The sequence below is a fragment of the Nocardia wallacei genome, assembly GCF_029869545.1.
Taxonomy (GTDB): Bacteria; Actinomycetota; Actinomycetes; order Mycobacteriales; family Mycobacteriaceae; genus Nocardia; species Nocardia wallacei_A.
The window spans coordinates 1-57002 of sequence record NZ_JARWQD010000240.1 but is presented as its reverse complement, the minus strand read 5'-3'; the positions used below and the strand labels follow the sequence as shown (position 1 = coordinate 57002).

Here is a 57002-nt window from a genome sequence, read left to right as displayed (position 1 = left end):
TCAAGGTCCGCGTCCAACACCTGTGTACGTTGACCACCCACGCTTGAAGCAACCGTGGCGGCGAATACCGGGATTCCTAGCGGGCGCTGCTTTCCCGCCTGTCTCAGCAGCATGTTCGCTTTGAATCGGAGTATCTGCTTCTGCAGATAGCGGATCTTTCTGAGGCCGCTCGCCGGCGTCGCCGCGGAGATTCTCTGCCAGCCACAACGCCGTACTGCGCCCTCGACGTTTGCCAGTCGATCGACGGCCAATCTAGGCGGTCGCCCTTCAGTCCGTTCACCATAACGTCACCGCCACGGCTGTCTCGATCATGGTGGCAATTTGCCCTGTCGGTTCCGGTGTTGTTGTCGTTGTCGTCGCTTCAATGGCTAGCCTGGCCCACCTCGGCACCCTTTCGAATCTAGAGGAGCCGACCGGAATACCGCAGCTCTTCTCATGGCAGCCGTCGTACCGCCGCCTGCGTTTACACGCCACGCCATCCGATGCCATTGTAAATTCATGAACAAATTCGGGCATACTGTACGATCGGGAACGTGATGGAAGAACCGCTCAGGCTGTCGTTCCGACGGCACCTTCGTGAGGAAGCGATTCGTGCTGCTCATGTCTTGACTGTCGAGAAGGGCTGGGACCGCGTCCGGTTCGGCGAGGTCGCCGGACTCCTCGGGGTATCGCGTCCCACTCTGTATCGAGAGTTCGGTGACAAGCAAGGACTCGGGGATGCACTCGTGCTCGCCGAGGCGGAACGGTTCTTGGTCGGGATCGCGAACGTACTCGACAAGCACAGCGGAGCAGTCTCGGAAGCAGTACGCGCGGCTGTGCAGTATACGCTCGATGAGGCCGCCGCCAGCCCGCTGCTCAAGGCCGTACTTACCGCCCCAGGTAGCGACACCCCCCGCCACGAGACCGGCGTTCTCCCGCTGTTGACGACCTCGGCGCCAATGCTGGAACTGGCCTCGGAGCGTTTGGTCACCTGGTTCGGCGAGCATTTTCCTCATATCGACACCGATGACGTTGCCGACGCGGTCGATGCACTCATACGTTTGACGATCAGCCACCTGGTCCTACCAACCAGCGACAGTGCCGAAACAAGGCGTCGAATCTCGGAGGTCGCGCTGCGCTACCTAGGTGTATAGGGCCATGACGTAGGGGACGTCGGAGAGCCGGCGCTCGAGTATTCGAGGGCTTCCATTGGCCTTGCGTCTGCCAGCACTTCCCGGTGCCGGCGGGTAGCAGCGAGCTTGGTGAGTGCGATTCGGTGGAGGGCTGCGTCGAGCTGACGATTTCCGGTGCGCGACAGTCGATGTCGAGCACGGTTGGACGGCTAACCCGGCAGCGGTGCGCTGCCGTTGTGGCCGCGAAGGCGTCCTTGGATCGAAATCGGTCGGCGCCGGCGGTCTCGCCGATGATCTTGCCAGCCGTCAGCGCGCCGCAGCCGACGATCGCCAGCAGCGACGGCGCCACCCGCTCGACACGCTCATTGATTTCCTCTGCGAGTTCGTCGATCTCGGTGGTCAACCGGCGGCTGTGCGCGACCAGACTCGCTGCGAGTCGGCTGACGAGACCGTCGAATTGGGCCAGGTGCGGCGTGACACGGTCGTAGGCACTGGAGGTGCCATCGCAGTCGGGTGATGATGTGTGTGCGTTCGGCAACCAGGTCGTCGCGGTGGTCTACCCAAGAGCTGGACGGCTCTGGTGCACCTCCGGTGGAGCATGCGCCCTAACGCCCAGCTGGCCAGCCCGTGTCGCCGCGCGGGACGGCCGGATGCCGAAGCCGATGTGGCCGATTCGGAGCGCGTTGTCGTTCTGGAGGTGGCGCAGCGCGATTCCGCCGAGGACCTGGTAGCCCTCGAGTATCCACCGGTAGGTCGTCTGGGCGGACTCATCGGCCGGTCGCTTCACCCAGGCTGCGAAGCCGGCGGGCGAGTCGACATGGTCGACTGGTATCAGTCCGCATCCGTCTTCTTGTATGCCGGGGCCCTACTCGGCACGCGCGTCGAGCCAGGCCCGGTGCAGGCGCGTGGTTGGTGCGATCAGATCGGTCATGTCGCGACTGTAGCTGTTGGGCGGGGTTCAAGGCTGGTCGTTGCAGCGGGTTGTGGTAGGGCTCTTTGGTTTCAGCGTGGCGTCGATGACGTAGCGGCGTCGGGCAGATGAGCGCGGCGTTGTGTTTCTTGCCCTTTGCCCGCGTTTCCGGTCACAGTAGGCGCGGCTGGCCGGGTCGTGCTGGGCGATGTACGCGGACAGGAAGAACGCTCGTTTGAGCTTGTGGTTGCCGGATCTGGCGGGGTGTTGACCTTTGATGGACCTGCCGGAGCGGTGGGTGACCGGGGCGATGCCGACGTAGGCGGCGAGGTGGCCGGACGAGGCGAAAGCCGAGCCGTCGCCGACTTCAGCGGGATGCGGGCTCCGGTCCTGACTCCGATGCCGGGCATCGGGGTCAGGACCTTGGAAAAGAGGGTGGTCATCGAGCCACCTCCCGATATCGGTTGCGAGTGTTTGGCGTTGCAGCAGAACGGTTTTCAGCGAGTCTGCCAGTTTGGGCAAAATGATCTCGGCCGACTTCGCGCCGGGGACGATAACGGTCTGCTGGGGCAGAGCGGCCAGGATCTCATCGACCAGGCGATAGGCCGCGGATGCGGTTGATGGTGCGGGTGGCCTCGTCGGCCAGGTCGTCGTCCGAAGCCGACAAGGACACCGAGCTGCGGCCGTATGCGGCCTCCAATTCTTCGCGCTCAGGCCACCGCGTGATAGTCGGAGAGGATAAATTCAGCCATCTGCTCACGGAATTGGCGAGCCAACCCCGGGAACATGGTGGGGTTGAAGCCGTCTTCCGTTAGGTACCAACTGGCGCAGCCGGAGTTCCAAGTTGTCCCGGACAAGCGCCGCTGGATACCCGCATTGAAACGCTCCTGTGCTGGTTTGCGCACGTCGAGGTATCGCAAGCCCCACCGCTCGAGCGTCCGCACCGACTCGACGATATAGTCTATCTGGGCTTCCAGATAGACCAAGGCCGAATTGTGGCCAGGACCGGAGTTCGGGCCGAAGGTGAAATGCAGGTTCGGATATCCGGAGCAATGGACGCTCTTGTAGGCGTAGGCGCCCCGGGTCCATTCCTGCCCAAGGAGGCGTGCGCCACGACCGCGGATCGGAAACGGTGTTCCGACCTTGCCGAGTACATCGAATCCGGTCGCGAACACGATCGCGTCGAAGCGGTGCTCGACGCCCTCGACCGTGAGGATGCCGTGTTCGGTGAGCCGGACGATGGGGAAGGTGAGGAGTTTGCAGTTATTCCGATTCAGAGACGGAAGATAGGTATTCGAGATGAGCAGTCGCTTGCAGCCGACCCGGTAGTCCGGTGTGAGTTGCCGTCGTGTCCACCTGTCCTTGACCTGGATCCTCAATTGGAGTTTGGCTACCTGTTCGAGTGCGGTGGTGAGACCCGTCGGCCACACCACGCCGGACCCGATCACCTCATGTGCCCAGAAGTAGGCGTTCCGCGTGAGCTCCTCGGTGAGCGGCAACTTGTCGAACATGAATTTGGTCCATGCCGGGACCTTGTACTGGGGGCGAGGCACGACCCATCCCGGTGTACGCTGGAATACGGTCACGTGGCGGGCCCGCTTGACCAGCTCCGGGACGATCTGCACTGCGCTGGCGCCCGTGCCGACAACTGCGACGGTCAGTCCGGTCACGTCGAGTTCGCGGTCCCATCGACCGCTGTGTACTTTGTTACCGCGATAGTCGTCTATGCCGTCGATGTCGGGCATACTGGTGTTGGACAGCGGCCCGGCGGCGATCACCACCGAACGTGCGGTGCGGACCTCCTCACCGCTGTCGGTTGAGGCGCGCACCTTCCAGGTCCCGGCGGATTCGTCGAAGTCGAGCCCGACCACGTTGCAGCCGTACCGTATTTTCCCACCAAGACCGTACTGGGCGATCACATCGTGTATGTAGGCGAGGATATCCGCACTGGACGAATAGCCGTAGTTCCATCGCGGATTTCGGGCGAATGAGAACGAGTACAGCACCGACGGAATGTCGCAAGCCGCACCCGGATAGACGTTGTCGCGCCACGTGCCGCCGGGCCCGGCCGCACGCTCGAGTACGACGACGTCCTCGATACCCGCGTGCTGCAAGCGAATCGCGGTACCGATTCCGGAGAACCCCGCTCCGATGATCAGTACCTGGGTGATGCCGGGGATTGCTTTCCCGGAGGCAAGGTGCTGTTGATGCGTTTCGCCGATCATGCTGCTGCCACCGGTTGGTAGGTGAGTTCGTTGATCCAGGAAGGAATGGGACCGAGCAATCGTCTGGGGTAGTGCTCAGTGATCACCAGCAGAGCCTTGCCGAGCAGTAGGTGATAGGGGTGTGACCGGTCCATGACCATTTCGCCGTAATACTTGACGACGTGGTAGATAGGGTTGCGGCGGGTAGCAACGCTACGGTCTCCGATGACGCCGAATTTCCGAATCGCATCGAAGAGTTTTTGCTCGTCGAGTCCCATCGCGACGATGCTGTTGTGCATACGGGTCAGCAGGGGCAACCCGGTCAGAATTCCGATGAGCATGGATGGGCGCAGCGCGGTGGCGGCGGCCTCGATGAACAGTCGGTGCACCGGCCCTGCTCCGATCATGTCCAGCACGTGGAAGTCCACAGCTAGATGGCGGGACTCATCGGCATTTATCTTCTGGAAGACCTTGTGACACAGCGGGTCCTTGATCTCCTCCAGGAGAAATTTCAGCAGCGCTCCGTCGAGCGCCACTTCGAGCATCGGAATTGCCGAGCCCAGAACCGACAGCGGCAGGTCGTCTGCGTAGTTGTCCAGCCAGTCGATGGCGAGTCGGATATTGACATTCGGCTCTGGGATCTCATCGTCGTCGAGCATGCCCCATCGGCGCATCAGGGCCAACTCCGCGTTCGCGTGTTTTTGCTCCTCGGCGTGGAAGTAGCGGTAGATCTCTGCCAACGTATTGTCCTGGGCCTGATGTGCGAGCGCCACGAATGCGCGCGAGCCGACCTGCTCGATCCAGACCAAATCGGACATGAACTGTTTGACCTGCGGGCGCTGCTCGGCCGTTATCGCGTCTGCCCCAGGTTCGTCCCAGTCGAAGTCACCGAGAGCCCATTGGCGCTGTTTTATGGTGTGCAGCATGTGCTGCAATTCGATTGGCATCGCGTCACTCCTTCGCGATTGTGGACACCGTACTCACCCGGTGTCCGGAGGCCGGTGGACTGCCGCGCGAGCCGCCTCAGGGGAGATAGCATCGCGCAGGAAGGCGCCGCTCAGACTCAGCGCTGCGCGGGCCTGTGGGACGAACCTGAACATGGCTGGGAAGACATGTACCTGGCCTGGCCAGATATGGAGCCAGGACGCACCGCCCGCAGCTAGCACACGTGTATGCAGTGCGCGCGCGTCCTCGAGCAGCATTTCGGTTCCGCCGACGTGGATCATGGTGGGACAGAAATTTCGGAAGTCCGCGTCCAGTAGCGAGATCTCCTGCGCGGACGCACCGGCCGTGTACAAACCGACGATCCGTGTGGCAGCCGCAGCGGAGACGAACGGGTCCTCCTGAAGTCGCCCGCGCTCGCGCATCCGCGCCAGGCTCAGCGTGGCGTCCGTCAGTGGGGATAAGGCCAGCAAGGCCGCCGGCGGTGGGCAATCGCCCCGCCCGGCTCCCCGCGTAGCCGCGAGCGCCGTGGCAACCGCCAGATATCCCCCTGCCGAGTCTCCCGCGATCGCCACGAGACCACCGCCCGTTCGTGAACTCAACCATCGGTAGGCACGCCAAGCATCGTCGTTCGCGGCGGGAAAGCGATAGCGCGGAGCCTTCCGGTACTCGACCGCGAACACCGGAAGCCCGGATTGTGCGGAGAGTTCGCTCGTCAGTCCCCGGTGGGTCCGCGGTGAACAAGCCACGAACGCGCCGCCGTGAATGTAGAGCAGCGCGGGTCCGGAAGTTTCGACGCCAGGAGCGCGAACCCACTCCCCGACCACGGCACCACCGTCGAAATCCGCACGTACCGGAGAAACCTCGGCGGTCCCGTGCGGATGGCTGACGATATGGAGCCCCGCGCTCAACGTCGCATTGAGCAAGGCCACACCCCACGCGTTCGCCGGGACCGACACCGACAAGGGTCGCGCCGCACACCGGACGCCGAATCCGGCCATGACGGTCGCAAAGCCTGGGCGTTCGTGCACCGATAGGGCCAGTTGCGACGCGGAGGGATCGGTCGACGTGGGCCCGTGCGTATGCGTCCTCGCCCGTTCGTCTGCCAGCCTGGTGATTCGCCAGGACGCCTCGCTGCGTACCACAGATAATAACGGTACCTATCTGATACCATTGTTTCAATGCCCATTTCAGGTCGTTCCAAAAGTGAACATGCGGTGGATCCGGAACCCGCTCGGAAGGGCAACCGGCGATCAGGCACACTCGACAGCTGACTACCTCGCCTGGATCGAAGGACCTGCTCACGACGATGAACTACGCCAGCTTGCTCGTAAAAGCAGTCGCGCTGATCCGGACACCGACGCCGCCGGGGACTCCGGAACGCATCCTCGACGCCGCACTTCGGCAGTTCGAGGTCGTCGGGATCAATCGCAGCAGGATTGAGGACATCGCCCGTCGTGCACGGTTGGCGCGCGTGACGCTGTATCGACACTTTCCGAGCAAGGAGCGCATCGTCGAAGCGGTGATCTTGCGGGAACTCGGCAGGTTCCTCGTGGAGCTGGAAGCCGAGGTGTCTGGTCATGAGGATCTCGAGGACAAAATCGTCGAAGGATTCGTATTCACGCTGGCGGCAGTGCGCGGGCACGCGCTGCTCAACCGCCTGCTGGAGACCGAGCCGGAATCCTTGCTGCCGTTTCTCACGATCGAGGGAGGCGGTCTCATCGAGACCGCATCGAACTTCTTGGCTGATCAGCTAGCCGAAGAGGTCCACGACGACCGCACGGACGCCGATCTTCGTGTCGTTGCCGAGTTGACCGTCCGCGTGATCCTGTCGTTCGTACTCACACCTTCGGTCAACATATCTCTCGAGACGCCCGAGGCCGCTCGCCGCTTCGCGGCTCGCCACCTGCTACCCCGGTTGCGCGACGAACCGGCCGGATAGTCTCCTGGCCTGCCGAGTGCCACGGCACGTCGCGAAGCGCCAATCGGTGGTGTCGGGATGCGATTCTGCCAGCAGCGGCAGACCGAGATCGACTAGGGTGCGGGGTTTTGGCGGATCATCCTCAGCCTGCTGGCCGTCTGGAGCGGTGGCGACACAGCCCCGGACGCACTCTCCTACGCTACTTCTCGCCTGCCCATCATCGAGCCGGGTCCCCACCGAACGGCCGATGTCACGTGACGACGGCCTCAGCGATCGTCCCCGTGCACGCGATACACAATCTGTATTATTGTCTCTTGGAATCCCCGGGTCATCTAGAAGCGGAGCAGACACCGATGGAATTTCCGCAGTTCGACCAGCAGATCGCCGCACAGATGCTCGGCGCAGCGAAGTCCGCTGGCGGAATCTCGGCGTATCTCGGGTTCCGCCACGTCGAGGTGGGCGCCGGCCGATCGGTCATCGAGATGGAGGTACGCGACGAGCTGCTCACACCGTTCGGCAAGCTGCACGGCGGTTGCCTGTCGGCCATGGTCGACCACTGCTTGGGCGTTGTCTTCTACCCGGTGATCCCGATCGGCTCCTGGGTCGCGACCACTGAGTTCAAGGTGAATCTGCTGCGGCCGGTCGCCGACGGCGTCTGTGTCGCAACGACAGAGATCATCGCGATGACCAAGCGGTCCGGCGTCGCACGTATTGACATCACGAACCACGGTCGGGCGGTCTCTGCAGCACAGGGGACCGTCACGATTGTCCGCGAACAGGGCGACAACTCGTGACGGCAGGCATGCTCAATGTGTTGGTGCCGACCCGCGACGGAGTCACGCTGACCGCCGATTACTATGCCCACAGCACCAACCGGCCGGTTGTTATTCTGCTGCACGGAGGTGGGCAGAATCGTCACGCCTGGAGCACCTCAGCGCTTCGACTGCATGAGCAGGGCTACACGGTCGTGGCATACGACGCACGCGGGCACGGCGACAGCGACTGGGCGCCCGACGGACGGTACGACGTCGACCACCTTGCTGAAGACCTGCTCGCGGTGCGGGAGCGATTCTGCGCGGAGCGCGCTCCTGCGGTCGTCGGAGCGTCGCTGGGCGGGATGACTATTCTCGCCACGCACCTACTCGCGCCGCCTGAGTTGTGGGGAGCGGTGGTGCTGGTCGATGTCACCCCTCGGATGGAGTTCGAGGGTGCCCGCCGCGTCGTCTCGTTCATGGCCGCGCATCCCGACGGGTTCACAAGTCTCGAGACCGCCGCTGATGTGATCGCGGCATACAATCCGCACCGCGAACGACCAGTGCGCCTCGAGGGGCTCCACAGGGTATTGCGGCACCGAGCAGACGGCCGGTGGGTGTGGCGATGGGATCCCGCGCTCATCACCGACCGCTTCCAGGCGTTGCACCAGGACATATCGGTTGGCAATGCGCAATTCGAGGCACTCGTCGAGATGCTCCTCAGGGGCGCGGGTCGCATTGTCGCCCCGACCCTGCTCGTGCGCGGTGCCCTGTCCGATCTCGTGTCTCATGAGACGGTCGCTGAATTCCTGGACGTCGTTCCCCACGCGGAAACCGTGGACGTGTCCGGCACCGGTCATATGGTGGCGGGCGATGACAATGATGCCTTCACCGCAGCTGTCACTGGCTTTCTCGGCCGCACGCTGTGATCCATAAAAGGCGCGGTGGCCGACGTCCCCTCCACCGGCCTCCTGTCCTGAACACCATCGCGAGTCGGTTCTGCGCATGTCAGGCAAGTACGGGTAGGTAATCCGGCAGTCGGTTCTTCGAGTTGACGGCGAAGTCGCGTGTGCGTTCGGCGTGCTGGTTGAGGTTCCGGTAGTAATCGTGCGAAGAACAACGAAATTGCCTTGACCAGCGGCGATATCCGGTTTTATCTGCGGGGCAGCGTGTCTGGTGCCTGGCTTGGGTGCCAATGAGGTTGGTCGGCGCCTCGCGGTCTTGCGTCATGTCGAGGAAGTCTCCGGCAGTGTTGCAATGCGTATCGGTACTACGGCATCAGCCACGAGACCGAGGGGTGGACGGGCTGCGGGACCTTCGCGGCGACGGCAGACCAGCCCCGAACGCGACTTGTGCCGAGGTGGTGGACAAGATCGTCCACTTGCGTCGCAACTACCACTTCGGGCGCGGCAAGATCGCCATGTACCTGCACCGCTACCACGACGTCAGCGTCGCGACTGTTTGGCGGATCCTGCGGCGCCTCGACATGGGCCGGCTGCCCGCTCGCCTACGTTGTTGTTCCGGCTGGCGTGTGAGGATCTGATCTCGGCGTGGGCGATTCGGCCGCGCCCGGTCACGGTGGTGAAGGCCGAAGTCGACAAGGTCGGGTCCCTGCACGGTCTGGCGCCAACACCCTGGACATGTCGGTGCTGCCGGCGGAGTGCCGCCGGTTCCTGGCCACGATGGGCCGCCGTTTGACGCCGCAGGCTCTGGGGGCGGCGGGATCCGCGGCGCAGATATCCGATCCTGTTGACTGTGCTGGCGCGGTCGGCTAACCGAGGTGCTCGACGAGGCGGTGCAGTTGTTCGACCCTCTCGGCGAAGTTCAGCAGAGCCGAGGAGCGGATGCAGGAGCAGCTGGCCGAACGCGGTAAATCCGGAAGACCGGCAAGCGTCGCTGGACGAGCTGCTGTCGATCGTCACCGACCCGCAGATCGCTGACGAGGAGATCGGCGGCCTGATTCGTGGTGAGCGGATCCGGGTGGAAACGGTTACGGGCGGCGATTGCACAGGCCAGACCTCGCCTGCCGCGTGATCATGGGCACCTGGCGCAGCTGGATGCCTCCTATTCGTGCCTGCGGCAATCTCGAGGCGCAGACCGAACAGCGTTCTGATCCGTGTCGTGGATACGTTCCCATGGATGGGAAGATCGCTCAGGAATAAGTGTCGGGTGCTGCCACGATGGGCGGCGAGCAGCGGTTGACGCGGCGCGTTCGGGCCATCTTGGCAACCTTCCGTTGTGACTCTGTCAGTCGGAGAAAGGTTCGAGGTTTTATGCAGGGGAAGTTGCGGTACGGGGGGATGATCGGCCCGGGCAAGTTCGACTCCGCAGTCGTTGCGGCGCGCATCATCCCGCTGTCGGAGCTCATGCAGATCCCGGGATTCACCATTCTCACGCCGGAGCAGATGTGGCATGTGTCCCACACGCCAGCAAACATGCAGTGGGTGTCACGGCCGGTGTACTGGATGCAACGCGGCCGCAGTGCCGCAATGCTGACAGGGATCGACCCGGACTACCAGGCCGAGCAGGTGCAGTTGGAGAACCGGGTGCGATCGGACCTGCACCGCGCAGTTTCATCGGCCGCCGCGGGCGACTCGCAGTTGCTCGACCAGCTCGAATTCGGTGCCCCATCGATGGTCTCGGGCACGCACAAACTCGAGGAACTGTTGGGTGGCGATCGCGGCGACGGCCCGATTGTGTTCATGTTCGACGTGCCGGACGCCCATGCGACAGCACCGTTCCACGAGATCGTCACGGCATGCGATCGTGAGGAGCGGGTATGGTTGGCGCTGCGACGCTGGAATACCGACTTCCTGGATCTGGTGCCGGATTTCGCCTCCGAACTGCATGCCAGACTACGCGACGTGCACGTCTGCCGATGGCACTCGGAGGGTCAGGCTCTGCTCTACTTCGTCGAAGACGCCGACGGCAACACGGTGGTATGGGTGGGATGGGATCCGCACACATTCACCGGACCGACGCCACCGTTCTGGGAGACGCTGCCACCGGCGGTTCATCGGTTTCTCACTGATGTGCACCCTGGGTTCACCATGCTCGACGGCGAATCCTACGGCCTTGCCCAGCCGTCGTATATGTCGACTTTCGCAACATGGGCGGGTTGGTTGGGTGCCATCCCCGACTGGAACCGCGAGGATGTCGTCGACTCGACATCGATGCTGTGGTTGACAGGCAACGGCTTCGACACCGTCTTGTGTTCGTCGCCCGAACTGGCTGTCGGTGAGGTAGCAGTGCTCTTCGAGGATCGGTTCGATGTCAGCGAACTGGGCAAGGAATTGGACATTTTGATGCGCTCGGCGCTACGCCTGTCGCCTCCACGTGGTTACCTGAGTTTGCCGGCAAAGTAGGAACGGTGTTGCTGCGTAGCTGTTCCGTAGGCCGATCGGCCAACGGAACACCACAGCCGCGGTACTCAGGCCCTGGCCACGGTGTTCCGTAAGGTGTTCCGGTGAAACCCCGTCATATGGAACGATCGCACGGTGATCGAGCCCTTCCGCGTCGGATACGTGCGCTGTTCCACCGACTAACAAGACGTCGAGATCCAAACCGAGCAACTCGCGGTGCCACGCGAGCGGATCTTCATCGACAAGGGATTCTCCGGCACCACCCGCCGCAACCGCACCGGCCTGGACAACGCGCTCACCGCGGTCACTTCCGCCGCCGCGGCCGTCACCGGGCGACAGGTGGCGCTGACCACCACGAAGTTCGATCCGTTCGCGCGCAACATGGCCGAGGCCGACGATATCCTGACCACCCTGCGCGAGCGCGACGTGTTGTTCGGGCTCGGCAGCCAGATCTACGACTGGGCCGATGCGTTCGGCGAGCTCTGCCTGCAACCCTCGCCATGGTCGCCGAATTCGAGGCCAACTTGAAACACCTACGCACCCGCGAGGGCATGGCCATGGCCCGCGCAAAAAGTCGCCTCAAAGGCAAACAGCCGAATCTACCTTTTGGCAGCACGGAGAACGATCCACCGCCGCTACCACGACCCCGACGATAACGCGGGCCTGGCCGACCTCGCCCAGGAATACAGCGTCGGCCGCTCCACCATCCACCACATCGTCAACGCCACCGCGCCACGGGCATAGCAGTCACGGCACTTACCTACCCGGCAAACCCGAACCCTGCCATCGCCGCTGGTCAGGGCAACTTCGTTGTTGTCGCACCAGTCCGGGACCCCGCAACGAGACGGCCCCATAGTTCCGCCGTACCGGGTCTGACCAGTAACTACGCGAACTTCCTTGATTTTCGGCGACTACTACCGGGCCTCACGCCATATCCGGCATCGGCCACGTCTACATCAAGCCCCGCGCGCCACGGCTGAACGGGAAGGTCGAGCGCTCGGCGAGCTGGTGTAGGCGAATTTCACCGACTGGCCCAGCCTCGAGGACTCGAACAGACCGGAGCGTCCGCAACGTGCCCGAACGCGGGATCGCTGGGACAATTGGAGAGCCCGCCGCGCTTGGGGGATTTCGTTCAGCAGTATGCAAGATCTCAGGTTACGCCAAACCGGAGTATGGGCATGTATATGGTGAATTCGGGACGGTTCACAGTCGGTGAGCGGTTGGAGATGTCGCGCCGTCGGCGCGGGCTGTCTCGCAAGGTGGTCGCGGAGTTGGTGGGGCGCAGCGAGGAATGGTTGCGCACAGTCGAGACCGGGCGGCGTCGGCTCGACAGTATCGAGACCATCACCCGATTGGCGCGTGTGCTCGACATCGCCGATCCCGGCGAACTGGTTGACCGGCCCCCTTGGTCGAAGGAGAAGGGTCACCGTGGCATCGCCGAACTCGCCGTGCTGCGCCGGGCGGTGATCGATCATCCTGCCCTGCGGGTCTACCACAGACAGCAGGATTTCGAGCAGATCGACCCCGAATGGGCCGCCGCGGCGTTGCGGCTGTGCAACCGCGCCTGGGCGAGTTCGCCGCGCCGGTATTCCGTACTCGCCCAACACCTGCCACGGACGCTCACCGCGAGTCGGCTGATTCGCTGGCAGCGGCGCGATGCGGCGACGGCCGGATTGCTGATCTGGGCCTACCATCTGGCGCGGCGGCTGGCGACCGCATCCGGCGATCACCGGCTTGCTGCGGTGGTGGCCGACCGCGCGATGGGTACCTCGGCCCAGGTTCACAACCGCGCGCTGGTGGCCGCGAGTGCGTGGCATCTCAGCCATGCGTTCGCGGGACTGGGCCACCCTCAGGAGGCGCATGACTACGCGCTTTCGGCCGCGGGCCGCCTGGGCGGTGGCTCGGCGGCCGACACCGAGCAGCGCACGCTGTGGGGCGCACTGCATCTGGTAGCAGCACGCGCGGCCATCGGTGCGCGCGATCCTGCCGAATCCGCGCGACTGCTCGGGCTTGCCGAGCGCGTGGCCGCCGAATCGACCACCGACACGTTCGCGTTCGGAATTCCGTTCGGCCCCGTGCAGTTCGGTACCACCCGGGTCGAAATCGCGCTGGACTGCAACGATCCCGCCCAGGCGCTGCGGTTGGCCGCTGAGGTGGAGATTCCGGACGACTATCCGATCGGCTACCAGGTCCGCCACCACATCCACTTGGCCTGCGCGTACTGTGCGCGCGACGACGAGGTGGCCACCGCCTTCATGCTGAACAAGGCGACGGCCATCTCGCCGGAGGATGTGCGCCACCACGCCGGGGCGCAGCGCTGTCTTCGCTATCTGCGCGACTGCGACAATCCGCTCATCCGGCCCGAGGTGACGAAGCTGTCGGATCTGGTGTACGCCCGGTGATCTCGTGCGGATCCGACCGCACGGTACCGATGGCCGCCATGGTGAGGCCGGAGATCTCGGCCAGGACGGTGCCGTCCGGCCCGATAGCCTGATACAACCCGTCGGCGGCGGTATCAGCGAACAGCAGTACCGAACCGCCGACTCGGGCGCTCTCATCGGTATCGGTCGCATACAGATCGAGCCGATCGATGGCGCGCGGGACGAAGATGCTGCACTCGTCCCCGCCGGATACGGCCATCGTGTACATCCGCAGCACCGAGTCGAGCAGTGGCCACGGAATCGTCGGGTCCGGCAGCAGCCCGCGGGCTTCCGCCGGGAGCGACCAGATCGCCGCCGCGCGGCCGTCACCGGCCCGGCCCGACGCAACCCCGGCGAAGATTCCACTCAGTCGCACGGGTGAGTCGGGATGCCGGTAGGGATCGGCGACCGGCCCGCCTGGCGGTTCGGGTACCGCGCGGCGAGGCGGTTCGATCCAGCGGTCGGGCGCGGTGAGCACGACTTCGGTCCGGAAGTGTCGGCGCAGGCGGTCGCCGCCGTCCTCGATGGGTGCGAGTTCAGAGGCCACGTCGACAGCCACGATGGTGTCCAGCGTGTCGGCGGCGGGCACGCGCGCCCCGGAGATCCGCAACGAGGACGGGCGCCGACCGGAGAACGGGCGGACGAAGGCTTCGAAGCGCGCGTTGCGGAACCCGCGCACGATAGCGTCGGGTGCCAGCTGCCGAGCGGCGCGCGCGGCCAGTTCCAGCAACATGGTGCCGGGCACGGTCGGCCGCTGGTCGACCAGATGGTCGTGTAGGAAGCGATCACGGTCGGCATCGAAGTCGCAGCGCCAGATCGTCTGCTTCCGATCGTGTGCCACTCGCTGTGACAAATAGATGTCCGTCCGGGGCGCCGGATCGTCCGATCCGGCGAGCGCCCACGGCCGCTGTCGGCCGAGCACCCCGCGTTCGTTGTCGCCGAGCAGGGCCGCGTAACCGCCACCCTGACCCAGCTCGGCAAGAAGGCTCGCGGTGCCGTAGGCGGGGGAGATGGTACTGAGGCGGCCCTGCCGCACCAGAAAGCTGCGGCTGACCGCGTCCGAGCCGAGTCCCGTGCCGTCCCACAGCGGGAACGCCAGGGTCGTCTCGCCCGGCCCGGCGCAGGCGGCCAGGAAATCGTTGCCGCTCGCGTAATCGGTATCGCCGGGCAGGCCGACCGCACCGGCCACCGAACCGATATTGCACCACCGGGCCGGGGGCCGATCGGCGAACGCGGCCTTCAGATTCCGATAGCCGACCACCTTGGTGTCGCGTACCGCCCGGAATACCTCGGGGGTCTTGCGCTCCAGCGAGGCGGGTGCGGAGATGCCCGCCGCGTGCACGACCACATCCACCCGGCCCTCGACGGCAAAGACGGTGTCGATCGCGGCCGTCACCGCGGCAGGGTCGAGCAGATCGCAGCCGAGGTGATGCACCCGACCGGCACCGAGCCGAGTCTCGAGATCGCGGTGGATCCGGTGCGCGGCATCGGCTTTCAGCACGTGGTCGGCCTCGTCCACCATAGACTGGACTGAGGACGTCCCGGCCCGTTCCCGGATACGTTCGAGCAGAATGGCCCGGCGACGTTCGAGCGGCAGTTCCGGTGGCGGATCGGTGAGTTCGGCCGGTTCGGTGCGAGCGAGCAGCCAGACCGTCGGCCGGGCTTGTTCGCTCAGTGCGCGCAGGACCGCGGTCGGCAGCCCGCCGCCCCCGCCGGAGATCACCAGCACCGAATCGTCGGAGATCGACAGCACGCCTGGATCGGCGGAAATCGGGGCGGGCGTGAGGATTTCGCGGTAGCGGCGGCCGTAACGATAGCGGACGACCGAACCGGCTTCGGTGACGTTCCGCTCGGATGCCAGTGCCGCGAGGCGGCGGCGGGTCCCGCGTCGGTGAGGACCGCGAAGATAGATGCCGCCGGGCGTTCCCAGGACAGGCTCTTGACGAAGCCGGTGAACAGTCCGGCGAACGGATGCGGGCGGGCCGCGGGCTGGCCGGGCAGCAGCACCGCCAGCGAGCTGTCCTCGCTCCAGCGCGGCCACAGCAGCCGGGCGACGGCAAAGGTCAGCTCATGCGTGCGCAACCGGGCATCATCGACGACCTCGGCGGCTGGTCCGGGCGCGCAGATGACGGTCAACGCCGGCCGGGCCCGATCGATCCGTTCGCGCACCACGGGATCCTCCGGATCATCGATACCGGCCACCAGCACCGTCGTGCCGCGCAGCCGGTCCTCGAGCAGCTGGGCTGTCCGCACGGAATCCACCAGCACGATGCCACCGGGCGGCACCGCGGCCGACAACGCGTGCGGCGTGGGCGCGTTCGCTTCGGTGACAGCGGGGACGTACCGCAGCACCGATGATGGGGTACCGTCCTCGGCGCGCTGTGGCAGGACATCGACGCTGACGCGGCTGTCCAGCGTGAGGGTGGTGGTGCGCTCGGCCGATTCCACAGCGCGTATCAGCGCTACCGCGTCCGCGGCGGCGAGATAGTCGCGATCCGTGGACGGTGCCGGAGCGGTCGAGGATTCGGAGCGCGCGGTGAAGCGCAACCGGGCGCGGATCGGCCAGCCATACGCGCGAGCGCGCTCGGCCGTGGCCAGACCGATCAGGAAGGCCCCCTCCGCCAGTGACTCGCACGGGCGGTCGAGGATCGCAGCGAGTTCGGGCTCGGAGTTTCCGTTGACCGCGAGCACCAGCGCCAGTTCGAGTTCGCCGGTGAGCAGATAGCGCCGGGCAGTGTGCACGGCCGCCGCGCCCGAGGCATCTCCGGCGTCGAGTGCCATGCTCACACCGCGCAGATCGCAGCGGCTGGTGATCCGCGAGCCGATCACATTGGTCATGGTTCCGGCGTATGTGTCCTCGTTGCAGGGTGGCACCCGCTCGCGAACCTTCGCGAGTACTTGCTCCACGAGTGGCGACAGCGTTGCGGCGGAATCGGATTCGCGCACCGCGCCGCGCACGTTGTCGATGTGGGTGCGCAGCACGGTATCGGCCAGCGCGCGGGGCACCCCGGCGTGTGCGGTGATCACTCCGGTCTTCTCCCGCACCTCGGCCCACAGCTCGCCGTGCTCACGCGCGAACGCATCGGCGGCCTGGATGGCCATCAGATGGCAGGGATCGACGGTCGCGATGGTCTTGGGGGTCAGACGGATCTCACCCGGGTTCGGCGCGGGGTACGGCCGGGAGAACCGATGTGGGGGCGCGTCTCCGTGGCCGCGCAACCAATCCCGAATGCGGTCATGGTCGGCATCGCCGGGCAGGTGGGCACTCCAGCCGACCACGACCAGGTCGTCGTCGGTGACCGGGAGTGCCGAGCGGCGGGCGGTGTCGTCGGCGCGATCGGTGAGCAACAAGATGGGCATTGGTCCCGCCGAAACCGTAGGAGGAGATGCCCACGGTCCGAGCGTGATCCTTACCGGCGGGCAACTCTGTGCCGCTCGCGGTGATCCGTACCCGTTCGTCATGCGTGTCCTCCGGCAGCGCGGTGAAGTCGTGCTGGCCCGGGATTCGCTGCGCGCGCAGCGCGAGTACCGCGTGGATGACAGAGACCATGCCTGCCGCCCAGCCGGTGTGGCCGACGACGGCCTTGTTGGAGCTGCACGGATAACCGCGCTCCGGAGCCAGCGCCGCAAGGGTCCGAAGCTCCGTCCGATCACCCGCGGAGGTGCCGGTGGCGTGCGCGATCATCCAGTCGATCCGATCCGCGGTGATGCCATTGACCGCCCGTGCGCGTTCGATGGCCAACCGCAGACCCACCGGGTTGGGGGCCGCGATCGACTTGCCGCGCCCGTCGGCGGCCGCACCGAATCCGGCCAGCACGCCGAGGATTTCGTCGCCGTCGGCCTGGGCGCGGGCGAGCAGTTTCAGCGCGACCACCGCCGCACCGTCGCTGAACAGCGTGCCGTCGGCGTCCTGGTCGAAGGAGCGGACCGCGCCGCTGCGGGACAGGCCGCCGAGCTTGGCGAACATCACTCCGACGGTTGGATGCAGCGCCTCGACGCCGCCGCAGTAGGCGATATCGCAGTCGCCCGCCAGCAGCGCCTTGGCGCCGACGTCGAGGGCGTACAGTGCAGAGGCGCAGGCGGTGTCGATGACGATCGCTTCGGTGGCGCCGGTGACGACCCCGGCCAGCGCGGCGCGTACCATCGCTGCGGGCACCACGGGCTCGCCGGAACGAGCACGAGGATAGCGTCTGGCCAGCACTTCTCGCAGACGTTCGGCTGCGCCGTCGTCCGTAGCATCGAGCGCGGTGACGAGATGTTCGGTGACGAGATGTTCGGCGAGGCTCTGGCTGCCGCCCGGCCACGCGCCGATGTAGACGCCGCAGCGATCGTCGTCGCGGACGCGCACCCGGTCGCGGGCCTGTAATAGGCTGTGCCGCAACCACATCGTGGCCTCGTCGGCGGGGCGCTGACCGGATCGCAGTTCGGCCGCCAGTGCCGGATGTGGGCGGAAGTCGTGGATGTGCCCGCCGACGCGGCAGTACGTGCGGTCCTCGGCGTCGGGGTCGGGGGAGTAGAAGTGCTCCAGGTCGAAGCGTTCACCGGGTTCGGTGAACAGGGTGGCCGGTTCGACCAGCAGTCGCCAGAATTCGTCGGGATCGCTGGCTCCGGGGATGGTCAGGCCGGTCCCGACGATCGCGACCAGCGGCCCGGCGTCCGGCTCGGGCGCGACCGGTGCGGGGGCCTGTGGTTCGATGACGTCCACCGGCGTTGGGCCGATGCGCGCCGCGCCGGTGCGTCCGCCCGGATGTGGTGTCAGGCTCGCCGATCCGAGGGAGAGCCCGCCGTCGGCGAGCAGCAGCTGTCCGGTGAGGAACGCGGAGCGATCCGAGGCCAGAAACAGCACCAGATCCGTCAGATCCTCCTCGGTCGCCAGCCGGGCCATCGGCGTGGCGGCCGTGACCACGTCGCGGAACCGGTTGCTGTCGGGGAACAGGCTCACGGTCTGGTTATCGATCAGCCCGGCGGAGGCCGTGTTCACCCGAATGCCCTGCGCCGCGAACTCCACCGCGAGATAGCGGGTGAGCGCCTCGAGTGCCGCCTTGCTAACTCCGACCGCCGCGTAGTTGGCGATGACCCGTCCCGCGCCGATCGAGGAGACGTTCACGATCGAACCGCGCCGACCAGCCATGAGCGGCGCGGCGGACAGCGCACAGCGGCGGCTGCCGTGCAGATTGACCGACAGCGCCTTGTGCCAGTCGCTCTCGCGCAGCGATGACAACGGTGCCAGGGTGCCACGGGCAGCGTTGTTCACCAGAATGTCCAGCCCGCCGTGGCGCTCGGCCACCGCGTCGAACATCGCGCGCACCGCGGTCTCGTCGGCCACCGAACCGCGTAGCAGCTCACCGCTGCCGCCGCCCGCCGTGATCTCGGCCAGGGTCGTGCGGGCGGCGTCCTCGGAGTGGAACCAGTTCACGATGATGTGCGCGCCCTCGGCGGCCAAGCGCAGCGCGATTGCCCGGCCCACCCCCTTCCCGCCGCCGGTGACCAGTGCGACCTTGTTCGCCAGCTCGCCCGTCACCGCCCCACCTCCGTAGTCCGGCGGTGGCCGTTGCCGTCGGCGAGATCGCGCAGTACCTCGGCCAGTTCGACGAGGGTGGTGTAGGAGGTGATCCGGAGATCGGGCGGCGGCTCGGCGATGCCGAGACGCTGACGTGCGGTCCGGAACGCCTCGATCTGCTTGATCGAGTCGATGCCGAGATCGGCCTCGAGATCGACGTCGTCGTCGAGCAGTTCGGCCGGATAGCCCAGCACCTCCGCGTAGACCGTGCGCAGCCGTCCGATCAGGTTCTCCGGAGCGGCGGGTGATTCCGGCCGGGCCGCACGGACGTGGGCGGCGGGGGCGACCCGCGCGGGATCGGGCTCGGGTGCCGTAGCGCCCAGTTGTGCCCGGAATTCCGCCGACGTGCAGCGCTGCCGAAGTGGCGCCACGGTCTGCACCCCGGCAGGTAGTCCGGTACGGACCAGACCGGCGAGGATCTCCCGGCCGCCGGACTCTACATAGCGGCGCACCCCATCGTGATGCAGGCGTAACAGTGCGTCGTAGAATCGGACCGGTTGCAGGAGATGGCGATCCACCACCGCGCGGACATCCTCGGTGGTACGCACGTAGCGGCCCAGGATAGGTGAATAGACCGGCAGCGCCGGTGCTGACATCGGAATCTCGGCGCAGGTGCGGGCCAGCGCGGTCGCCGCGTCCCGCAGCATCGGATTGTGGAACGGCGCGGCCGCCCGCAGCCGAACCGACCGCACCTCGGCCGCCTCGGCGACCCGCCGCACCGCCGCGAGGTCGGCCTCGGTGCCGGACACCACGCACTGATCCGGCCCGTTGTCGGTGGCCAGCACCAGGCTCGGCGAATCGATCAGCCCGACAAGATGTTCCGCGCGCCGCTCCCCGACCGATACCGCGGTCATACCGCCTGCCGGGGCCGTCGGTCCGCGCAGTGCCGCGGTTCGGGCCGCCACCACGCGCACGGCGTCGGTGACTGTCAGCGCACCCGCGATCGCCAGCGCGGATATCTCCCCGACGCTGTGACCCACGACAACATCGGGACCGGACGTCGCCTCGCGCAGGATCCGCGCGACCGTCAACGCTCCGGCGACCAGTGCGAGATCCAACTCGGCCGAGCGTTGAACGACCAGATCGTCCAGCGTCGGGGCCTGCGGGTCGGTCAGCAGCCGGGAGACAGCGGGATGCCCGGATTCGGCGCAGGTCCGGTCGATGTCATCCAGCGTCGCGCGCGCGTCCGGAAAGTCGGGCAACAGATCGGACAACAGCCCAGGCAGATAGGAGCCCTGGCCGGGGAACAGGAAGGCGGTACGCATACTCGCGGATCTCCTCAACGGTAGAGGCTGGGAAACTCGTTGTCGGCCACCAGGTCCGGCAGCCGGGGAAGCAGTTCGTCGCACAGGGCGCGGCGGTGTCGGTACAGGTGGTCGTAGAGGTGCGACGGGGTCAGGCGCTGGTCGGCGAGCACTCCCGCCCGGCGTTCGACCCAGGACAGCAGATACAGCCGCAGCAGTGCGCCCACCGCCGGAGCCGCGCTGGCGTATTCGCGAACCAGCAGCTCGGTGATCAGGCGGTCCAGATGAGCCGTCGCCGCGGCGCGGGCGAGGGCGAGATTGTCGTTCCAGGCGGTGAACTCGTCCGCACCGCCGCAGCGGGCCTCCGCCAGACTCGTGATCAGCCGATGGTGCAGATACCGTTCGGCCATGCGCGCCAGCCGCGCACCGGCCTCGGGGACGGCGAGATCGGCGGCAGTCACCGGATCAGGTTCCGGATGCGGCGGCCGATAAAGCTCCGGGTCGGCCATCGCCTGCGCGGTGTCGAGCAGAATCAGGCCGTTCTCCCCGCCTGCGCAGCAGTAGGAGTGCACGAAACCGTGGTAGGCGTTGAGCCGGTCGGTCGTAACGAACCCGTTGGCGCCGCAGTGTTCTCGGCACATTCCGATCGTGTCCAGGGCGGCGCGGGTGGCCATCGCCTTGAACAGTGGTAATTCGTGATCGACCGCAGTCCACGGCGCCCAGGTCGCCTCCTGCGCGCGAGCGGGCGCCGAATTGTCACCACCCGCGGCATGCCGGGAGACAACGGCGAGCACATGGGCCGTCGCCAGCGCCTCGAGCAGCGCCTCCTGCTGGGTGCGATAGCGCAGCAGCGGCGCCTCGGGCGCCAGGCGGCCCATTGTGAGCCGGTTCGCGTTACGCCGGTACAGGATTCGCGCCGAGGCCCGTGCGGTTGCCGCGCACCCCGCGATGACTCCGCGCCACACCTGCGGTGCGACACCGCTCATCGTGCGGGTCAACCGCGCAGCCGTCGACCCCGACGGGTCGTGCAGCACCCCGTCCGCGTCGATCGAGGCCCCGGCCGCGAGCCAGGAGTCCAGCGGAATCCGCTTGTGCCGGAAGCGCACCGAGGCGAAGTCGCACGGCAGCGCCGACGTGTCGGGCGCGGGCGTGATCTCGACCCCGGTAGTAGGCGCGCCGTCCGCGCCGCGTACCGGGACGACGAAAACATAGGTGCCGCATTCGGCGCCGTCCACGATCAGCTGCGCGTAGACGGCCGCGGTCTTGGCGATCTCGGGGTGCCCGGTGCTGTTGGGGAATTTCACCGCGTCGTCATCGGGTGTGTGCAGCAGGAATTCCCGTGCCAACGGGTCGAATCGGGCCTCGGTGCGCGGATGCAGATGGCTGTTGCTGCGCTCGCCCTCGGTCAGCAACGCCGCGCCGAAGCAGGTCATCGTCTCCAGCTCGCGGCGTCGGTCGCTCAGCCACTGGCCGGGGTCACCGGCCGCCACCATCGGGGCAAGCACCAGGGTGTAGTGCACCAGCAGCACGTGGAACAGGTCCGGATCGGCGACCGCGGCCCGGCCCAGCAGCGCCGACAAGGCGGGGGGATCAGCGAGCAGTTCCGCCGCCGGGGGAGCGGCCCGCCCGGCCGCCCGCGCGCGGGCGTAGACCAAGCCCATGCGCTCGCTGCGGTCCAGACCGTCGGGCCAGTCGAAGAATTCGGCGGGAACCGCCCGGCGCAGCCACGGCCGTTCGGTCGGGGGCGCGGTCGTGATCTGCTCGGTGGTCATCGCTTCACTCCCGTCGCCGCGATGTCTACGATCCAGGGCAGATCCCTGTCCAGCGGCGCCAGAGTCGCGGCGTGCGGCACGGTCGCACGGGCGCAGCGGCACAGGGTGTCTCCGACGCCGACCTCTACGAAGCGCACCGGACCGCCCGCGGCCACCCGGATCAGCGTTTCGGGCAGGTACACCGGTTCGACCACACAGTCGACCAAGCCTTCGTGAAGATCATCGCCGTCGGAATAGCTGCGGCGCCGCACGGGTGAATGCACCGGAACCCGCAACGGGCGCTGCGGAATTCCGTGCAGCCCCGCCCGGAACCGCTCTGCCACGACGGTCAATCCCGGATGGTGGGAGGCGTACGGGACGGCCAGCCGGATCAGGCGCGGGCCCTGAGCGGCGTGGGCGAACAGCGCCTCGATGGCGTCCGACGGTCCGCTGACGATCGTCTGGTGCGGGGTGTTCACACAGGCCAGCACGAGATCGGGATGGCCGGATCCGGCCAACAGGACGCGAGTCTCCTCCTCGGAAGCCGCGACGAGCACCATGCCGCCGCGACCTTCGAAGCCGGAGAACGCGGCGTTCAGCGCGCACACCGCGCGCGTGCCGTCCTCCACGTCGAACACACCGGCGCAGACCAGCGCGGCGATCTCACCGAAGCTCTGCCCGACGATCGCGTCCGCGGTGATTCCGGCCGCGGCGAGGACATCGGCCAGCACCACCGACACCGCGTAGGCGGCCAGCTGCGGCAGCCCCGCGGCCGGCAGTCGGGCCGGTTGGGCGCCGAGCAGCGCGTCGCGCAGCCCCGCGGCCGAACCCGATGCGGTGCTTTCGATTCGGTCGAGCACGGCATCGATGCGCGCGGCGATCGCGGCGTCGGCGGCGTACAGCGGTCGCAGCGCACCTCGTGGATCGCCGCCCTGCCCGGGTATGAGATAGACGGTCCGGGACATCACGCCTCCGCCCCGTCGAGTGCCCAGGTGAGTACGGTGCTGCCCCAGGTGACGCCCGCGCCGAATCCGACGACCAGCACGCGATCGCCGTAGCGCAGCCGACCCGTGCCGTGCGCCTCGGCCAGTGCGAACGGTATCGATCCTGCCCCGATGTTGCCGACCTGATCACCGACGATTACCAGTAGATCCGGATCGAGTCCGGCCTCTGCACAGGCCTTACGCAACAGCACCGGATTGGGCTGGTGGGTCACGATCACATCGATCGCGTCCGCTGTCAGATCCGCGCGCCGCAGCGCGTCGGCGGCCGCCTTGGGGAAGATCTCGAGGATGAAATCGCGCACCGCGCGCCCGTCCATGTGAATCAGATGCCGTCCGGCGCGCAGGCTGGCGCTGCTCGCCGGAATCCGGCTGCCACCACCGGGAATCAGAACATCACCGGCGTGGCTGCCGTCAGAGCCCAGCTCGATGCGGCCGAACCCGGACCCGGGCGGCACCGGGCCGAGGACGGTCGCCCCGGCGCCGTCGCCGAACAGTACCGCGGTCGCGCGATCGGAGGCGTCCAGGAACCGCGAATAGGCCTCTACGCCCACCACGGCCGCGTAGCGCTCACCGGTGCCCGCGCGCAACCAATCCACGGCTACCCGCGTGCCGAACAGCCACCCCGAACAGGCGGCGGACACATCAAGTGCCACCGCGCCCCACGCCTGCAACTCCGCCTGTACCCGGCAGGCCGTGGCCGGGCCGAGTTCGTCGGGCGTCGAGGTGGCCAGGATCACCAGGTCCAGATCGCTCGGCGACAGCCCGGCCGAGCTCAGTGCGGCGCGCACCGCCTCGATGGCGAGATCCGACGCGGCTTGGCCACGTTCGAGGACGTGACGTCGACGGATCCCGGTGTGTTCGGCGATCCAGTCGGGGGTGACTCCGGCGGGCCCGGCGACCTCGGCATTGGTGCGCACCCGTGGCGGTACATAGCGGCCGGTACCGACGATGCCGATATCGGCCGCTTCCGGGTCTCTCGCTCCAGCGGCGTGTAGCGACATGGCGAACCTCCTGGTGTGTGCGGATGTTCCGACGGTAGGAGCGTTCCGTGGTGAATCACCCTCGTCCGCATGGGTTTCGGCGCTCGGCGGTCTGTTGGACCACCCGCCGGTACCGGAGTGGCGGAAACGGCGAACCGGTTCCGCGGTCCCGTTCCGGCTGGTGCGTACGGTCCAAATCGAGTGCGCCCGAGCGTGTCCCACAAGACTTGGATCGGTTGCCCAGATCCGGTTCTACCGTCGGATGCGAGAGCGAGGCGGGAAGGAGAGCACATGAGGAAGAAGGACCGATTCCGCACCGGCGTACTGGATCTCGGCCTGTATTCACGAATCAGGCCGGATCTCACGCTGCGCACCCACCGCTGGCTGGCCACTGCCGCGGGTGTGGATTCGCTGTTCGTGCCCGACCATCTGATCGGTCTGCTGCCCGGATCGATCTGGGAGCCGGGCCGGGTCGGCGCGGCCGGTCTGATCCCGCACGCCAACGCCCACTACGACCCCTGGACGACACTGGGATACGTTGCGGCGCAGAACAACCTGCGCCGGCTGCGGCTCGGCATCGGGGTTACCGACGCTGGGCGGCGCAATCCAGCGGTCACCGCGCAGGCGGCGGCCACCCTGCACCTGTTCAGCCGTGGCCGGGCCGTGCTGGGCATCGGGCCCGGTGAGCGGGAGAACAACCAACCCTACGGCGTCGGGTGGGACGCGCCGGTGGCGCGCTTCGAGGAGGCGATGGAAACCATTCGGTTGCTGTGGGATTCCAACGGCGAACCGGTCAATCGGGACGGGCGGTACTTCCCACTGCGCGATGCGATCTTCGAGGTACCGCCGTACCAGGGGACACGCCCGCAAATCTGGATCGGCGCGCACGGACCGCGCATGCTGCGTGCGGTCGGCCGCTACGCCGACGCCTGGTTCCCGGCATTTCCGCAGCCCGCCGCCGGATACGGTCGCGGTCTCGAGGCGGTGCGCACCGCAGCCTCCGATGCCGGGCGCGATCCGACGTCGGTGCTGGGCGCGGCGATGCTGTTCGTCATCACCGGTGCCACTCGCGGGCATATCGACGAGGCGGTCGAATCGGTCGGCGCGCGCGCCTTCGGGCTGTGCATGTCGGGCGACCTATGGTCGCGTCACGGCGTGGAACACCCACTGGGGCCCAGCTTTTCGGGTATCCAGGATTTGCTGCCGCACGTGTTGGACCGCGACACCGTGCTGTCCTACGCAGAGAAGGTCACCGCGGAGATGGTCCGCGACTACTGTGTGGTCGGCGCCCCGGCCGAAATCCGCGACCGCGTCGCGGAATGGCGCGATCACGGGCTGCGCTACGCGGTGCTGGTGAACGTGAGTTCTTTCCATCCGGCCGCCGCACCCGGTCTGCTGTCGAATCTCCCCTTCGCGAAGGCGCTTCGCGCTCTACGGACCCTCTGAGTCAGGTCAGTTCGGCCAGTTGTACGAGCCGGGAGACCTCGGTGCGGATGACGTGGTTGTCGCGCCGGATCAGCCATTGCAGGGTTCGGTGCGCGTCCCAGTCGCGGCGCAGATCCTCCGGGGAGCTGTCGGCGGCCTTGATGAGCGCATAGGCCGCGCCGACGTCGTCGTCGCAGGCAACGTAGGCGGAGGCCAGACCGATGTAGTGTTCGATCCGGCGCTCTAGCAGATAGTCGTCGGGCAACTCCACCTGCGCGGCCAGCCGGATCGCGGTCTCGGCGTCGTTCTCGGCGCGTGCGATCTGGACCTTGGCAATTCCGATCTCGGTGGGGCCGAACGGTATCCCGTCCACATCGTGATCGGAACCCAGCTTCCGTGCGGCCGTCTCGGCGGTCTCGAGGAGGGCGACCGCTTGGACGTGGTCGAGTTTGTCGGCCGCGCCACACGCGGCCAGTAGCAGCAGGGCGCCCCACACGGTCAGCTCGTCGGGATCGGTCGGCATGCGTTCGGCGAGTCGATGACGTGCAGCGAGTGCGTAATCGACGCATTCTCTGTGGTATTCGAGGTGCCGCAGCGCGGTACCGACATGCCAGGCGCTCGCCGCAACGAGCAGCGGGCTATGCGTCTGGGCAGCGGTACCCATGGCACGATCGGCGACGGTGCCTGCCAGACCGTGTGCGCCGAGACCGGTGAGCAGTTGACGGGTCAGGTGGTACGCCCGCACCAGCAGCACGCCGCTCTCCTCGGTCTGCGCCTTCCAGCGATGGAAACGGCTGGCGCGCAACACGTCCGGAAGGCGACGCGACAACAGTGAGTATCGTCGTACGGAACTGTTCCACACGCTGCGGCAGTCCTCCAGGGCGCGGGCGAGTGTGTCGGCATCGGAGTCGCCGACATCGCACCCGTAGGTCTCGACCGCGGGGTGGTCTATGATCACCTCGCGGAGCGACCGAATTTCTTCGTCGTGCAACTGATCTCGCGACCACGAGTCCGCATTGGTCCAGCCGGTGAGCTCGGAGAGATCCTCCACGCGCAGGACGTCGGCGAGGCGGCCGATCGCCTCGGCGCTGTCGAGTTTGCGCTGTCCTGTCTCGACCAGCCGCAGCCATTCCTCACTTCGTCCCACCAGATTCGCGACGACCTTGCGGGACAGGCCGCGCTGGCGCCGGCGCATTTCGATTCGTTCACCTATCGATAGCTGTATGGGCGGGCGCACGGCATTTCCTCCCGACTCCAGTGGATACGGTCCGGTGCGTTCGAAGTTTGCTGGCCGAAGACGGTGTGTGTCGCTGAACGGGGGATGCGCAACCGTGCCTCTATGATCATGACATGACATCCGAAACCGGGTTCGAAATTCGCGAATTGCGTGACCCGGCCGAGATAGCCAAAGGTATCGCCCTGTATCAGCAGGTTTTCGGTAGACCGGCCCAACAATGCTCCGTCGCTCACAGATTGCTGGCGGGATTGAGTCGACACGGGGGTTTCGTTCTGGGGGCCTCGCATGGGGGTACTTTGATCGCCGTCTCCTACGGTTTCGTAGGTCTCCCCGCGAATGAATCCCCCTATCTCTACATGCAACTGATCGCGGTGCGCGCGGACCATCAGGGCCGCGGGATCGGGCGTGCCATGATGCAGCGGATCGCGCAGGTGGCCCGTCAGCACGGGCTGCGATGGCTGCGCTGGGCCTTCGATCCGCTGCAGGTCCGCAACGCCCACTTCTACCTTGATGTAATCGGTGCCCGGGCAAAGGGTTTCGTTGCCAATATGTACGGCACCGAGGGTGGCAGCCGGGCCTGGTCGACCCATCGGGTCCTTGCCGAATGGGATCTGCGTTCCCCACTTGGCGTGTGGCGTACCCCAAGCGCGCCCCCGCCGATCGGCACGCCGCAGCCCGACGGGAGATCGGTGTTGCTGACGGTCGGGGCGACCGGCAACCGCGGATTCGAGCCCGCCGCGGAAGCCGCGGCGTATCGGCACCTGTCGCGTCTCATGAGCGAGGGTTACACCCTGGTGTCCTGTCGCATCGTGAATTCCTATGCCGTTGCGCGCCTGTGTCCGGAGTGGAACTCCGAATGTTTGTGGGCGTGAAAAACCTGCCCGGTTCGTGAAACGCGGCATGGCAGAGGTCCTGATTGGCGGAACCACTTGTTTCAAGATTGGAAAGAACTATACCAAAGCAACTGCGGATCGCATAACACGACAGTTGTATTTGTCGTCTCATAATCGTGTCCGCTGGTACCGGAGTTTCGGGGCGTTGGCCTGGTGCTGTCGTCGCCAGCGGCCAGCGGCCAGCGGCCAGCGGCGAGCGGCCAGCGGCCAGCGGCGAGGGGTGGGTGAGGGTGTCGTGCGTTCGGTGTGGTTGCCATTGCGTACCACCAGCCGGCGCCCGTCCTCGTCGACCTGGTCGGCGAACCGATCGATACAGGCGGCGACCTCGGCCTGCAACGCCGCAGCCGGCATCTGCCGCACCCTCGCGCACGATCTCGTCGATCGGCGGCCCCGACACCCCGACCACGCCATCCTGATTGGACACCTCGCTGCCGTCGATTACCTTGAGCATGGGACGTACCTACCGCCCGGCGTTACGCGCCGAGACGATCGAAAACCGTTGGCTTTCAGATCATCCGGGAAGGTACTCCTTCCCAGTCATCCACAGGTTCCGATCATTGCTCAACCGACGGTCTCGGCGAGCCCTATCCACCAGCGACCCTGACTGAGCGAATGCTTGGTTCGACTCGTGATCGCTTGCCGGGGGCGACTCGGTCGGGGGCCTGCTATCCCGCAGGTGCTGGTCGATTGCTGATACATGAGCGGTCAGTCGGCATCGTCTATTGACACTGAGTGAGCCGCACCACATACTACTCGCAGTATCTGCTACTTGCGGTAGTGCACAAGGAGGTGCCGTGACCATGGTGTGCTCGATAGCCACGCGACGAGGTATGCCGTCCGAGCGAGGAAAATCTGATCGTACGGAGAACGAGGGCAGTCCGGTTGTCGATATGTTGCCGGTGAGCGCACCCGCCCTGTTGTCGGGCGACGATGTGAGGAATGGGACGGGATTCCGTGGTGGAGCCTGCACGTAGCGTGATATCGACGTCGGCTAGGTCAATTCGGGACAACTTCTCCGATACCGTCTTCTCGGGCCTGCGAACTTTTGGTCGCTCGACGCAGATGGCGTCTGCATCCGTGTTCGGAGCCATGAACGACATTGTTCGTTTGAAATTGCAGTGGCGTGAGGTGATGTATCAAGCCTGGTTCTTGATAACGGTTACGACGCTTCCGGCGATCCTGATGGCCGTGCCTTTCGGAGTAATTGTTTCGGTGCAGGTCGGAAATCTAATCCATCAAATCGGGGCTGATTCTCTGCTGGGTGCCGCTGGTGGTATGGGTGTGATCAAACAGGGCGCACCCATGGCCACTGGATTGCTGCTGGGTGCGGCCGGCGCGGCCGCGATCGCGGCGGACTTGGGTGCACGCAACATCCGTGAAGAGATCGACGCCATGCGGACGATGGGTGTCAGCCCCCTGCACCGACTGGTCATTCCTCGGATGGTGGCGATGGTGCTCGTCGCGCCGATGCTCAACGTCTTGATCATCTTCGCGGGCGTGATAGCAGGGTATGCCGTGGCGATCGGTCCTCAGGGTGTGACGCCCGGCAGCTATTGGGGAACATTCGGATCCTTTACAGTCGTCGCGGATATCGGCGTCTCGATAGCCAAGTCGGTACTTTTCGGATTCATAGTAGTAGTTATCGCGTGCCAGCGGGGACTCGAGGCCAAAGGCGGTCCGCGTGGAGTTGCCGACGGCGTGAATGCGGCTGTTGTCCTCTCTGTCGTTTCCATCGCCGTCGCAAATCTGTTGATCACTCAGCTGGTCGCAATGTTTCTACCTACAAGGCTGGCGTAGATGTCCGAGACGAAGTTTACGCCCCCCCGGCTGGTGAAGATTCGGCGAACGGCAACGCGACTTGGCGGGCGTGCCTTGCTTGTGGAGCCGACAGGTTTCGTCCTGAGCTTCATTTGGCAGGCGCTGTCGGCAATCCCGTTTACGATCAGACGATATCGATCGGAGACGATGCGCGCGATTACGGATATGACGTGGGGACAGGGTTCGATTATCGTCGGTGGTGGAACTGTTCCGATGCTGGTGGTGCTGGGACTGGTCATAGGAGGCTCGGTCGGCGTGGAGTCCTTCGCCACTCTGGACCTCATCAGCATGGGGCCGGTGACCGGCATTGTCTCGGCCTTCGCCAACACCAGGGAACTTGCCCCGATCGCTGCAGGTGTCGGATTCGCTGCACAAGCCGGGTGTCGTATCACCGCGCAAATCGGTTCTATGCGGATCTCCGAAGAAATCGACGCCCTCGAATCACTCGGCCTGCGGTCGATACCTTTTGTTGTGACCACTAGGATAATTGCCGGAGCGGTGGCAATCGTTCCGACCTTCCTGATCGCCTTGATCCTCAGCTACGCGGCATGTCGCGCGGTGATCGTGCAGTTGCACGGCCAAGCAGCAGGCGTCTACGACCATTACTTCTACCAATTCATCAGCGGCTGGGACGTGACCGCTGCGGTGATCAAAGTTCTCGTGTTCGGAACGGCCGTCATCATAATTCACAGCTACCAGGGCTTTTTTGCCGTCGGTGGTCCGGAAGGCGTCGGGATCGCATCCGGCCGAGCAGTCCGGGCAAGCTTCGTAGCAGTCATCGGTTTGGACATGGTGTTGACCATCCTTTTGTGGGGTGTCAACTCATCCATCGAATTCACGGGGTAGCACGATGTCTCGTTATGAAATGCCGGGTGTATCGACAACGAAACGGTCATCGATTATTGTCGGTGTTCTCGCCGTATTAACGGCACTGGCGGTAGCGGCGACCTGGATCGTGGTGGATGCCGTCTGGGGTGACAACCGAATGGTCGTGGTGTTGCGCACCGATAATATCGGGGACGGCATCAGTGTGGGAACGCCGGTTCGATTCGATGGTGTGGATATCGGTTCTGTTTCTGCTATCGATTCCGCCAATGGGGCGAAACACGTGACCGTAAGGTTGGATCGCGCAGACTCGGCAGGGCTCACCGATCGCCTGTACGTCGATTACTCGGCATCGAATCTATTTGGTATCAGTGAAATCGCGCTGAAGCCGGGGGATGGCGGCGTACCCTTGCGGGACGGCGCCATGGTCGATCTGACGGGACCGCGAGCGGACAGACAGCGTGATGCGACCATGGGCGTGTTGATCCGCACCGTCGGCGAGGCATCGGGGAATATCCTCACGCCCGAACTGACCGAGGTCCTGGCACGGGCTACCGCGATCTCCCGGCAATTCACGCCGCTCATGGAAGCAATCGTGGTGTCGAGCCGGAACATCGCCGAGACGCAGACAATGCCGATATCGAATCTACTGGACCAGTACGGCAAGATGCTCGTCGGTACCGCATCGATGATCGACGGTACCGTCGGCCTGATACACCACCTCACCACAATCGAGATCTTGAACAGCGAGCGCGAGTTGTTCGACGCGACGGTCAACACAGTAGGGAAAGCGTTTTTTCCCGCTCTCGCGGAGACTCTCTTCACCGCGCAGGGGTACCTGTCGGACTACGCGGTGATGCTCACACCGGTTCTCTCGGCGGCCAGTCGGATGGTGCCGACACCCGACGTTTCAAGCGCGCAACTATCTGAAATCCTGTCGCGGCTGGATCGTTCGTTCACATCGACACCGGAGGGTCCGATTATGAATATCGAGTTGATCCTCGATTTGGTTCCTGGGCTGGCGGCAATCTTCCCGGGAACTGTTCCTTCGACATCGTATTCCGGAGGTGGTCGATGACCCGGCAGAGTCGGTTGCTGGCGGTAGCGGCAAAGCTCACAGTTTCCGCAATCGTGATCGTGGTGCTGCTGACGGCCATCGTCCAAACGGTGCAACGCCCGGTACCTGGCGGCACGGTGGGGTTCTCGGCTGAGTTCGTCGATGCGAACGGCCTCAAGGCCGGAGACGACGTCCGTATGAACGGTGTTCGAGTAGGTAAGGTGCATTCAATCTCCGTCGACAACGGTCACGCGGTCGTTACATTTGCGGTCGAGCGCAGCCGACATCTATATGAGAACACCATGTTGGCAATTCGCTACCAGAGCCTGGTAGGGCAGCGATATCTCGATGTCCAACAGCCATCGCCGGTTTCTGAGGAGATCGCGGCGGGGAGCAGGATCGACGCTTCCAGAACAATTCCCTCGTTCGACATCACGGATCTGTTCAACGGCCTGGAACCGGTACTGGCCGAGTTGTCGCCGGCAGCGGTCAACAAGTTCGCCGAGAACATGATCGCAGTCATCGAGGGAGAGGGGTCGGGCGTCGGTGCAGTTCTCGACTCCGTCCAGACGTTGGCCACCTACACGCTGGACAGGCAGGCGGTGATCACCGTGCTGGTCGCCAATCTCAAACAAATCTCCGATCATATCGGCGGTCGCTCCTCGCATCTCGTCCGGCTTGTCTCTGAGCTGACCACGGTCGTGTCCACGCTGCGTAGCAAGGTTGATGGAATTGTCGAATTCGCCCTCATGGCGCCCGACGTCATCGCACCGCTGGACAACCTTCTCGACGCCTTTGGATTGACTACTGGCAGCAATCCGGACGCCGATGGACTGCTGCGGGCAGCATTTCCGAACCCCGAACAGGCAGTCGAGGCACTTCGACAACTGCCAGCCCTGCTTCAGACCTTGAATGCCTGGATTCCCGCCAACAGTCCGGTCGTCAACCGCAACTGCTCGAATGGTGACGTCAGTGCTCCGGAGCCGTTCCAGGTATTGATCAGTGGGCAAAGGATCTCTATATGCAAACGGTGATCACAAAACTTCTCCGCGCTCGCGGAAGATTCATCTGCCGACCGGCCGAGGCCAGCCAAAGACGTGCGGTCCGAGAATTGCGTTGGGGCGTGGTTGGAGCCGTTGTGATGGGCGCGGTGTTGATAGCGAGTGCGATAATATACGTGGTGCCCTTCGGCAAGTCGACCTACTGGGCGGAGATGTCGGAAACCGGGTCGATCAAGGTCGGCGACGATGTCCGTATCGCGGGTGTGCCGGTCGGTGCCGTGAAGTCCATCGAGCTGGGCCCACGGAACGTCCGTATGAGCTTTACGGTCGACCGCGGCATCTTCGTCGGCGACCAGACCAGCCTCGATATCCGGATGTTGACGCTTATCGGTGGGCGCTACCTCGCCGTGACACCAGCGGGGAGTTCCGCTCTGCGCTCTCCGGTTCCCTCCGACAGAGTGCACCTCCCCTACAGCCTCGGTCGCACCTTTCAGGACGCGGTGCGGCCGATCAAAGATGTCGACGGCGACACATTGCGGCAGAACTTGACGAACATGAACAGAGCGATCGCTAGCGGACCGTCCGGAATACGCCGAGCAGTGGACGCGTTCGCGTCGCTCGTCGACGTCCTCGACCGCCAGAACCGCGACGTGTCGAACACACTCGCGATGGCCGATGAGTACCTCGGCGCGATCAACGAGTCGAAGGCCACGCTCGGGGAACTGATCGAGAGTGTCAACCTGATGGAGACAGTGGGACTCGACAAACGAGCCGAGATCTTCGAAGCCGTCCGGCTCATGGACCAACTTCTCTCTCGCATCGCTGCCCTGGAGCCGGTGTACAGGTCCAGGTTGGAAACTGTCGCCCGAAGCCTGGCTGACGTCATACCCGAACTGGAACGTCTGGGCGAAGAGATGGGACAGATCGTCGTAAGCACACGGGACCTGCTGTCACGGCTGCAGCCGATCGCATCGTCGGAAGAAGGCGTTGTGGTCGACCAATCCGCATCGGTGGTCCCGGTGCAGTCGGTGTGTATCCCCGTTCCCGGAAAGGAGTGCTGAGAATGAACAAGCTCCTGGCCTCCCGAGGTCTCATGTCCGTCCTGGGCGTCGCCGTCGTATGCGCAATTCTGACCGCCGGGTACTTCGCGGTGATCGATCCCCCCAAGAAAATGCGCGGCTACTGCGCAACTATGCCGGATGCGATCGGATTGTATACCGGAAACCACGTCACCATGAGAGGCGTCAGAATTGGTACTGTAACGCACATCGAGCCTCGCGGAAACGCAGTCCGTGTCGATTTCGAGATAGACGCGAACCATTCGCTGCGTGGCGAGGCGTCGGCCGCCACGCTATCGGACACTATCGTCGCCGACCGCTCTCTCTCGCTACTGGACGACAACGATGCCGATACCGAATGGGATTCCCGACAGTGCATCTCCCGCACGTTGACGCCGAAGAGCATGACACAGACCATGGATGCGCTCGGGAAACTCGCGGCAGAAATAACCGACGGCAGCGACCCGGCACAGCGAGAGCAGCTTTCCGGCGAGATCGCTGCGCTTGACACCTCGTTGTCCGGGACAGGGCCAGAAATGAACGAAACAATATTCAAGCTCGGTCGGGCTCTCGATTCTCCCAACGCCGCCATCGGGCACATCGGTGCGCTCATAGATTCGCTGCAGTCACTGACGGACAGCGTCGCCGGCGGATGGGGAGACATCAAGGCCATGATCACTCGTCTGGCACCGGGCCTGGAAGTGATCGATCGCGGCATCTTCCAGCGCACTGTCTCGATCATCGATTCGCTGCGAATCATCGTGCCATGGCTGAACGAAATCACCACCATGTTCGGCGACCAAATTCTCCAAGCACTAGACGCAACCGTCCCCTTGGCTCGTCTCGCCAGCGCGAATGTCGGCACGATGAAGGAGATTATCGAAATGACGCCGCCGCTGGTGCAAGCCTTCCAGAAGGTGACGGAGCCTCAGGGTGGTCGGCCTGTGCTGACATACGCAGCTCCTCGGGCGGCCTTGCCGCCGGCGGACGCCGAACGAGTATGTGCCGCGATCAACCTCGTCGCACCGAGCCGTTGCGCCACCGCCGCGGACGGATTGGTGCACATGTCGATTCTTCCCCTGGTACTCGGAACGGCGGGAGTGCGGTGATGGCTCTGCGACAACGCGCATCGGCTCGAACAGCCCGCGAGCACGTCGGGAGATTCGTGGCTGCGGCCGTGGTCGCGGCAGCGCTTGTGTGCACCGTTCCCGGGTGCGGATTCGATCCCGCTGGCTTCTCAGTCCCGGGGACCGGCATATCTGGTGACCGGTATGGCCTCCGAATCGAGTTCGCCAATACCTTGAACCTGCCGTCACAAGCGAAGGTGACCGTCGATGGCCTGCGAGCAGGCGTCGTGCGTGATGTCACCCTGATCGATGCCGGGAAGGACCATGACAGTTATGTCGTCGTCGATGTAGACATCGTGGCATCGACTCGGTTGCCCGTCGGCACCACAGCTGAGCTCCGTCAACCGACGGTTCTCGGCGACGTATCCATCGCGTTGATCACTCCGGCGGCCCACGGCCAGGGAGCCCTTGCTCCCGGCGCCACTATCGGGCGAGCCCAGACGAAGCCGTTGCTGCAAGTTGAGGACACCATGAATGTGCTGGCGACATTTGTCCAAGGGGGAGGCATTCAGCAGGCCCAGGAGATCATCAACCGCGTGAACGCTGTCCTGCCGACGGACCCGCGCCAGACCGCCTCGATCTCGGAGGTACTCGGCACGGATATTGATGATCTGGCACAGCACCTGGACGCCGTCGACGGATTGCTGAACGGCCTGCGGGCTAATACGGACGTCGCACTGCGGAGAACACCCGAGTTGGAGTACCTGCTCACCGATTCCGGAGTGGACCAGGCGGCTGCATCAATGACATCGATGATCGGGTTGATCACCCTGTACGACGGATTCAAACTGTTGACTGAATCGCTCCGATGGGTCGGCCCCCTGGCGCAATCGGGTAACCAGGCTGCACGTGCCTTTTTGCCACTATTGTTCACCAACCGCCCGCTGGATCTAACGGCGCCGTCGAATTTGAACAAGTTCGTAGCGATATTGCGTGAAAAGGTTCTACCTTTCGTTGAGCATGGCCCGAAGGTCAACATTGTAGGTATCGATATGGCCGAGCCCGCACCGGCGTCTGAGGAAGACTTGATCGATGGAATTCTATCGGCATTGCGGATGATCGGAGCAGCGCGATGAAACCTAGTTCGGCATTGTCGCTCGTAGCGATCGTAGCCGTAATGGTTCTGGGTACCGGCTACCTCACATTCGGCGTGCTGCGAGTGGATTGGTTCGCCGATCGTGACCGCGTGATGATGGACCTTCCCCGAGCGGGAAGTCTGCTACCAGGTTCGCCAATTTTGCTGCGTGGCGTGAAGGTGGGGGAGATCACGTCGATCGGCAAAGCCGAGCATGGGGCCGAGCTGGAGCTGGAAGTCGACTCCAAGTACAGAATTCCCGCTAATGGCACAGCGATTGTCGAAGATATGTCGGGACTCGGAGAGCCGTATATCGAATTCCTTCCGAAGAATGATACCGGGCCCTATCTAGCAGATGGTCAGCGCATGGATGCGGTTCACGTGGTGCTGCCACGTTCCATACCCGACGTGGCTCATGCCGTCACGGAACTGTTCACACAACTCAATCCTCAGGCGATCAGCAATATCGTCAAAACCTTGGATCAGGCACTGTCGGGAACCGAAGCCGTACTACCGAGGCTGGCGGCGTCGACGACGTTGTTGGCCGAGACGATTCTGAGCAGGTCGCCAGCGATCCGCGGCATCCTTGTCAATTTGCAGACGATGGGAGGCGATATGACTTGGGCTGGCCCCGCGATGACCGCCGCCGGTCCCTTGTGGGAGGAAGCTGGAGGGTGGGGTGCCCTGATCGCTGATGCCATCGCCCGGCTGGCCCGAATCGGTAACATGCCGACCGACTACATGGAAGGAAACGGCCTAGTGCCCTTCCTCGGCAAAGTTACCGAGTACCTCGATCGTGTCGGACCAGATCTTCAGAATATGGCACCGGCCGTCCAGCCGTTGGTAGAAAGTACGTCCAGATCCATGCCGCAAATTGACATCAGCGATCTTATAGCCCGTGCACTCAGCGTCACCGGTGACGACGCATTGCGGGTCCGCATCGGCGCAAAATGAATATGAAAGAGTAGGAAGTAGGAGTGCATTGATGTCCGCAGAAGCAGATCACGATACCGAAGGTCGATCTGACGATCAATCCGGAAAGCTGGGTGCGCGTCAGGTGGCCACGACCGGCCGGGGCCGGTTCGGGTCCGAGAAAAAGTTCTCGGTCAGCTTGCGTTCCATTGTCGTCGGGGCGGTGGTTGCTTTGCTTGTTGTTGCTTTGGCAGCGACCGTTCCACTCTGGCTCAATGCCAGGAACCAATTGCGAGAAAGGGACGCCATCGCAGCCGCCGAAAAACGAGCGGAGGCGGTGGCCTCCGAATATGCCGTCGGTGCATCGAATATCGACTACCAGAACTTCGATGGCTGGGTGCGCAATCTGAAATCGAACACGTCACCCACGCTGGCCAACAAATTCGATGTCACGGCGCCGCAACTCCAAGATATCCTGCTGCCATTGAAATGGTCGTCTCAGGCCACGCCTATCACCGCGACTGTGAAGTCGGAAAATGCGGGTGTTTATGTTGTGAACGTGTTTCTGAATGTGACATCGAAGAGTGCCCAGACGCCGGAAGGTGCGCAGACGACTGTCACCTATACCGTGACGGTAGACAAGAATTCGAATTGGAAAGTCACGGATGTCGGCGGTGTCGACGCGGCCCTTCCGGTCAAATAACCGAGCGATACTGTCGGCGGCAAGGAACTGAAAGAATGTACTCGATATCCACTGCAGCTACGCCCCCTCGCAGGTTCATGCTCGACCGAGACGACGGCCCGTCGCTCCAGGTTGCCGAATGGGGGTCGACTACCCCCAGGGTGACTATCGTTTTGACACACGGATTAGCGCTGTCACACGAAAGCTGGGAAGACGTCGCTCAGCTTGTGGTCGCCGCCGATCCCACCGTTCGTGTCCTGGCCTACGACCATCGGGGGCATGGGTCGTCGCAATCCGCTCCGGCCAGCCTGGAACTTCTTGCCGACGATCTCGCAGCAGTCCTCTCCGCATTCGTGCCCGCCGGGCCGATCGTGCTGGGCGGTCATTCCATGGGCGGAATGACCCTTATGGCCTTCGCTGAACGCCACCACACGACCCTCGGACCGCGGATCAGCGGCGTCGCATTCGTGGCGACCGGGGCCGGTGATATCCTCGGGCGACTGGTGCGCCGCAAACTCGGGCGGCGGTTGGTAGCGCTGGCTTTAGCCGCGGCACCGTCTCTCGCGATTCCTTCTCGACCGCTGCTCGTTATGCGGCAGCTGACACGTGGCGTCTTGTTCGGAGCCCGGCCGTATCGCCACGACATGAACCGTGCTGTGCAGCAGCTCGCGAGCAGCGACTCTCGTAGTGTTGCGGAGCTGACCCGTTCGATTCTATCTCACGATCGCTACTCGGCACTGCCTCGATTCTCCTGCCGTGTAGTCGTGCTGGCAGGATCTCGAGATCTTCTGACTCCCGCTCATCACGCTCGCGCGATCCGTCATCGCGTACCGGGGAGCCACATGGTCATCTTCAACCAAGCCGGCCACTACCTGCCGTATGAACGCCGTGGTGAGGTGGCGGCTCATCTGCTCGGATTGACGTTGCCGATAGCGTATCCGGCCCGCGACGTCGCCTGACAACACCCGACATCCAAACTCTCCGAATTCGAGGACCTCAGATGCTCAGCACAATGATGGACGAACAGCTGTCCCTTGCCACGCTGCTACGGCATGCGGCCACGTTCCACGGCGACAGCACGGTGTCGACCTGGACGGAAGACGGGGCGCGGACCATGACCTACCGCGAACTCGGCACGGCCGCCGCACGGTTGGCAAATGCGTTGCGTCAACTCGGTGTCGACGAAGGCACCCGCGTGGGCACTTTCATGTGGAACAACAACGAGCACATGGTGGCCTATATCGCCGTGCCGGCGATGGGTGCTGTACTGCACGCGCTCAATATCCGGCTGTTCCCGGAACAACTGACCTACATTGCGAATCATGCAGAGGACACCGTGGTAATCGTCGATGCGTCGCTGGTGCCGATGTTCACCCAGTGTCTGCCACATCTTCGGACCGTACGCCACGTCATCGTGGTGGGCGATCCCAGTGACGCGCTGACGGCTCCGCCCGGAGTTCAGGTACACGACTGGGCCGAACTGCTCGACGCCCAATCGGACATCTTCGATTTCCCGGTGCTCGATGAACGCTCGGCGGCAGGTATGTGCTACACCTCGGGCACCACTGGTGAACCGAAAGGCGTAGTGTACTCGCATCGTTCGAATTGGCTGCACGCCATGCAAGTAATCTCCTCGAACGGAATGGGATTCAGTTCCGCGGATACTGTGCTGGCTATTGTGCCACTGTTTCACGCCAACGCCTGGGGCATTCCCTACGCCGCTCTCATGTCGGGTGCCAATGTGCTGATGCCCGACCGTTTTCTGCAGCCGAGGTCTCTCCTCGAAATGATGGCCGCTGTCCGCCCCACCTTTGCCGCAGCCGTTCCCACTATCTGGGCCGGCGTCCTCGTCAGGCTCCAGGAACAGCCGCAGAACATCTCGTATCTCCACACCGTCGTCGTCGGCGGTTCGGCCGTGCCGCCCGCCATGATGAAGGCATTCCAGGAGGGGCACAGGGTCACGTTGCTGCAGGCATGGGGCATGACCGAGACATCTCCGCTCGGCACCGTGGCGCACCCGCCGGTTGGTGTACGTGAGGCGGAGGAGTGGGCATATCGCTGCACGCAGGGCCGCTTCCCCGCTGCTGTACAGGCGCGTTTGGTCGCCGAGGATGGTTCCGTCGTGCCGAATGATGGAGAATCGTTGGGCGAGTTGGAAGTTCGCGGCCCATGGATCACCGGTGCGTACTTCGCACCCGCAGGTGCGACGATGGAGGTGGACAAGTTCCACGATGGTTGGCTGCGTACGGGCGATATCGGCAGGATCAGTCCGAATGGCTACCTGACTCTGGTCGACCGGTCGAAGGATGTCATCAAGTCCGGGGGCGAATGGATCTCGTCGGTCGACTTGGAGAACGTGATCATGGCCCATCCGGCTGTCGCCGAGGCCGCGGTGATCGGGGTCGCTGATGAGAAATGGGGCGAGCGGCCGCTGGTGGCCGTAGTGCGTCACGCCGACTTCGATGCGGATCCCGAGGAACTGCGTAGATTCCTGTCCGGAAGTTTCGCGAAGTGGCAGCTGCCCGACCACTGGGCCTTCGTCGGAGAAGTCCCAAAAACCAGCGTTGGGAAGTTCGACAAGAAGCGGTTGCGGACACAGTACGCCGCAGGTGAACTCGCGGTCATTACACTGGCCGGATCGGATTGACGCACCATGGGCGTCCCCGCCGTCAGAGCAACCCCACAGACTTTGCGATCTTCTGGCATCACCGCATATGCGCGGTCGGCGAGCATCCGATAATTCGTGGTGTCCGCGGTATCGTACCTCTCGATCATCTTGGCGTCGATTCGCTGCTTGGACACCAGCTTCTGATGCGGATCGAAGAAGTGACCTGCAGCCGCAGCGTCGCATAGATGTCGTTGAGCAGCAACAGCTCTGGTTCGGTGCCGTAATGGAAATAGCCGACCGTCTGGCGCGCAACCGACCAGTTGTTCTCCTCCACGTGACAGCCGTCGTTCTTGTTTCTCGGCGGCGACCGAGTGAAGATGGTCCGCTAGTCCTCGCAGAAACACAGCAGGCGATATCGGGCCATCGTGAGCGCATAGCAGTTCTCGCAACGCGGATCGCGCCGTCGTCGTGACCGACGGTATCGATCTCCACGAACCCCAGCCGCGCCTCGTCCCATCCTGCCCAGGTCCGGATCGCGATCGGCGACTACAGCAACGAACCCGGCTTCGTCCGCGTTTCCCCTTCAGCCGCAACCGTTTCCGGTCACCGGACAGCCGCCGGTCGATGGTCGCCGCCGACATCGCACACGACTGCGCCTGGTGCCCCGTCATCGATGTCGAGTTCACCAGAGGCGCGCAGCGGCTCCACGATATCGGGAAGGAACGGCGCCAGCGGTTTCTCGGACTGATCCGGGAGGTGCCCGGGAGGCGGGAGCAGCCCTGACAAAGCCGGGACGTGTCAGCTGCCAGCGTGAACCGTTCGCTGGTTGCGGAAACGGCACTGCTGGCGCTGGAAGGTGTTCCGCCGCAAGTACACCACCCCGACGAGGCGGTGGCTTCCGATGGCAGTGGACGGGGTCGAGGTATTCAACCCGGCGTCGGTCACGATTACCCGATACCCGCTACCGGGTTAACAAGATCCCATCCCATTCCTGTGACACGGAACAGCCTGACGGCATCCGAGCGTGGAGAGCCCGGGTGTGCCGAGGGGCCGCACGCCGGGTTCGGCGAGCGGCCCCGGGGGACACAGAGCGGCAGCAATGCCGACACCGTGCCCCGCTCCGACTCGACCAGCGCAAGGCCCATCGTGCCCGCCCTTCGCCGACCGCTGGCGCAACGCTCAAACCTACTGACGAACAGCGCCGGAAACGCCGTTAGCGAGAAAGGCCCGCTGTGCGGGATCTTTCCTCGGGCTGCGAATTCATTGCAGCAGGGACATGGCGAGTGCCCAAGCGGGTGATAAGACTCGCCAACCTTTTGCGGGATACCATCGCAGTTCGCCTCGTCTTCTAAATTGTGTATGCCTGGGCGATGGCGAATGGGGTGTCGGGGCCGCCATGAACCCAATTTTCAGACTGGTTGAAGTCGGTCAGTCCATTCTCGACTGAATTGATTGATCGAGCGTGAAGCCGCTGCCGCGGACGACCCGGCCCGCCGCAGCGTAGCTGAGCGCTCAGCACTGCATATAGTGTGGGCTGCTCGGCCATGAGCTCGATCGCTGCATCATCGGGTGTCCGTCCATCACTGATCGCCTGATCAGTTTTCGCTTCGAGATGGATCCTCCAGCGATACTGCAGTGCGAGAAGGACGCCATCAGGCCCTCCGAACAGTCGTTCCAAGTCGGGAATGTTGAAAATGTTGGGGTCGGAGGGATCTTGCGCCGCCCGTTCGAGTACGGCGTGAATAACTTCGGTGCGAGCGTGCAAATCTTCCCAAGACATGTGCGCCTTCCGTGGTAGGCCATCGGTACTAACGCTCTGCAGGGGAAATCTAAGCTTGCTCCGTGAACCTCGCGTTAACTGTCCGTTAGCAGGTCATCAACACTCAAGAGTGTTTCGATAGCGATCATTGTCATCGGATATTCGTAACAGGACTTCCACTTTGTATCGGCGACGTTACGGCCACGTAGCAAATCTGCCCGAGGGCCTAGGCTCACTAAGTCCACCCTATGATCAGGTGATTTGCGTGGCACAGTTGTACGAATGAGAGTACTTTGCTGTGTAATATCGGCGAGTGCGACAGAATCTTCGGCCAGGATTTCGCGATCGAAGGCGAGAATGGAGGCGATCATTGCCCTTCCTGTACGAATGTCGGCGGCGTGGCCCATTGTGCATATGCAGACTATGCGTTCTCTGTGCACGGGTAGGGCGGTGAGGTCGCCGTCATCGGGTGAGTCCCGGATAATGAGATCGTCGTGATGGCTGGCTTGGCCAACGAACTGGAACGAGGAGTCCGTATTGATTCGACCGTCCCGAGGGGACGTCGGACGTGGAGATTGGTAGTCTCCGGGATCGAGTGTGCTGCTGCGACACCTTGTGCGTATGCCTCGTTCCAGTGGGCGCAGCGATCGATGTCGCCTCTTCGTGGATAGACACGTGCCCCGGCGTCGCAGGCGGTGTCGACGCTCGGTGCCCTCCCGTCGTTGACACTGATGGTCGACATGTATCCATGGAATACATGTGTGAGCCCATTGTCAAGGAGTGGACGCTGATCCGCTGGTTGCCGGTGCACTGGCCGAGTGTTTGAGGCCCCGAGTTTTCAGATGGAGCTGCGGATGCTATTGTCGCCTGCCAGGGTGATGGGGTCTGGTCGGAATTTGGTGATCGGGCGTGTGTCGATCTCTCTGTCGCGCAGGCGGGTCGGATGTAGACGCAGTTCGTGGTGTTGGATGGTGTCGCGAAGCATGTTGTGAGCCTTCTGTTTCCGCATCTGTCGGTGGTTCGTCTCGATGACGTGTCAGCGATGGGCGGTCGGATCGTGTTCGATGCGTCGATGTGCGGTTCTTCGGCTGTTTGCACGCGGTGTGGGTGTGGCTCGTCGGTGGTGCATAGCGGTTACCGGCGCACGATCGTGGACCTGGCCGTTGCGGGCCGGGAAGTGGTGATCCGGCTGATGGTGCGCCGGTTTCGGTGCGCGGCTGCTCAGTGCGAGCGCCGGATCTTCTCCGAGCAGGTCGCAGGGCTGGCTGCTCGGTAGCAGCGGCGCAGTTCCGTTGGTGGCCGAGTTGCTGACGCGGGTCGGGCGGGCGCTGGGTGGCCGACCAGGGGCGAGGATGGCGAGGCAGCTGGCGGTGGAGGTGTCTCGATCAACGTTGCTGGGGCTCGTGTGCGCGATCCGGCTGCCGGCGGTCGGTGAGCTGGTGGAGGCCGGTGTCGACGATTGGGCCATCCGCCGCGGACATATCTACGGCACCGTGGTGATCGACATGCGTACCCACCGGCCGGTCGACCTGCTGCCGGACCGGACCTCCGACACCCTTGCCGCCTGGCTGGCCCAACATCCAGGCATTCGCGTCGTGTGCCGCGATCGCGGCGGTCCGTATGCTGACGGCGCCAGTCGTGGTGCGCCGCAAGCGATTCAAATCGCGGACAGGTGGCACTCTGCTCCACAATCTGACCACCGCAGTCGACAAAGTTGTTCGCGCGCACCGTAAATGCCTGCGCGAGGACGACGAACACGCAGCGGTCGCCCGACCCGACCCGGCACCGGCGGGCCGGACACCGGCGTCAGCACGGCCAGAAGCGGCGACCCGGCAACGCCACGCCGAGATCCACGCGCTGGTCGCCAAGGACGTCGGCCCGACCGCGACCGCGAAAGCACTGAATCTCGACGGCAAGACCGTGACCTTCATGATCGCGGCGTCACCGTGCGCGGTGGTGCCGGCCACCATGCCGCCGCTGCTGTCGGTGATCGCCAATGCAGGACGCCATGGCGTGCTGGTGAAATCGGCTGTGGTGCTGGAACATCTGGGTACCGTGGATCGGGTCGCCTCGACAAGACCGGCACGCTCACCACGGGCGCGCCGCAGGTGGTCGAGGTCTGCGTCCTGCCGGATCGCGGTGTGGGAGAATCGGAACTGCTGCGGCTCGCTGCCGCTGCCGAGCACCCCTCGCAGCATCCGCTGGCCCGCGCCGTGGTCGCCGCAGCGCGGGAGCGCGGTATCACGCCGGAGCCGGTCGAGGACTTCGAGTCGATGCCGGGGCGGGGCGTGCGTGCCCGTGTGGGCGGTCGGATGGTCGAAATAGGCAGGGCCGACTACCTTTCGGATACTGACCACCGGCCCGCTGGCGGCCGAGCGCCCGACAGCGCGGCGCAAGCCCCGGTCGATCGGCTGGAGGCCCTCAGGTGCACGGCCGTGGTCGTCAGCGTGGACAGCGTCGCCGTTGGGGTGCTCGGTCTGGCGGATCGCCCACGTCCCTGTGCGGAGGCGGCGGTGACTCGGCTGCGTACGGTCACCTGCTCCGAGCCGCTCTTGCTGACCGGCGACAATGCTCGTGCCGCAAGCCATCTCGCCACTCAGATCGGCATCGCCGAGGTGCGCGCCGGGCTGCTCCCGCAGGACAAGGCTGCTGCGGTCCGCGCGCTCTCGGACGCCGGCGCGAAGGTCGCGCTGATCGGCGACGGCGTCAACGGACGCGCCCGCACTCGCCGCCGCACACGTGGGAATCGCCATGGGCCGCACCGGTTCCGATCTCGCCCTGGACACCGCCGACGCGGTGATCACCCGCGATGTGGCAGCGATTGACCTCGAGACCGCCCCCACCGTGATAGCACTCGCTCGCCGTGCCCGCCGCGTGGTGATCGCGAATCTTGCCATCGCCGCGACCTTCATCGCCGTGCTGGTGGTGTGGGACCTCGTCGGCACCCTCCCGCTGCCGCTGGGCGTAGCGGGGTACGAGGGCTCCACCGTCATCGTCGGGCTCAACGGGTTGCGACTGCTGCGCAGCGCTGTCTGGCGGAAAGCCGCCGAATCGCGGGCCTAGCAGCCGTACGTCCACGGCCGAGATCCTGAAATCTATTGGAAATAGTTTTCAATAGAGCGTGACGCGAAGTTATGGCGCGCCGCAGCACGTCCGCGAGAAATGCCTCGCGTCAAGGGGGTTTGGGTCAGGGAATAGGCAGCGCCGGTGGAATCCTGGTTCTTGACGAAGAGCATCGTGCAATCCGGAGTGGGGCATCGACGCACGATCACGGTGGCCGATCTGGTGATCAACTCTACGCGCTCCGTCGCGATCTGGGCGAGGATCCCATTGAATCCGGCTGTTGCGAACTCTATGAGGATGTCGTTTTCCGAGCCGAGGGTAGCGGCGGCCTCGGTCCCCTCGTCGTGCTGCCCGGCGAGCACGGCTCCGAGCGGGCGGATAGTGCGGTTATGGTCGGTGAAGGGCCGGGAAACTCGGTAGCATATGCGTCTATGCGGCCACAGGATTCGACCGCGAAAACGTTCGGAGAGTTCCTTCGTAGTCGTCGCAACGTGCTGGATCCGACGAAGCTCGAGATGTTCGACGGCACTGCGCGGAGGGTTCCCGGGCTGCGTCGCGAAGAAATCGCCGCACTGGCGGGACTCAGTCCTTCCTATTACACGCGAATCGAACAAGGCTCCGTTCGGGTGCCGTCGGCCGATATCGTCGAGGCGCTGGCGACAGCGATGCTGCTGGACGACGACGAGCGCGCGTACCTGTGCAGGCTGGCCGGATTCCAGCCGAGGCGTGGGCGGGTCAGTCCGGCCGCCCGGCTCGATCCCGCGCTGTCGGCACTGCTGAGCAGCCTGTCCGCGCCGGCCGGGGTGCTCGGCCACGATCTGACGGTATTGGGCTGGAACCGCCTCGCGCACAAGGTATTTGCTTCGCACCTGTCGTTCGACGCGCCGCAGGACGGGACGGTGAACTGGATCCGGACCGTTCTTGTCGACGCCGAATCGCGCGCACTGTTCCAGAATTGGCGAGACGTCGCCGAGGATATCGTCGGCCGATTGCGGGTTGCCTGCGCACACCATCCCGGTGATTCGGGACTGGCAGGCCTGGTCAGCAGCATGCGGCAGGAAAGCGACGAGTTCGCCACGCTGTGGAGTTCGCATTGTGTCCGCTCCAGGCCGCTCGGTGGCGTCGATCTGAATCATCCGGAGGTGGGTGAGCTGCGATTGACCGACACTGTGCTGCACCTGCCGCAGAATCCCGGTCAGTTGCTGTTGGTTTTTCATCCGAACGATCACCCCGACACCGAGCACAAGCTGAGGATGCTGGCCAGCAATGTCGACCGTCCGTGGTCGCAGGCCGCTGCCGAGTAGGCGGCCAAGTGGGTATCCACGCTGTGGATAGCCGCCGCTGTCACTGGTTGTGCCGATCGGCAGCTGGAAAGGATACTGGTAGTCCGGTATTCGCATGCACCTGCCAGGCCACGCCGCAGGACTCGAGAGAACAAGGGGAGCCATGACCGACAGCTCCGGGGAGAACCCGCCGATTCTGTTCTTGCACGGCGTCTTCGGGCGTCCGGCGCTGCTGGAGCCGTGGCTCGGCTTCTTCGCCCGGGCCGGCTTCGACTGTGTGGCACCGGCTTTGCCCGGACGTGATCCCATCGATCATCGAGTGCTTCGGCGCACCGGTGTGCGCGATTGCGTCGACGCGGCCCTCGCCGCCTATGACGATCTGGGGCGGGAAGCGATCGTCATCGGGCACAGCATGGGCGGGTTGGTCGCGCAGAAAGTGGCCGCGGCTCGGGTCTGCCGTGCCCTGGTGTTGCTGGCCTCCATCCCGCCCGGCGTGCTGTGGCCGCAACTGCGGCCACTGCCGCACCTGTTCCCGGTTCTGCCTGCCGTGCTGGCAGGCCGGTCGTTCCTGCCGAGCCCGCGAACGATGCGAGCGGTCCCGTTGAGCACGCTCGCCGCGGCCGAGCAAGCGCGGATCATCTCGCAGCTGGTTCCCGATTCCGGGCGGGTCTTTCGGGCCATGACCTTCGGCTCGCCGTCGGTCCGTGTCGATCCCGCAGCGGTAACCTGCCCGGTCCTGTGTGTCAGCGCCGGCGCCGATCGCAATGTCGCGCCGTGGATTTCGGCGCGCATCGCAGCCCGTTACCGAGCCGAACATCAGGTACATCCCGGCCTGCCGCATTGGATCATCGCCGCATCCGCGGTGGAGCAGGTCGCGCCTCCGGTCCTGCGCTGGTTGCGCAGCAGGCTCGGCATAGCCGAACTGCCCGCGCGGACCACGGCGAACCCGTAACGCGACACAACCGGCAGATGGATTTGTCATCCGGGCCCCGCCTCCCGAACTCCGCGCTGACGGTCGGTCGCGGTTGAACGAGATAACAGTTCTCGTCGACCTGCTGCGCCGCCTGGCGGGACGGCTCCCAGACGGGGAACTGGCGACCCTCCGCTCACTGTTGGCCGCTCGCGAACTGGAAGACCTGGAGCGCTCCCTGACCCACAAGGTCACCTATTACGGCATCGACCTCACCCGCCCGGAGCGAGTCCTCCCGCCCGGAGTCGACACCGGTCCTGTACTGGGCTGCGCGGATCTCGCCCCGTTCTTTTCTGCCGCCGATCCCGACGGCTTACCCGCCGAGACCGATCTGCTCGCCCGCGTGTCCGGTCAACCGGGCTTGCGCCGCATCGTGAAGGCCCGCAGGCTTGGGACGCCCGAAGCGGTGCTCTATGTCGTCGTGTGCGCTGCAGGCACCGACGTATCCCGTCTGCAGAACGGTCTGGACGTGGACGCGGTGCTGGTCGAGGTAGTTGCCGAGGACGAACCGCTGCCCCCGTACCACGTCGCCGCGCTGGCCGTCGGCCGCCAGCTCTGGCCACCTGTTTCGTCCATCCGATCGAACGACACCTGAGGAGCGCTATGACCGCCACCTATACCTGGGACGTCTTCACCACCCTCGATGGCTACGGCTCCTACGCCGATGATGCGGACTGGGGCGGCTACTGGGGCAAGCAGGGACCTGAACTGCTCGAACACCGCGCGACTCTGTTCGCCACTGACCAACGAATGGTGTTCGGGGCCAATACCTTCCGGGAGATCGCGCAGATCATGTCCTCCGGCATCGATCCCAACGCGCTCGATGAATGGAATATCCGGACGATGCACATGCCGGCGACCGTGGTGTCGTCCACATTGCGGGACACCCTCGGCTGGCCGGACGCGACCATTGTGAAGGGTGACGCCGCCGAGATCGTGGCCCGGCTCAAGGAGGAATCGGATGTGCCGTTGCGTTCGCCGGGGAGCCTGTCGCTCAACCGGTCACTGCTGGCCGCTGGCTTGGTCGACCGCGTGCAGGTGACGATCTTCCCCGCGATCTCGGGCAGGACCGGGACCAGCCCGGTCCTCGCGGGTGCTGACGACTTCGACCTCGAACTGCTCGACAGCCGGATCATGGACGGGCGCACCCAAGAGCTCGTCTACTGCCCCTCGCTCCGCGCGCCCGCCCGGAGATCCTGACCTGCGGTCGGCATACGCCCCCGCCGCCGCTCTGCTCCGGTAGGCTGGATCCCACGGCGAACGCTGCGGGCGTGTGTCGCCGCGATCGGACTGGGTCATCGCCCTGTCCGCCGTCTCGCCGCTGACGCGGACCATCGCGGAAGAAGTAGCCGGCGAGTGGTCTGTCGGACGCGGCTGGGTCGACGAGCAGCGACCATGGCTCGCGCCCGAGTTCACACCTGAGCGGGTGCACGGAGCTGGACGCATGGCTGCTCACCGGTCCTCGCCGTCGACCAGATGCGCAGAGCCCGGACGCCGGATCGATGACGATGTGCTGGCGCATATCAGCCCGGCTCACAGCGAGAACATCAACTTCTTCGGCGCCATCGAGTTGACACCGCCGCTGAACTTGCCCGGCTCGTACCGACCGGGTACCGGCCGCTCCGTGTCCGCGACACCCTCTTCTGGCCCCGACCCGGCGCTCGTCACGGTGGGGTCTACGTGCCTTCGTCCAAGAGGGCGCGCAGCGCTGAGTTGGCCACCTGCCGCAGCTCGTCGCGGCTGCGCCCGGCCGCTGCCTGGACGGCGATGCCGTCCGAGATCGTGTGGACGAGTGCGGCCAGGTCGGCTGGTTCCTGGTGGGTCGGCAGGTCGGTGGCCTGCTCGAGCCGCCGTCGCAGTGCCGCCTCGCCGGCTTTGCGCACCGCAACGACGTCCTGGTGTACAGCGTGCGTGTCGGATCCGCAGCCTTGAACGGTCTTGACGCACAGGCAACCATGGGGCGTGCTGTCGCCTGCTGTCAGGTCGACGGCTCCGTGGATCAGCCGCTCGACGACCTCGCGGCCGGTAGACGCGTCCAGCGCGTTGGCGGCGTAGGCGCCGGGGCCGTCGAGGTAGCGGGCAAGGACCTTGCCGAACAGTTCCTCCTTGTTGCCGAAGGCGGCATACAGGCTGGGCTTGTTGATGCCCATCGCGGCGGTCAGGTCGGCCAGCGACGTGCCTTCGAAGCCGTTGCGCCAGAACGCCTCCAATGCGCGGTCGAGTGCGGTGTCTGCGTCGAACGAGCGTGGGCGTCCACCGGGCATGCCGTCCTCCGTTGCCCTCTCCATATTTTACCTATTGGTATTACGGAAAGGTACAGAACTAGGAGTGGGATACATGATCCGAGTCGGAGTTGTCGGGGCCAGCGGCTGGGCGGATAACTCGCACCTACCCGCGCTCGCAGCGATCGAGGAGTTCGAGGTGACCGCCGGTCGCGACCACCAACCAAGCCAGCGCGGACCGGGCGGCGGCCGCTCACGGCGTACGGCACGCCTTCGCCGGCGCGTGCGAACTCATCGCGCACCCTGAGGTCGACTTGGTCGTCGTGTCAGTGAAGACGTCCGGGCATGCCGCCGTGATCAGGGCAGCGCTCGACGCCGACAAGCACGTCGTGTCCGAGTGGCCACTGGGCATCAACGCCGACGAAGCGGGCGAGTTGACCGAGGCCGCTACCGCCGCCAGGCATCGTTCACGCGGTCGTCCTCCAAGGCCACCATTCCCCGAGTGCCCGCTTCGTCGGGAATCTGCTGGCCGACGGCCGGATCGGCACGCTCGAATCGGTCGCGTTGGTGGCGGAGGGCGCCCCCTGGGGCGGGAGTCGAATATGGCCGGACCTGGTGTTCGGCCTCGACGGTTCGGAGGGAACGAACATCCTGAGCATCATGGCTGGTCACTTCCTGGCCGCACTCGAACGTGTCGCGGGCCCACTGACCGAAGTCTCCACACGGCTGCCCGCGCGCACGACCGCGTGCTCATCGCCGGACAAAACAGACGGTGCCCAACGCCACGCCCAGCCACGTGCTGCTGGCCAGCGGCGCCACCGCGTCGGTCGTCATGCACGGCGGCAACGGGCCCGCCCGTTACGGGTTCCGCCTCGAGTTCGTCGGCAGCGACGCAACGTTGACCGCCACCCCAACCCAGCCTAGGACATTCATTAATTGGGGTGACTGGGACATCCGGATCGGCGACGAGACCCTGGCCATGCCCGACACCTACCGCACCGTCCCCGCCATCATCCAGGTCGGCCTGCCCGCCAATATCGCAGCCCTCTATCAGGAGGTCGCCCAGGCCATCACCGAAGCCCGACAACCGCATCCCAGCTTCGAGACCGCCCTGCGCCACCACCGACTCCTCGCCGCCATCGAACAGTCCGCGGCCGATGGAATCGTCCGCTACATCTCGTAGTCAAACATGTAGTGCGACAGAGTTCCCAGCTGAGCCCACTACGCAGGTGCGGACGATGCCAACAGCGGCGGATCCGGCAAGAAATAGCAATAGCCACAACAGCTTTCGTGATGCCTTGAGAACTGCGCCCAGGGCATCATTGCGTAAGCGCCGAATATCGCGCGTTAGACACCTCTTCCCACGCGGTCTGCTACCCTCGGATATCGACCGATTCGATCAGTGCGGTACTGTGTTGCGCGCGAACCCATTCCAGGACAGGTAGTCGAAGGTTGCTTGCGGGATCGATGATGCGGCGACGTCGAAGCTGTCGAGGGTTTGAGGACCGGGAACGCGGCAGCTTTGAGTCGGATGCGGGCGTTGGAGGAGTCGCAGGCGGCCAGTTTGGCCTCAATCAGGGTGCGCAGCACCTCTTCCCGGATCCACCGCTGTGTCTTCGCGACCTGCAGCACTTCCGGGGCGGTCCGGCGGGCCGCAGCCAGTTTCAGGCGCCGTAGCCCGGCGTCGAGGGAGCGGGTGGGTGCGGTCGGCAGGTCCAGGATCAGTGCGTCACCGGCCGGGCGGGGCTGCGGGGTGCCAGTGGGGCGAAAACCGTAATGCGTTGCGAACCGGACATATTCAGCGGTCGGAACCATCACGCCCGCGACCACCCCGCCCTTGAGGCAGCCCATCCGGTCGGCCAGCACCCGGGCGGGAACACCATCGAGGGCGGCGAACACCTCTGCAAGCAACGCCAGGGTGGTCGACTGCCGCTGGTCCGCAGCGAACGCAACGAACCGCCACCGCCAGAATGCCAGCACCGCGCAGAACAACTGCAACCCCGGTGCGGTCTCGGCCCCACTCGATCACCAACTACTCACCCAGCGACCACACCGCCGGACGGCGGCCCGATGATGATCCTTGCGCCACAACGCCTTTCTGGTCGGCGACCAGTCGCCGGAAGTTCCGCGGTGCCCCCTCGTAACCGGCCGCTTGCGCGGCCGGCAGTAGTCGCTCGGCCGAGATCCGGCCCTGCGATTTCGCCACCCGCTCGGCGACCAGATCTCGCACCGAATCGTAGTTCCGCGCCCGCGGCACCCATTCGTCTGGGCGGCCCTGATCGAACGCGCGCGAGACGGGGTCCGGCGGGCACGACGCAGTCGGATCCACCACCATGGTACGGACTTTGAACGTGCGGCGGTGCCAGCACCAGCGGGATCGCGTGTTCGAGGCGGCCCTCCAGTTTGGCTCGGGCTTGGAGTTGTTGTCGGGCGAAGCATTCGGCGAGCAGTGGCACGTACAGCTGTACGGCTGCCCCGGGCTTGGATCTGTGCGTAGGAGTCCTGCAGGTAGCAGTGAATCGTGTTGGCCTCGAACAGGATTGTGAACTTGCGTTGCAGTCGTCGTTCGGCGCGGGCCAGGGCCGTGCCGTGCACGATGTCGAGGCACCGGTAGAGCGGGGTGATCTCGGCGTATGCGCTCCGGTTCGTCCCCTCGGCCGTAGACACACCGGTCAGATTCTCGCCGATTACCTTGTGCGGCATCCCGACTGGGGATTAACCGCTATCAACCTTCAGGTCACTCTGCCGAGTACTGCAGGAGAACTTCGGCTGTGGAGTGTGTTGCAAAACCGTGGGCGCAGAGAGTTTTCGCGCGGAGAAGGGCGGCTGGACCAGGGCCGCTGCATTACCCAACCGTGGAGGAATGCCGCCGCTACCAATGTGATTAGGGTGTTGTCCTCTGCTCGGAGGAGGTCAGTTCGGTTCGTGAAATCGGGTGAGTAGCTGGTTCAAGCAGCGGCGGACTTCGCGCAGGTCGTGGTCGAGCAGCAGGGCCTCGGTGCTTGCTCGTAGGACGCTGCGCGGGTCAGCTGGGTTGTAGTGCCGCGTCGAGTGCGTCGGCTTCGGTCATGAGCCATTCGTAGAACACGCATGCCTGCGCCAGGTCGGATGCGTCGTGCACGGTGTGCCGGCTCTCAGACGGTCCGTCCCGGTGAGCGTGCAGCGGCTCTCGATCCATACACTCCACAGTCCCTCATGATTCATGTTTACCGGTTGCCGGGTACTGATGGTGAAATCCGTTGTCTTCGAGGAATCCCGGAGCGCCGATCGTCTGGATGGCTGTTGTGATTGCGCCCCCGTCACCATGTCGCGTCGTACGGAGGATGGGGCCGGTGGGGATTTGACCCCGAGCGGCGCGCAGCGGGTGTCTCGCCCCGTAGGGACTGCACATGTGGGGGTCGTGGAGTCGCTTGCCGAGGCGAAGGTTGTCTCGGGTTGACGCGCCGCACCTCATAGCATGGCACCGCTGGATGTCGGCAGTTTGACGTGGAGGTGTCCGGAGCGGGTCGTCGGTGCTGGGATACACCTGCCGCAGGTGCTGGCAACGCCTGGGCGTCAAGAGGCAATGTGCCCTTGACTGGGTCGTGAGGTGCGCGATAATCACTGTGCGGGGCGGGGCAATCAACTATCGACGGCTGTGAGGAATTGCGAGGATGGGTACGGAGACGGTGCGTGTGACCGAGGTCCGTCATGGCGATGTGATTCGTGATCCGCGCGGTGGTGATTTCTGGCGCCCGGTGCGCGAGATCGGGTTCGATGTTCGTCGTAAGGAGGATGGGTCTGGGGAGTATTGGGACCTGTATGTGTTCTACGGCCCGTTCGCCGATCCTCCCGCATCCTCGGATGCCGTAGCCGGTCGGCCCTGCGTCGACCGATTTGTCTTTCGTGAGGATGAGCCGGTGACTCGCCGAGTGTTTGCCTCGTAGCGCAGCCCGTCGGTTGTGGGCTGCCGGTTGATAGCCGCAAATGTCGAATGCTGAAGGCCGTTCCGTCAGCCGGAGGGCACCCATGACGAGCATGCGGCTTCGGACGGTGTGGCTGGGCAATGTCGGCGATGGGGGCGGTGGGGGTCGGGGCGCCGAGGTTCGCCTCGCTGTCGATGCCGAGGTTGAACTATGTTTGGGCATGGCGTGATTCGATCGATTCCTCGGATCTGGAGGTGGTGACCGTCACGGACCGGTGGGTGGTGCTGGATCTGGACCAGTCGGGCCCGGGACCGGGTGGGGAGACTGCGGTCCGCCCCGCCGACACCGAGGTACGCTTGGCGTCGGCCGACGGCTGCGGAAGGGCACGGACGGTCTACTTCGACCCGTGTCCAACCGCATATCACTATGCAGAGGTGAATGGGTCGGAATCGGCCACAGGTACCGGTTCGAGGCGTATTCGAGCGGGCAGCGCGCGGAGCCGGGCGAGCGCTGGTCACCCGGCGTCCCGGGACTCCGGAGAGCACTGGCATTGTTGCGACGTTGATGCCGCCGGGGCCACTGTTGGGGACCGTCGCGCTCACCAATGACCTGCACTACGGCGAACACGTCAGCGGGTTGCTGTTGACCGGTTCCTACCGGGGGTGTGCCATGACACCGACGATCATCTCGGGATCATGTTCGATGCCGTGCTGGACGAGCTGCGCCGGGCCGGACCGCGCCGTCGATCATCTGATCGTGGCCGGTGAACTCACCGATTCCGGTACGGTGGAGCAGGCGCGGGCGGTGTGGTCTCGTCTCGACGCGTGGGGCGTTGCCGGCCGCGACTACTTCGTCTGTCGCGGCAACCACAACCACCCGGGCCGAGACGACCACTGGGGCAGCGTATTCCACCCGCGAGGGGACCTCCTCACCGAGCACCGGCGGAGTCGGCGACGGGGCGGTTGTGGATGCAGGAGCTGACCGATGCGGTGGGATTGAATGCCAGTTCGATGACGCGGTTGGTGGCTCGGCTGGAGCTGGCCGAGTTGGTGCAACGTGGTGCGTGCCCGACGGATGGGCGGGGTGTGACGGCCGAACTCACCCGCGGCGGCCGGACGATCTTCGAGGCGGCTGTGCTGTTTTACGGCTGCTTTAGAGGCCACTTTGTCGTCGATCTATTCGCAGCTGGAACCGGATCCGGTACTGGGCCCGGTGCTTTCGCGGTTGCGTGCTGGTGGTCCGGCGGCCTGAGCCGGTCGGATGAGCGGGTGCCGGTGGCGTGTCGGCTCGGGCCGGCGGGATCGTGGGGTTCGTGTCAGTGTGCGGCGGCGATTTGTTTGCGGGTGATGGTGGCCAATGCCGGTGTGGCGGTGCGGATGTTGTCAGAGGCGAAGAACGCGTGGTGCAGGTGGCTCAGGGCGTGGTGGGTTGCGTCGCGGGGGCATGTGATGGAGATGCGGCGGGGATGGACGGACAGGTCCTCGACGGTGATGCGGTGGGAGCGAAGCACATTCAATGCCCGGGACAGGACGCGTGGGGTGGCGAGGCCGTGGCCGACGAGGGTGAGTTTGCCGATGGGCCCGGACCATTCGTGGCCGTCGAGACCGTTCGCTCTGGCGAGAGTCGACAGTACGTGGTCGGCGGGGCCGTGGTCGTGGTCGTGGACGGTGAATTGCAGCGCTGGCGGGTTGCTCGTGTCACCGGTTCGGTAGGTGAGCATGTCGAGGGGGAGGTCGGTGTCGGCCAGGGCGATGAAGACTGTGGTCAGCGCGGTGGGGTCGACGGCGACGAGTCGGCAACGCAGTTGGTTGGTTTGGTGTGTGACGGCGATGACGGTGCCGTGCCGGTCGGTGACCGTTCGTGTCGGGCCGGTGGTGGTGCCGATCCGCGTGCCGTCGAGATCGGTAGCGCTGGACCGGACGTGCAGGGACACGTGGTGGCGGGCGGCGTAGTCGACTGCGGTGTGCGCGAGGACCGTGGCGCCGTTAGCGGCGAGTTCGCTCATGTCCTCGTAGGTGAGGTGAGTGATCGTGGGTGCGCCGGGCACGTGCCGGGGGTCGGCGGTATGGACGCCGTCGACGTCGGTGTAGATCTCGCAGGTCTCGGCGCCCAACGCGGCAGCGAGCGCCACGGCGGTGGTATCGGAACCGCCGCGGTCGAGGGTGGTGATCTCGTCGGTGTCGGCGGCGACTCCCTGGAATCCGGTGACCACGGGCACGATTCCGGTGGCGAGGCATTCCTGCAGGGCGGTGGGGTCGATGTCGGTGATGTGGGCGCGGGCGTGGACGCCGTCGGTGGTGATGCCGGCGTCTCGTCCGGTGAAGGATCGGGCGGGGGTGCCGAGCTCGTGGAGGGCGAGCGCGAGGGCGGCGGCCGAGGTCTGCTCGCCGGTGCTGAGCAGCAGATCGCGTTCGCGCGGGTGCGGGTCGTCGGTGAGCGTGCGGGCCAGTGCGAGTAGGGTGTCGGTGGTTCCGCCCATGGCCGACACCACGACCACGACCGGTTGCCGGTCGCGGACGGTGGCGGCGACGCGGCGGGCCACGTGGCGGATTTTGTGGGCGTCGCCGAGCGAGGTGCCGCCATATTTCTGCACAACCAGGCTCATCGCGCGTTCACCTCCAGTCCGGCGTAATTGCGGGCGAACCAGGTCGCCAGGTCCGCCCGGTGGGCGAGCTCGGTCAGCCGTGCGCGACGCAGCTGGTAGTCGAAGTCGGGATCATCGTCGGCGGGTGCGGTGTTGATCAGATGCAGCAGCCAGTCGGAGAAGTGCTGGGCCTGCCATATCGGCCCGAGCCGATTACTCGTGTACAGCTTCAGGTGTTCGGTGCTGCCCTGGTGCAGGCGGGCGCCGATGGCGCGGGCGAGTTCGATGGCGTCGCCGATGGCGAGGTTCATGCCCTTGCCCCCAGCCGGGGTGATCACGTGGGCGGCGTCACCGAGCAGATACACGTTTCCGGCCTGCATGCCGGTGGTGACGAAGGTGCTCATGTCCAGCAGGCCCGTGTCCAGGATGGGGCCTTCGGTGAGGGTCCAGCCGTCGCTGGTGGCGAGGCGGTGCTGCAGTGCTTCCCAGATCCGGTCGTCGGGCCAGTCGTCGGGTGTGTCGTCGATGCCGCACTGCAGGTAGTAGCGGCTGACGGTGGAGGTGCGCAGCATGTGGCCGGCGAAGCCATCGCGATGGGCGCCGTAGATGATCTGTGTGGTGGACGGCGGCGCGGCGGCCAGCACGGTGATCCACCGGTACGGGTAGTGGCGGTGGTGCTCGCCGATCGCCGTGGCCGGGAGCGCGGCGCGGGTGACGCCGTGTGCGCCGTCGGCTCCGGCGAGTATGTCGCAGGTGAGTTCGGTGCCGTCGCCGAGTGCGACCGCAGGGTGCTCGCGGCAGGGGTGCAGTCGGATGACTGGTGTGTCGAAGCGCAGGTCGCCGCCGTCGGCGATGAATGCGGCGATGAGGTCGCGGACGAGGTTCTGCTGGGGGTAGATGGTGTGTGTGGCGCCGTCGGCGAGGGTGGCGTAGTCGAGGGTGAATCGGAGGTCCTGGGCACGGAATTCGCAGCTGGTGTGGCGGGCGCCTGCGGCGAGGAGACGCTCGGCGAGGCCGAGGTCGCGCAGGGCTTCGACGGTGCGGTGCTGGATCAGGCCGGCGCGGGCGCGTTGTTCGACGTAGGCGCGGGTGCGTTGTTCGACGATGGCGCAGTCGATTCCGTTGCGCAGCAGTGCATTACCGAGGACGAGTCCGGCGGGACCGGCGCCGACGATGACGACCTTGATGTGTTGGCTGGTCACGAGCTTCTCCATCGGGTGTGGGAACACGAAAGCCAAGTGAGAGAACATGAAAAACGCAGCCCGAGCACAACGCTGGTACGCGGGCCGAAAACAGCGGGGGGGGGGTGCGGTGCGGGGGGGGGGCGGGGGGGGGG

54 protein-coding genes and 7 pseudogenes are annotated in these 57002 nt (G+C 65.0%); 38 read left to right on the top strand and 23 right to left on the bottom strand.

Translation table 11 applies throughout. The features are described from left to right. Positions 1-533: 533 nt before the first annotated feature. Together QH290_RS20420 and QH290_RS20415 are read left to right on the top strand one after the other, a co-directional pair. Entirely contained in the window at positions 534-1133 is a 600-nt protein-coding gene (locus QH290_RS20420; protein ID WP_280267299.1) for a TetR/AcrR family transcriptional regulator, read from the top strand. Positions 1134-1245: 112 nt separating this feature from the next. Beyond that, on the top strand, positions 1246-1629 hold the full coding sequence (locus QH290_RS20415; protein WP_280267300.1) for a hypothetical protein: 384 nt from the start codon (positions 1246-1248) through the stop codon (positions 1627-1629). A 445-nt stretch (positions 1630-2074) separates the two neighbouring features. On the opposite strand, the pseudogene QH290_RS20410 reads toward QH290_RS20415, so the two are convergent. The 4 genes and pseudogenes from QH290_RS20410 to QH290_RS20395 all read right to left on the bottom strand — a co-directional run. After that, positions 2075-2622 (bottom strand): annotated as a pseudogene (locus tag QH290_RS20410) (transposase); the annotation flags it as partial. A 110-nt stretch (positions 2623-2732) separates the two neighbouring features. Beyond that, a complete protein-coding gene (locus QH290_RS20405; RefSeq protein ID WP_425301791.1) occupies positions 2733-4202 on the bottom strand; it encodes a flavin-containing monooxygenase in 1470 nt (489 codons plus the stop codon). 41 nt (positions 4203-4243) lie between these two features. Further along, a complete protein-coding gene (locus QH290_RS20400; protein ID WP_280255434.1) occupies positions 4244-5173 on the bottom strand; it encodes a ferritin-like domain-containing protein in 930 nt (309 codons plus the stop codon). 33 nt (positions 5174-5206) lie between these two features. Next, a complete protein-coding gene (locus tag QH290_RS20395; protein ID WP_280267302.1) occupies positions 5207-6100 on the bottom strand; it encodes an alpha/beta hydrolase in 894 nt (297 codons plus the stop codon). 377 nt (positions 6101-6477) lie between these two features. On the opposite strand from QH290_RS20395, the gene QH290_RS20390 reads away from it, so the two are divergent. The 9 genes and pseudogenes from QH290_RS20390 (at position 6478) to QH290_RS20355 (ending at position 13605) form a co-directional block, all read left to right on the top strand. Next, complete coding sequence (locus QH290_RS20390; RefSeq protein WP_280267303.1) at positions 6478-7110, top strand: TetR/AcrR family transcriptional regulator; 633 nt, start codon at positions 6478-6480, stop codon at positions 7108-7110. 332 nt (positions 7111-7442) lie between these two features. After that, on the top strand, positions 7443-7883 hold the full coding sequence (locus tag QH290_RS20385; protein ID WP_280267304.1) for a PaaI family thioesterase: 441 nt from the start codon (positions 7443-7445) through the stop codon (positions 7881-7883). An 8-nt stretch (positions 7884-7891) separates the two neighbouring features. Further along, positions 7892-8770 carry an alpha/beta fold hydrolase gene (locus QH290_RS20380; protein ID WP_280267343.1) on the top strand — a complete coding sequence of 293 codons (879 nt, stop codon included), beginning with the start codon at positions 7892-7894 and terminating at the stop codon, positions 8768-8770. 266 nt (positions 8771-9036) lie between these two features. Continuing rightward, positions 9037-9384, top strand: a complete 348-nt coding sequence (locus QH290_RS20375) for a helix-turn-helix domain-containing protein (protein WP_342213749.1) — start codon at positions 9037-9039, stop codon at positions 9382-9384. Further along, positions 9345-9924: pseudogene (locus tag QH290_RS37970) on the top strand (hypothetical protein); the annotation flags it as partial. The gene QH290_RS20375 and the pseudogene QH290_RS37970, both read left to right, overlap by 40 nt. 190 nt (positions 9925-10114) lie before the next feature. Continuing rightward, positions 10115-11206: a hypothetical protein gene (locus tag QH290_RS20370; RefSeq protein ID WP_280267306.1), complete on the top strand. Its 1092-nt coding sequence runs from the start codon at positions 10115-10117 to the stop codon at positions 11204-11206. Between the two features lie 213 nt (positions 11207-11419). Then, positions 11420-11731, top strand: coding sequence for a recombinase family protein (locus QH290_RS20365; protein WP_280267307.1), 312 nt, complete (start codon positions 11420-11422; stop codon positions 11729-11731). 78 nt (positions 11732-11809) lie between these two features. Further along, positions 11810-11947, top strand: coding sequence for a hypothetical protein (locus QH290_RS20360; protein ID WP_280267308.1), 138 nt, complete (start codon positions 11810-11812; stop codon positions 11945-11947). Between the two features lie 434 nt (positions 11948-12381). Continuing rightward, positions 12382-13605 (top strand): helix-turn-helix domain-containing protein, encoded by a 1224-nt coding sequence (locus QH290_RS20355; protein WP_280267309.1) that lies wholly within the window; start codon positions 12382-12384, stop codon positions 13603-13605. Here the strand turns inward: QH290_RS20355 and QH290_RS20350 are convergent. Genes QH290_RS20350 through QH290_RS20320 form a run of 7 tightly spaced genes read right to left on the bottom strand, consistent with a single transcriptional unit; the run spans position 13556 to position 24183 of the window. Beyond that, the gene (locus QH290_RS20350) at positions 13556-15376 is read right to left on the bottom strand and encodes an SDR family NAD(P)-dependent oxidoreductase (protein ID WP_280267310.1); all 1821 of its coding nucleotides are present in this window, start codon (positions 15374-15376) and stop codon (positions 13556-13558) included. The genes QH290_RS20355 and QH290_RS20350 overlap by 50 nt on opposite strands. Then, positions 15343-16977: a beta-ketoacyl synthase N-terminal-like domain-containing protein gene (locus QH290_RS20345; RefSeq protein WP_280267344.1), complete on the bottom strand. Its 1635-nt coding sequence runs from the start codon at positions 16975-16977 to the stop codon at positions 15343-15345. Before QH290_RS20345 ends, QH290_RS20350 begins: the two co-directional genes overlap by 34 nt. Next, entirely contained in the window at positions 16859-19144 is a 2286-nt protein-coding gene (locus QH290_RS20340; protein ID WP_280267311.1) for an SDR family oxidoreductase, read from the bottom strand. The genes QH290_RS20345 and QH290_RS20340 overlap by 119 nt, the downstream gene beginning before the upstream one ends. Next, positions 19141-20448 (bottom strand): acyltransferase domain-containing protein, encoded by a 1308-nt coding sequence (locus tag QH290_RS20335; protein ID WP_280267312.1) that lies wholly within the window; start codon positions 20446-20448, stop codon positions 19141-19143. Before QH290_RS20335 ends, QH290_RS20340 begins: the two co-directional genes overlap by 4 nt. A gap of 14 nt (positions 20449-20462) precedes the next feature. Beyond that, positions 20463-22199 (bottom strand): acyl-CoA dehydrogenase family protein, encoded by a 1737-nt coding sequence (locus QH290_RS20330; protein ID WP_280267313.1) that lies wholly within the window; start codon positions 22197-22199, stop codon positions 20463-20465. After that, positions 22196-23143, bottom strand: coding sequence for an acyltransferase domain-containing protein (locus QH290_RS20325; protein ID WP_280267315.1), 948 nt, complete (start codon positions 23141-23143; stop codon positions 22196-22198). Before QH290_RS20325 ends, QH290_RS20330 begins: the two co-directional genes overlap by 4 nt. Then, on the bottom strand, positions 23143-24183 hold the full coding sequence (locus QH290_RS20320; protein WP_280267316.1) for a 3-oxoacyl-ACP synthase III family protein: 1041 nt from the start codon (positions 24181-24183) through the stop codon (positions 23143-23145). Before QH290_RS20320 ends, QH290_RS20325 begins: the two co-directional genes overlap by 1 nt. A 270-nt stretch (positions 24184-24453) precedes the next feature. Here QH290_RS20320 and QH290_RS20315 point away from each other — a divergent pair, with 270 nt between their 5' ends. Continuing rightward, on the top strand, positions 24454-25608 hold the full coding sequence (locus QH290_RS20315; RefSeq protein WP_280267317.1) for an LLM class flavin-dependent oxidoreductase: 1155 nt from the start codon (positions 24454-24456) through the stop codon (positions 25606-25608). A gap of 1 nt (position 25609) precedes the next feature. Here the strand turns inward: QH290_RS20315 and QH290_RS20310 are convergent, their stop codons facing one another. Beyond that, complete coding sequence (locus QH290_RS20310) at positions 25610-26944, bottom strand: helix-turn-helix domain-containing protein (RefSeq protein ID WP_280267318.1); 1335 nt, start codon at positions 26942-26944, stop codon at positions 25610-25612. Here QH290_RS20310 and QH290_RS20305 point away from each other — a divergent pair. Beyond that, positions 26938-27696 (top strand): GNAT family N-acetyltransferase, encoded by a 759-nt coding sequence (locus tag QH290_RS20305; protein ID WP_280267319.1) that lies wholly within the window; start codon positions 26938-26940, stop codon positions 27694-27696. The two genes, QH290_RS20310 and QH290_RS20305, sit on opposite strands and share 7 nt — an antisense overlap. A 258-nt stretch (positions 27697-27954) precedes the next feature. Here the strand turns inward: QH290_RS20305 and QH290_RS20300 are convergent. After that, positions 27955-28168, bottom strand: a pseudogene (locus QH290_RS20300) (IS256 family transposase); the annotation flags it as partial. A 488-nt stretch (positions 28169-28656) separates the two neighbouring features. Here QH290_RS20300 and QH290_RS20295 point away from each other — a divergent pair. From QH290_RS20295 to QH290_RS20245, 11 genes are all read left to right on the top strand, one after another. Further along, complete coding sequence (locus tag QH290_RS20295; protein WP_280267320.1) at positions 28657-29514, top strand: MlaE family ABC transporter permease; 858 nt, start codon at positions 28657-28659, stop codon at positions 29512-29514. Then, the gene (locus tag QH290_RS20290) at positions 29515-30381 is read left to right on the top strand and encodes an ABC transporter permease (RefSeq protein WP_280255445.1); all 867 of its coding nucleotides are present in this window, start codon (positions 29515-29517) and stop codon (positions 30379-30381) included. A 4-nt stretch (positions 30382-30385) separates the two neighbouring features. Then, the gene (locus QH290_RS20285; RefSeq protein WP_280267321.1) at positions 30386-31438 is read left to right on the top strand and encodes an MlaD family protein; all 1053 of its coding nucleotides are present in this window, start codon (positions 30386-30388) and stop codon (positions 31436-31438) included. Beyond that, on the top strand, positions 31435-32451 hold the full coding sequence (locus tag QH290_RS20280; RefSeq protein WP_280267322.1) for an MCE family protein: 1017 nt from the start codon (positions 31435-31437) through the stop codon (positions 32449-32451). Before QH290_RS20285 ends, QH290_RS20280 begins: the two co-directional genes overlap by 4 nt. Further along, positions 32439-33479: an MlaD family protein gene (locus QH290_RS20275; protein ID WP_280267323.1), complete on the top strand. Its 1041-nt coding sequence runs from the start codon at positions 32439-32441 to the stop codon at positions 33477-33479. The genes QH290_RS20280 and QH290_RS20275 overlap by 13 nt, the downstream gene beginning before the upstream one ends. Positions 33480-33481: 2 nt before the next feature. Continuing rightward, positions 33482-34585, top strand: a complete 1104-nt coding sequence (locus tag QH290_RS20270; protein ID WP_280267324.1) for an MlaD family protein — start codon at positions 33482-33484, stop codon at positions 34583-34585. Positions 34586-34641: 56 nt separating this feature from the next. Continuing rightward, positions 34642-35679: an MlaD family protein gene (locus QH290_RS20265; RefSeq protein ID WP_280267325.1), complete on the top strand. Its 1038-nt coding sequence runs from the start codon at positions 34642-34644 to the stop codon at positions 35677-35679. 41 nt (positions 35680-35720) lie between these two features. Next, on the top strand, positions 35721-36632 hold the full coding sequence (locus QH290_RS20260) for an MlaD family protein (protein ID WP_280267326.1): 912 nt from the start codon (positions 35721-35723) through the stop codon (positions 36630-36632). Positions 36633-36663: 31 nt separating this feature from the next. Next, positions 36664-37293, top strand: coding sequence for a hypothetical protein (locus QH290_RS20255; protein ID WP_280255452.1), 630 nt, complete (start codon positions 36664-36666; stop codon positions 37291-37293). 140 nt (positions 37294-37433) lie between these two features. Then, a complete protein-coding gene (locus QH290_RS20250) occupies positions 37434-38231 on the top strand; it encodes an alpha/beta fold hydrolase (RefSeq protein ID WP_280267327.1) in 798 nt (265 codons plus the stop codon). Positions 38232-38272: 41 nt separating this feature from the next. Beyond that, positions 38273-39919, top strand: coding sequence for a long-chain fatty acid--CoA ligase (locus QH290_RS20245; protein ID WP_280267328.1), 1647 nt, complete (start codon positions 38273-38275; stop codon positions 39917-39919). 124 nt (positions 39920-40043) lie between these two features. Here the strand turns inward: QH290_RS20245 and QH290_RS20240 are convergent, their stop codons facing one another. From QH290_RS20240 to QH290_RS38185, 3 genes are all read right to left on the bottom strand, one after another. Beyond that, complete coding sequence (locus QH290_RS20240; RefSeq protein ID WP_280267330.1) at positions 40044-40214, bottom strand: hypothetical protein; 171 nt, start codon at positions 40212-40214, stop codon at positions 40044-40046. Positions 40215-41228: 1014 nt separating this feature from the next. Beyond that, positions 41229-41660 (bottom strand): hypothetical protein, encoded by a 432-nt coding sequence (locus tag QH290_RS20235; protein WP_280267331.1) that lies wholly within the window; start codon positions 41658-41660, stop codon positions 41229-41231. Between the two features lie 74 nt (positions 41661-41734). Then, positions 41735-42181, bottom strand: a complete 447-nt coding sequence (locus QH290_RS38185) for an oxidoreductase C-terminal domain-containing protein (protein ID WP_425303628.1) — start codon at positions 42179-42181, stop codon at positions 41735-41737. Positions 42182-42597: 416 nt separating this feature from the next. Between QH290_RS38185 and QH290_RS20230 the strand changes: the two genes are divergently transcribed. From QH290_RS20230 to QH290_RS37960, 4 genes are all read left to right on the top strand, one after another. Next, a complete protein-coding gene (locus tag QH290_RS20230) occupies positions 42598-42915 on the top strand; it encodes a transposase family protein (protein ID WP_280267332.1) in 318 nt (105 codons plus the stop codon). A gap of 76 nt (positions 42916-42991) precedes the next feature. Beyond that, positions 42992-43372, top strand: a complete 381-nt coding sequence (locus QH290_RS37965) for a transposase (RefSeq protein ID WP_342213255.1) — start codon at positions 42992-42994, stop codon at positions 43370-43372. After that, positions 43373-44464 (top strand): HAD family hydrolase, encoded by a 1092-nt coding sequence (locus QH290_RS20225; RefSeq protein ID WP_342213256.1) that lies wholly within the window; start codon positions 43373-43375, stop codon positions 44462-44464. Continuing rightward, on the top strand, positions 44391-44702 hold the full coding sequence (locus QH290_RS37960) for a hypothetical protein (RefSeq protein ID WP_342213258.1): 312 nt from the start codon (positions 44391-44393) through the stop codon (positions 44700-44702). The genes QH290_RS20225 and QH290_RS37960 overlap by 74 nt, the downstream gene beginning before the upstream one ends. A 32-nt stretch (positions 44703-44734) precedes the next feature. On the opposite strand, the gene QH290_RS20220 is transcribed toward QH290_RS37960, so the two are convergent. Then, a complete protein-coding gene (locus tag QH290_RS20220; RefSeq protein ID WP_280267333.1) occupies positions 44735-45064 on the bottom strand; it encodes a hypothetical protein in 330 nt (109 codons plus the stop codon). Positions 45065-45091: 27 nt separating this feature from the next. Between QH290_RS20220 and QH290_RS20215 the strand changes: the two genes are divergently transcribed. The 5 genes and pseudogenes from QH290_RS20215 to QH290_RS37955 form a co-directional block, all read left to right on the top strand. Further along, complete coding sequence (locus tag QH290_RS20215; RefSeq protein WP_280384515.1) at positions 45092-46006, top strand: helix-turn-helix transcriptional regulator; 915 nt, start codon at positions 45092-45094, stop codon at positions 46004-46006. Between the two features lie 142 nt (positions 46007-46148). Further along, the gene (locus QH290_RS20210; protein WP_280384512.1) at positions 46149-46937 is read left to right on the top strand and encodes an alpha/beta hydrolase; all 789 of its coding nucleotides are present in this window, start codon (positions 46149-46151) and stop codon (positions 46935-46937) included. A gap of 73 nt (positions 46938-47010) precedes the next feature. Further along, positions 47011-47550 (top strand): hypothetical protein, encoded by a 540-nt coding sequence (locus tag QH290_RS20205; RefSeq protein ID WP_280267336.1) that lies wholly within the window; start codon positions 47011-47013, stop codon positions 47548-47550. An 8-nt stretch (positions 47551-47558) separates the two neighbouring features. Further along, complete coding sequence (locus QH290_RS20200) at positions 47559-48155, top strand: dihydrofolate reductase family protein (RefSeq protein ID WP_280267337.1); 597 nt, start codon at positions 47559-47561, stop codon at positions 48153-48155. A 261-nt stretch (positions 48156-48416) separates the two neighbouring features. Then, positions 48417-48599: pseudogene (locus QH290_RS37955) on the top strand (hypothetical protein); the annotation flags it as partial. A gap of 32 nt (positions 48600-48631) precedes the next feature. Here QH290_RS37955 and QH290_RS20195 read toward each other — a convergent pair. Continuing rightward, positions 48632-49219 carry a TetR/AcrR family transcriptional regulator gene (locus tag QH290_RS20195; protein WP_280267338.1) on the bottom strand — a complete coding sequence of 196 codons (588 nt, stop codon included), beginning with the start codon at positions 49217-49219 and terminating at the stop codon, positions 48632-48634. 182 nt (positions 49220-49401) lie between these two features. On the opposite strand from QH290_RS20195, the pseudogene QH290_RS38180 reads away from it, so the two are divergent. From QH290_RS38180 to QH290_RS20190, 3 genes and pseudogenes are all read left to right on the top strand, one after another. Next, positions 49402-49623: pseudogene (locus QH290_RS38180) on the top strand (Gfo/Idh/MocA family oxidoreductase); the annotation flags it as partial. A gap of 16 nt (positions 49624-49639) precedes the next feature. Then, positions 49640-49909 (top strand): annotated as a pseudogene (locus QH290_RS38175) (hypothetical protein); the annotation flags it as partial. A 40-nt stretch (positions 49910-49949) separates the two neighbouring features. Beyond that, the gene (locus QH290_RS20190; protein ID WP_280267339.1) at positions 49950-50360 is read left to right on the top strand and encodes a Gfo/Idh/MocA family oxidoreductase; all 411 of its coding nucleotides are present in this window, start codon (positions 49950-49952) and stop codon (positions 50358-50360) included. Between the two features lie 164 nt (positions 50361-50524). Here QH290_RS20190 and QH290_RS38170 read toward each other — a convergent pair whose 3' ends face one another. The 3 genes from QH290_RS38170 to QH290_RS20180 all read right to left on the bottom strand — a co-directional run bounded on the left by QH290_RS38170 (position 50525) and on the right by QH290_RS20180 (position 52355). Further along, the gene (locus QH290_RS38170) at positions 50525-51175 is read right to left on the bottom strand and encodes a hypothetical protein (RefSeq protein ID WP_425301794.1); all 651 of its coding nucleotides are present in this window, start codon (positions 51173-51175) and stop codon (positions 50525-50527) included. A gap of 34 nt (positions 51176-51209) precedes the next feature. Beyond that, the gene (locus tag QH290_RS38165) at positions 51210-51512 is read right to left on the bottom strand and encodes a hypothetical protein (RefSeq protein WP_425301789.1); all 303 of its coding nucleotides are present in this window, start codon (positions 51510-51512) and stop codon (positions 51210-51212) included. Positions 51513-52202: 690 nt separating this feature from the next. Continuing rightward, the gene (locus QH290_RS20180; protein WP_280384509.1) at positions 52203-52355 is read right to left on the bottom strand and encodes a hypothetical protein; all 153 of its coding nucleotides are present in this window, start codon (positions 52353-52355) and stop codon (positions 52203-52205) included. Positions 52356-52830: 475 nt separating this feature from the next. Here QH290_RS20180 and QH290_RS20175 point away from each other — a divergent pair, with 475 nt between their 5' ends. Both QH290_RS20175 and QH290_RS38160 read left to right on the top strand, forming a co-directional pair. Next, entirely contained in the window at positions 52831-53103 is a 273-nt protein-coding gene (locus tag QH290_RS20175; RefSeq protein WP_280267340.1) for a hypothetical protein, read from the top strand. A gap of 947 nt (positions 53104-54050) precedes the next feature. Continuing rightward, a pseudogene (locus tag QH290_RS38160) lies at positions 54051-54158 on the top strand (MarR family transcriptional regulator); the annotation flags it as partial. A gap of 239 nt (positions 54159-54397) precedes the next feature. Here QH290_RS38160 and QH290_RS20170 read toward each other — a convergent pair. Continuing rightward, a complete protein-coding gene (locus QH290_RS20170; RefSeq protein WP_280267341.1) occupies positions 54398-55687 on the bottom strand; it encodes an aspartate kinase in 1290 nt (429 codons plus the stop codon). Then, positions 55684-56868: a 4-hydroxybenzoate 3-monooxygenase gene (locus tag QH290_RS20165; RefSeq protein ID WP_280267342.1), complete on the bottom strand. Its 1185-nt coding sequence runs from the start codon at positions 56866-56868 to the stop codon at positions 55684-55686. Before QH290_RS20165 ends, QH290_RS20170 begins: the two co-directional genes overlap by 4 nt. Positions 56869-57002 lie beyond the last annotated feature (134 nt).

Bases quoted from the DNA above. Each gene is read 5' to 3' on its own strand.
- QH290_RS20400 (WP_280255434.1), bottom strand. From the start codon at position 5,173: ATGCCAATCGAATTGCAGCACATGCTGCACACCATAAAACAGCGCCAA.
- QH290_RS20390 (WP_280267303.1), top strand. From the start codon at position 6,478: ATGAACTACGCCAGCTTGCTCGTAAAAGCAGTCGCGCTGATCCGGACA.
- QH290_RS20385 (WP_280267304.1), top strand. From the start codon at position 7,443: ATGGAATTTCCGCAGTTCGACCAGCAGATCGCCGCACAGATGCTCGGC.
- QH290_RS20380 (WP_280267343.1), top strand. From the start codon at position 7,892: ATGCTCAATGTGTTGGTGCCGACCCGCGACGGAGTCACGCTGACCGCC.
- QH290_RS20375 (WP_342213749.1), top strand. From the start codon at position 9,037: ATGAGGTTGGTCGGCGCCTCGCGGTCTTGCGTCATGTCGAGGAAGTCT.
- QH290_RS20370 (WP_280267306.1), top strand. From the start codon at position 10,115: ATGCAGGGGAAGTTGCGGTACGGGGGGATGATCGGCCCGGGCAAGTTC.
- QH290_RS20355 (WP_280267309.1), top strand. From the start codon at position 12,382: ATGTATATGGTGAATTCGGGACGGTTCACAGTCGGTGAGCGGTTGGAG.
- QH290_RS20335 (WP_280267312.1), bottom strand. From the start codon at position 20,448: ATGCGTACCGCCTTCCTGTTCCCCGGCCAGGGCTCCTATCTGCCTGGG.
- QH290_RS20330 (WP_280267313.1), bottom strand. From the start codon at position 22,199: ATGACCACCGAGCAGATCACGACCGCGCCCCCGACCGAACGGCCGTGG.
- QH290_RS20325 (WP_280267315.1), bottom strand. From the start codon at position 23,143: ATGTCCCGGACCGTCTATCTCATACCCGGGCAGGGCGGCGATCCACGA.
- QH290_RS20320 (WP_280267316.1), bottom strand. From the start codon at position 24,183: ATGTCGCTACACGCCGCTGGAGCGAGAGACCCGGAAGCGGCCGATATC.
- QH290_RS20315 (WP_280267317.1), top strand. From the start codon at position 24,454: ATGAGGAAGAAGGACCGATTCCGCACCGGCGTACTGGATCTCGGCCTG.
- QH290_RS20305 (WP_280267319.1), top strand. From the start codon at position 26,938: ATGACATCCGAAACCGGGTTCGAAATTCGCGAATTGCGTGACCCGGCC.
- QH290_RS20310 (WP_280267318.1), bottom strand. From the start codon at position 26,944: ATGTCATGTCATGATCATAGAGGCACGGTTGCGCATCCCCCGTTCAGC.
- QH290_RS20295 (WP_280267320.1), top strand. From the start codon at position 28,657: ATGGGACGGGATTCCGTGGTGGAGCCTGCACGTAGCGTGATATCGACG.
- QH290_RS20290 (WP_280255445.1), top strand. From the start codon at position 29,515: ATGTCCGAGACGAAGTTTACGCCCCCCCGGCTGGTGAAGATTCGGCGA.
- QH290_RS20285 (WP_280267321.1), top strand. From the start codon at position 30,386: ATGTCTCGTTATGAAATGCCGGGTGTATCGACAACGAAACGGTCATCG.
- QH290_RS20280 (WP_280267322.1), top strand. From the start codon at position 31,435: ATGACCCGGCAGAGTCGGTTGCTGGCGGTAGCGGCAAAGCTCACAGTT.
- QH290_RS20275 (WP_280267323.1), top strand. From the start codon at position 32,439: ATGCAAACGGTGATCACAAAACTTCTCCGCGCTCGCGGAAGATTCATC.
- QH290_RS20270 (WP_280267324.1), top strand. From the start codon at position 33,482: ATGAACAAGCTCCTGGCCTCCCGAGGTCTCATGTCCGTCCTGGGCGTC.
- QH290_RS20260 (WP_280267326.1), top strand. From the start codon at position 35,721: ATGGTTCTGGGTACCGGCTACCTCACATTCGGCGTGCTGCGAGTGGAT.
- QH290_RS20255 (WP_280255452.1), top strand. From the start codon at position 36,664: ATGTCCGCAGAAGCAGATCACGATACCGAAGGTCGATCTGACGATCAA.
- QH290_RS20245 (WP_280267328.1), top strand. From the start codon at position 38,273: ATGCTCAGCACAATGATGGACGAACAGCTGTCCCTTGCCACGCTGCTA.
- QH290_RS20235 (WP_280267331.1), bottom strand. From the start codon at position 41,660: ATGTCTTGGGAAGATTTGCACGCTCGCACCGAAGTTATTCACGCCGTA.
- QH290_RS37965 (WP_342213255.1), top strand. From the start codon at position 42,992: ATGGCGAGGCAGCTGGCGGTGGAGGTGTCTCGATCAACGTTGCTGGGG.
- QH290_RS20225 (WP_342213256.1), top strand. From the start codon at position 43,373: ATGCCTGCGCGAGGACGACGAACACGCAGCGGTCGCCCGACCCGACCC.
- QH290_RS37960 (WP_342213258.1), top strand. From the start codon at position 44,391: ATGGGCCGCACCGGTTCCGATCTCGCCCTGGACACCGCCGACGCGGTG.
- QH290_RS20215 (WP_280384515.1), top strand. From the start codon at position 45,092: ATGGTCGGTGAAGGGCCGGGAAACTCGGTAGCATATGCGTCTATGCGG.
- QH290_RS20210 (WP_280384512.1), top strand. From the start codon at position 46,149: ATGACCGACAGCTCCGGGGAGAACCCGCCGATTCTGTTCTTGCACGGC.
- QH290_RS20200 (WP_280267337.1), top strand. From the start codon at position 47,559: ATGACCGCCACCTATACCTGGGACGTCTTCACCACCCTCGATGGCTAC.
- QH290_RS20195 (WP_280267338.1), bottom strand. From the start codon at position 49,219: ATGCCCGGTGGACGCCCACGCTCGTTCGACGCAGACACCGCACTCGAC.
- QH290_RS38165 (WP_425301789.1), bottom strand. From the start codon at position 51,512: ATGGTGGTGGATCCGACTGCGTCGTGCCCGCCGGACCCCGTCTCGCGC.
- QH290_RS20180 (WP_280384509.1), bottom strand. From the start codon at position 52,355: ATGGATCGAGAGCCGCTGCACGCTCACCGGGACGGACCGTCTGAGAGC.
- QH290_RS20175 (WP_280267340.1), top strand. From the start codon at position 52,831: ATGGGTACGGAGACGGTGCGTGTGACCGAGGTCCGTCATGGCGATGTG.
- QH290_RS20170 (WP_280267341.1), bottom strand. From the start codon at position 55,687: ATGAGCCTGGTTGTGCAGAAATATGGCGGCACCTCGCTCGGCGACGCC.